Consider the following 53,468-nt stretch of genomic DNA (forward strand, 5'->3'; position numbering starts at 1 on the left):
TCGGTCAACTCATGACGACGAATCACACCCGCCATCACACCCCGACACCCTGATCAACCTCAGCCAAACACCAAGATCCAACGGACACGCCCTAGACCGCCGTGGCCGGCGGGGCCGCGATGACCTCGACCTCGAGCAGGGCGTCCGGGTGGAAGAGCCGGGACACCTCGACGGTCGTGCTGGTCGGCGGCTCCTTGGTGAAGTAGCGGCCGCGGACCTCGCCGTACTCGCGGAGCCGGGACAGGTCGGTCGCGAACGTCCGGATGTTGACCACGTCAGCGAAGGTCGCGCCGTGCGCGGCGAGCAGCCGCTCGATGATCGACATGATCACCTCGGACTGCCGGGTCATGTCGCCGGGACGGTCGATCTCGCCGTCCTCGCCGAACGCGACCTGCCCGGACAGGAACAGCAGCGGCCCGGACGTCACGTGCGCGACGTGCGAGTAGTGGCCGTTGGTCGCCGGGACGGTGGGCGGGTTGTCGATCGTGACGCGCATCAGGAGTCCCCCTCGCCGGGGACGAGCACGGTGATGTCGGCGCCGCCCAGGCCGCGGGCGACCGCGTCGGCGGTGTGGGTGCGGGCGGCGGTCAGGACGGGGGAGTCCGGGCCGAGGATCTCCAGCGCGAGGGCGAGGTCCTTGTCGGCGAGCCCGGCGGTGAAGGTGACCGGCGCGTCCGGGCGGCGGACGCGGGTCCGCTCGGCCTGGGGGAGCGTGATGCCGAGCAGTTCGAGCGCGGTCTCCCGGTCGACCCCGAGCCGCGTGGCCAGGTCCACGGCCTCGGCGACGGCGCCGAACGCGGCGACGAGCCCGCTGTTCACGACCAGCTTCGCCGCCGCGCCCCGGCCGGACGGCCCGACATGCCGGACGGTTCCGAGGACGCCGAGCACCTTCGCGGCCCGGTCGACGTCGGCGTCCGTCCCGCCCGCGACGATCACCAGCTCGCCGGCCTCGACGTGCGGGATGCTGCCCAGCACCGGCGCGTCGAGCAGCGAGACCCCGTCCGGCAGGCGTTCGCGCAGCTCACGGACGGCGTCCGGGCCGATCGTGGACATCTCGACGACGAGCGTCCCGGGAGCGATCCCCGCGCTGAGCAGGACGTCGTGGACGGCCCGGGCGTCGGTGAGCATGGTGATCACGAGGTCGTGTCCGGCGACGGCCTCGGCGGGCGTGGCGGCGAGCGCCGCGCCGCGTTCGACCAGCGGCGCGGCGCGCTCGGGGGTGCGGTTCCAGACGGTCAGTTCGTGGCCGGCGGCGAGCAGTCGTCCGGCCATCGCGGCGCCCATGCGCCCGAGACCCAGAAAGGCGATATGTGTCATAACGCGAATGACGTTAGGCGCCGCCCAGCCATACCACCAGCGAAGATCTCACATGCCAGCCATGCGTGACGCGCATGGCTCAGTGCAGGGCGAACACGATGCCCATCACGCCGAGCAGGACGGTCACGCCGGTCAGCAGCAGGACGGACGCGGGATCGGCGACCGGGCGGCCCTCGCGCAGGCGCCGTCCGCGCCGCCGCCGCTTCCGGCGCGTCCGGTGGACGTGCAGCGCGGCCAGCCCGAACACGGCGACGGCCGCGAGTGCCGCGCCCAGGTCGTTCGGAGCGAGCCGGACGCACAGCAGCCCGGCTCCCATGAACGCCACGGTCGTCCGCGTCCAGGCGAGGGAGGTGCGCTCAGGCTGGGCTCCCGGGTCCCAGAGGGTGCCCGGCGCCTCGCGGGGCTCGGAGGACGCGCGGCGGGAGACGCCCAGGCCGATCATCGGGTGGCGAGGAGGGCCACCAGGACGACGACGGCCGCGGCGGCGAGCCCGTAGGACATCAGGGGCGCGAGGACCAGGGGCGGGAGCGTCTCGTCCCGGCGCAGCGCGCGCTCGGTGCGCAACCAGCGGCGGAACGCCATCGCCGCGACCAGCGCGCCGACCGCCGCGAACGCCGCGGCGAGGCCCTCCCGGAGCGGGGTACTGAGCAGATGCCCGCTGAGCGCGAGCCCGACGCCGCTCGCGATCAGCGCGAGCGCGGTGCGGATCCAGGCCAGGAACGTGCGCTCGTTGGCGAGGGTGAACCGGGGGTCCGGGTCGCGGCCCTCGGCGAGCAGGCGATCGGTCCAGCGGGACGGCTGGTCGGGGGTGTCCTGGACGCTCATCGGCCGCTCACTTCGCCTCTTTCGAACCGGGAAATTCACATATTACGTCCGGGAAGGAGGCAAGAATTCCGACTCGATATACGGGAAAAGTGCCGAAGTGGCGCGCGCCACAGAAGCGGCAAAGCCCACCCGGTCCCAGGTCAGGCCGGGCTGGGAAGACAGCGAAAACCCCGCCGGGAATGGCTTTCCGGCGGGGTTCGGTGCGTTCTCAGGACGGATCGGCCGCGAAACGGCGGGCCGAGACGTCCTCCTGCGCGAGGCGGTGCAGCGCGGTGAGGACCTGCTCGTAGATCACGGTCGAGGCGAGCATCGCGTGGACGGTCAGGGTGCGCGGGTTGTCGAGCGCGACCCGGTTGATCTCGTGCTCGGCGACCGAGGTCGCGGCGGTGACGTAGGGGCGCAGGTCGGTGAGGGTGACCGGGAAGCCGAGGCGGCGCAGCGCCACGAAGGTCTGCGCGAGCAGCGCGCGGGCGGGGGCGCGGTCGCCGACCTCCCAGCCGAGCTCGCGGACGAGCATGTCGACGTCCTCGCGGGCGGCCCTCCAGTGCGGGTCGTTCGGCGGGACGATGTGCGGGCCGAGCGCGTACTGGGTGGTGCCGAACAGCTCGTGCAGGCCGACCGAGTCGTCCTCCATGGACGCGACGATCTTCTTGATGGACGCGACGGGCAGGTCGCCCACCTCGCGCAGCGCCCGGATCAGCCGCAGCCGTTCCAGGTGCCGCTGGTCGTACTCGGCGCGGGTGACCGTGGTGGAGGAGCCCTTCGGCATCAGGCCCTCGCGGATGTAGAACTTGATCGTCTGAACGGTCAGCCCGCTGCGGTCGCTGAGTTCGGAGATCTGCACCCGTCCACGCCCCTCGCCTTGATGCCTGCCGAGTCTGGATATCGTCACTATCCAGCAGGAGGGGCATTGAATACCGGCACTATCCAACAAACGTCGGCGCCGTCCCGGCCTGCTGGGACGGCACAAGCTGACAAACCTCGCTTATCGCCGCCCGCTTCGCGCCCTTCGCGCTGCTGCGATCATGGACGGTCACCCGGCCGCAGAGAGGACCGACCATGACCGCCGACGACCGCGTGGCCCCGCCGACCGCCGGGGCCGAGCGCGACACGCTGCGCGCCTACCTCGACTACCACCGCGCGACCTTGGCCATGAAGTGCGAGGGCCTCTCCGACGAGGAGCTCCTGCGGACCTCGATGCCGCCTTCGACGCTGTCCCTGCTCGGGCTCGTCCGGCATATGGCCGAGGTGGAGCGCGCCTGGTTCCACCGGGTCTTCGAGGACGCGGACGCGCCCATGGTGTGGTCCGACGAGCTCTTCGACTTCCAGGCGGCCTACGACACGAGCGCCGCCACCGGCGCCGAGGCGTTCAGGGCCTGGCGGGACGAGGTGGAGACCTCGCGCCGCATCGAGCGCGAGGCCGAATCCCTGGACGTGACCGGCTACCAGCCACGCTGGGACAAGAAGGTCGCCCTGCGCATGGTGATGGTGCACGTCCTGCTGGAGTACGCCCGCCACAACGGCCACGCCGACTTCCTCCGCGAGGGCGTCGACGGCGTTGTAGGGGCCTGACCTCGGCGAACGCAGCGCCGCCTGACACGCGAAAACGCTGGGCCCTCATCGGAGGGCCCGGCGTTTTCACGAGGGAGGTCAGACCCCGGAGATCTGGGGGATCTTGGGGGATCCGGGGGCGTCGTCAGTTGGTGGTGCGGCGCATGGCGTCGGTGATCTTCTCGGCGGCGCCGGTGACGGGGGCGGCGTGGAGGCGTCCGGGGGTGCGGGTCAGGCGCTCCAGGGGGCCGGAGACGGAGACGGCGGCGATCACCCGGCCGCCCGCACCGCGGATCGGGGCGGAGACGGACCCGACGCCCTGCTCGCGCTCGCCGATGCTCTGCGCCCAGCCGCGCCGCCGGACCTGGGCCAGCGTCGTGGCCTCGAACTTCGCGCCGCGCAGGCCGCGGTGCAGGCGGTCCGGCTCCTCCCAGGCGAGCAGGATCTGCGCGGCGGAACCCGCGGTCATCGGGAGGGCCGCGCCGACCGGGATCGTGTCGCGCAGGCCGCTGGAGCGTTCCGCCGCGGCCACGCAGACCCGGACGTCGCCCTGGCGGCGGAACAGCGAGGCGCTCTCGCCGGTCATGTCGCGCAGCTGGGCCAGGACGGGCTGGGCGATCGCGAGCAGCCTGTCCTCACCGGCCGCGACGGCCAGCTCGGCGAGCCTTGGCCCGAGGATGAACCGGCCTTGGGTGTCCCGGTGGACGAGCCGGTGGTGCTCCAGCGCGACGGCGAGCCGGTGGGCGGTGGGCCGCGCCAGACCGGTGGTCTGGACGAGCTGGGCGAGGGAGGCCGGCCCGGCTTCCAGGGCGTTCAGCACGAGTACCGCTTTGTCGAGAACGCCGACTCCGCTAGAGTTGTCCATGTCTTGATATTGCCGTCTCGCGATGTGAGATGCAAGTCGGGGCGAAACAAGGTCGCCGGGCGCATGGGCGCGTCCGGCAGGACGACAGGTGAGGTGGAGCGATGGGCCGCACATTGGCCGAGAAGGTGTACGACGCGCATGTCGTGCGACGCGTCGAGGGCGAACCGGATCTGCTCTACATCGACCTCCACCTCATCCATGAGGTCACCAGCCCGCAGGCGTTCGACGGCCTGCGGATGGCGGGCCGTCCCGTCCGGCGCCCGGACCTGACGATCGCGACCGAGGACCACAACGTCCCGACGACCGACCTGCTCGCGCCGATCGCCGACCCGGTCTCCCGGACGCAGGTGGAGACGCTGCGGAAGAACTGCGCCGAGTTCGGCGTCCGGCTGCACCCGATGGGCGACGACGGGCAGGGCATCGTCCACGTCATCGGCCCGCAGCTCGGCCTGACCCAGCCCGGCATGACGGTCGTGTGCGGCGACTCGCACACCTCCACGCACGGCGCGTTCGGCGCCCTCGCCCACGGCATCGGGACGAGCGAGGTCGAGCACGTCCTCGCGACGCAGACGCTGCCGCAGGTCAAGCCCAGGATGATGGCCGTCACCGTGAACGGCTCCCTGCCGGACGGCGTGACCTCCAAGGACCTGATCCTCGCGATCATCGCCCGCATCGGCACCGGCGGCGGACAGGGCCACATCATCGAGTACCGCGGCCAGGCGATCCGCGAGCTGTCGATGGAAGGCCGGATGACGGTCTGCAACATGTCCATCGAGGCGGGCGCCCGCGCCGGGATGATTGCCCCGGACGAGACCACCTTCGCGTACCTGAAGGGCCGTCCGCACGCGCCCGAGGGCGAGGCGTGGGACGAGGCCGTGGAGTACTGGACGTCCCTGCGCACCGACGACGACGCCGTGTTCGACAAGGAGGTCGTCATCGACGCCTCCGAGCTGACCCCGTTCGTCACCTGGGGCACCAACCCCGGCCAGGGCCTCCCGCTGGGCGATTCCGTGCCGGACCCGGCGGCCGTCGCCGACCCGGTCGAGCGCCAGGCCGCCGAGCGCGCCCTCCAGTACATGGGCCTGACCGCCGGGACGCCCCTGCGCGACATCGCGGTGGACACCGTCTTCGTCGGCTCCTGCACCAACGGCCGCATCGAGGACCTGCGCGCCGTCGCGGGCGTCCTCTCCGGCCGGAAGGTCGCGGACGGCGTCCGGATGCTGGTCGTCCCCGGCTCGATGGAGGTCAAGAAGCAGGCCGAGGCCGAGGGCCTGAACGAGGTGATCACGGCCGCCGGAGCCGAGTGGCGTGAGGCGGGCTGCTCGATGTGCCTGGCGATGAACCCCGACAAGCTCACCCCCGGCGAGCGCAGCGCGTCCACGTCCAACCGCAACTTCGAGGGACGCCAGGGACCCGGCGGCCGCACCCACCTGGTGAGCCCCGCCGTCGCCGCCGCCACCGCCGTCACCGGCCGCCTGTCCGCGCCCGCCGACCTGTAAGGAAGCCGAGAACCATGGAGAAGTTCGTCACGCACACCGGGCGCGCGGTCCCGCTGCGCCGCAGCAACGTCGACACCGACCAGATCATCCCGGCGGTCTGGCTCAAGCAGGTCAGCCGCACCGGATTCGACCAGGGCCTGTTCTCGGCCTGGCGCGAGGACCCCGACTTCGTGCTGAACAAGCCCGAGTACGACGGCGCGTCCGTGCTGGTCGCCGGGCCGGACTTCGGCACCGGGTCGTCCCGCGAGCACGCCGTCTGGGCCCTCCAGCAGTACGGGTTCCGGGTCGTGATCGCGCCGCGGTTCGGCGACATCTTCCGGAACAACTCCACGAAGATGGGCCTGCTGCCGGTCGTCCTGCCCGCCGAGACCGTCGAGGCGATCCAGGCCCGCGCCGAGCGGGACCCGAAGGCCGAGATCGTCGTCGACCTGGAGAAGCGCGAGGTCAGGGCCGGGGACGTCGTCGCGTCCTTCGAGATCGACGACTACACCCGCTGGCGGCTCATGGAGGGCCTGGACGACATCGGCCTGACCCTGCGCCACGCCGAAGCGATCACCGAATTCGAGAAGGAGCGGCCGTCGCTGCTCCCGACCACCAGTTGACCATCTCCTGACGTTTCACCGCTGACCTGCGGCGTCGCCTCCTGGCGGCACCCCGCGCGCACGAGCCCGCCCCCGCACCGACGAGAATTCGTTGTGTGCGGGGCAGGCCGGACGTGTTCGCGAAGGGGGCCGAGCGTGGCAGGAAGCCCGCGATGAGCGGCGATCCGTGGGACGGACCCGCCTGGGACGACCCGGAGCTGACCCGGCTCGCCGAGCGCCTCCGGGAGGCGCACAGGCGGGTCGCACCCCTGCCCGCGGACGACCGCCGGCGGCTCATCCGGCAACTCCTGGCGATCACCGATCTCGCCAAACGTGACGCTGACCTGGCCGCCCGCAGGCTGGACGCCTTCCTTTCCGGACGTGCCGCCGATTTCTCGTCTTCCCCGGAAGCCCGCTAGCGTTCGCCGTGGCCGGATCTGGTCCGGCGCCCGCGTGAGACGGGGGCGAGACCGACCAAAACGCCTGCGACACGGGAACTCTCGCGTTCAGGTGATTGTGTCGGTGCCATGGCTCCCTTAGTTTCGTTCGGGCAAGGGGGGAACTAGAGGAGTAACCCATGAACAAGCGTGAGCTGGTCGACGCCATCGCTGAGCAGATGGGCAGCAACAAGAAGGACGCCGCTGAGGCCGTCGACGCGATCCTGGAGGTGATCCAGACCACGGTCGCCAAGGGCGACAAGGTCGCGATCACCGGGTTCGGTTCGTTCGAGAAGGCCGACCGGCCTGCCCGCACGGCTCGGAACCCCGCCACGGGTAAGACCATTCAGGTTCCCGCGACGTCCGTGCCGAAGTTCAAGGCCGGTGCCGATTTCAAGAACCTGGTGGCCGGCAAGAAGTAGGCGCCAACCGCGTGCGACGACGCCCGGTTCCCGCTCTCGCGGGGCCGGGCGTCGATGCGTGTGGGACCGTTCCATTCCCGTGGACGCCGGGAACCGGGCGCCATTTCGCCGGGACGCCGGGAATCAGGGCAGCGGGAACGTGGAGAGGGTGATCGCGGTGACCAGGCCGGTCGGCGTGACCGCCAGGTTCACCCGCTGGCCGAGGCGCAGCAGCCGCAGGCCGCCCGCGTCGAACGCCTCGGCGCCGAAGTCCACTTCGGACCCGTCGTCCAGCAGGACGCTGCCGGAACGGGTCTCGGGGTCGAACACGCGCACCGTCGCCTGCATGGCCCCGACCCTACTGTCCCGGGTCCGGGGTGTCCGGCTAGCGGCCGGTCACGGGCTCGGGCAGCAGCGCCGCCACGGCCGCCGTGCGGGGCCCGACGCCCAGCCGCAGCGCGGCCCGCAGGTCGGCGGGCGTGTCCACGTCGCGCCGGACGCTGTCGATGCCCGGGAGCAGCAGCTCGCGGGCGCCCCGGGCACGGTGCGCGGCGCGCGAGTCGCCGCCGAACGCCGGGGCGAACGGCACGCCGGGACGGGCCGTGTAGAGCGTGGTGCCGATGCGGGCCGCGTCCGGGACGAACGCCTCGGCGGCCTCGGACGCCGCGTCCAGTGCCCGGCCGAGCTCGGCCGGACGGAGGGCGGGGAGGTCCGCGGAAAGGGCGCCGACGCCCGTGTCCGGGTGGAGCTCGCGGCCTCGTCCGGCGCCGTGGACCAGGGCCGGGTTGAGGCCGGCGTCCGGTTCGTCCGGGACGACGGTCGCGCCCAGCGAGGCGAGTTCGGCGGCGGGCAGCGGGTCGTCGGTGACGACGATCACAGCGCGGACGCGGTCGCAGGCGAGCGCCGCCGCGACCGTGTCGCCCGCCACCGCGAGCGCCAGCGCCTCGCGGTGACGGCCCGCGCCGTCCGACATCCGGGTCTTCGCCCTGGCCAGCACCTTGACCGGGACGATCAGGGTCCAGCCGGCGCGGGGCACGGCACGTTCTGCTGTAGACATGGCCATTCGACTTTATGCGCTCGCAACCGCGACACTTGAGGACACCCCGCGTTCATCCCGGCGCGGGTTTGGCACGAGGAGGGACGGGCATGGGGCACCGTTATTCGCCCGGCTGGCGCAAGCTGACCATCGTCATCCTTCGCCCGATGCTGTTCGGGCTGCTCAAGAGGGACTGGCGGGGCCGGGGGAACGTGCCGGGGGAGGGCGGCGTGATCATCGCCGCCAACCACATCTCCGAGTCCGACCCGCTCGCGCTGGCGCACTTCGTGTACGAGTCCGGCCGCTACCCGGTGTACCTGGCCAAGTCGACCCTCTTCGACGTCCCGATCGTCCGGACCGTCTTCCGCGGGACCGGCCAGATCCCGGTCTACCGCGACCGCTCCGACGCCTCTCGCGCCCTGCGGGACGCCGAGGAGGCCCTCCGCGACGGCGAGTGCCTGATGTTCTACCCCGAGGGCAGCTGCACCCGTGACCCCGAGCTGTGGCCGATGACCGGGCAGACCGGCGTGGCGCGGATGGCGCTGAAGACCGGCGCGAAGGTCGTCCCGGTGGCGAACTGGGGCGCGCACGAGCTGCTCCCGTACAAGAAGGGCGAGCCGACCGGGCTGCGCGGACGGCTGAAGAAGGGCTTCCACCCGTTCCCCCGCAAGACCATGCACGTGATCGCCGGGCCGCCGGTGGACCTGTCGAGGTACGAGGGCGAGGAGCTCTCCAAGGAGACCCTGCACGCCGCGACCGAGGACATCATGCGCCAGATCGCCGACCTGCTCGGCGAGCTGCGCGGCGAGGAGCCCCCGGCCGAGCTCTACGACCACCACAAGGTCCAGGAGGAGCGCCGCCGCGCCGCCGAGGCCGCGTCCGCCCAGGTCGAGGCCGAGCAGGGGGAGGGCAAGTGACGTTGCGCTGTGCCGTGCTCGGGGCCGGCTCGTGGGGGACCGTCGTCGCCAAGCTGATGTGCGACGCCGGGAGCGAGGTGACGCTCTGGGGGCGCCGTCCGGAGATCGTCGACGCGATCAACGAGCGGCACGAGAACCCGGACTACCTGCCCGGCATCCCCCTTCCCCGGGACCTGCGCGCCACCACCGACGTCGCCGAGGCGCTCGCCGGGGCGGACGTGATCGGGATCGCGGTCCCCGCGCAGACGCTGCGCGCCAACCTCGCCTCCTGGGTCCCGCTCCTGCCGCCGGACGCGCTGCTGGTCAGCCTGATGAAGGGCATCGAGCTCGGCACCGCGGAGCGGATGAGCGAGGTGATCGCGGAGGTCGCGGGCGTGCCGCCGGAGCGGGTCGCGGTGTTCTCCGGCCCGAACCTGGCCCGCGAGCTGGCCGTCGGCGAGCCCGGCGCGGCCGTCGCCGCCTGCCTGGACATGGCGGGCGCCGAAAGGCTCCAGGCCGCGACGATGACCCCGTACTTCCGCACCTACACCTCCACCGACGTGATCGGCGTGGAGCTGGGCGGCGCGGTCAAGAACGTGATCGCGCTGTGCGTCGGGATGGCGGTCGGGCTCGGCTTCGGCGACAACACCAAGGCCGTCCTGATGACCCGCGGCCTCGCCGAGATCGCCCGGCTGGGCGCGTCGCTCGGCGCGGACGAGCACACCTTCGCGGGCCTCGCCGGGATGGGCGACCTGGTCGCGTCCTGCTCCTCGCCGCTGTCCCGGAACCGGACGTTCGGCGAGAACCTGGGCCGCGGCATGACGCCCGAGCAGGTCATCGCGGTCACCAAGCAGACCGCCGAGGGCGTCAAGTCGTCCAAGGCGGTGCTGGACCTGGCGCGCCGGAACCACGTGGAGATGCCGATCACCGAGGAGGTGGTCGCGGTCGTCCACGAGGGCAAGCCGGTCAAGGAGGCGGGCCTCGCGCTGATCACCCGGTCACCGAAACCCGAGCGCTACGGCGTGACGCCCAAGCAGGACGGATACCGTCCGTGACACACTGAGGGCGATGCGTAGTCCCTCAGAAGTCCGGCAGGGTGAGAACACCCGCGCCGCGCACCTGCCGCAACCGGCCGTCCCGCACCAGACCCCGGTCGGCGCGCCCGTGTGGCGCACGGCCGCCTTCGCCTACGCGGGCGCGGCCGAGCACGCCGAACTCGCCGCGTCGGAGAACGTCGCCGGCCCGGTCGACAACCCGTCGGCGCTGGCGTTCGCGTCCGGCATCGCCGCGCTGGAAGGCGCGGGCCTGGACGGTCCGGTCGTCGCCGAGGCGTTCCCGACGGGGGCGGCGGCCGTGACGGGCGTCCTGCTGGCCTGTGCGACGTCCGATGTCCACGTCGTGGCGCCCGCCGGGGTGCACGGGCCGGTGCGATCCGTGCTGACCGGGCTGCTCGCTCGTTTCGGCGTGGAGACGACGTTCGCCGAGCCGTCCGAAGTGGCGGCGGCGATGCGTCCGACGACGCGCCTCGTGTGGGCCGAGACACTGTCGGACCCCGAACTCGGGGTCGCCGACCTGCCCGAACTCGCCGAGATCGCGCACGCGCACGGGGCGCTGCTCGCGGTCGACTCGTCCCGGACGACGCCGGTGGTGTGCCGTCCGCTGGAGCACGGCGCCGATCTCGTGGTGCACGACGCGTCCGGGGGGCTCGGCGGGCACGGCGACGCGTCCGGCGGCGTGGTGGTCGGCGGGGCGCACGTGATGACGGTGGTCCGGCGCGTCCGGGTGGAGACCGGCGCGTCGCTCGCCCCGGACGACGCGTTCCTGCTCCGGCGCGGCCTGGAGACGCTGCCCCTGCGCGTCCGGCGGCAGTGCGACACGGCGAGCGTGTTCTCCGCCGCGCTCGCCAAGCACCCGGCCGTCCGGTCGGTGTCCTACCCGGGGCTGCCGGAGCATCCGGGACATGAGGCCGCGCGCCGCCTGTTCGACTCCGGGCCGGAGGGCACGCGGTTCGGGGGAGTGGTGACGGTCACTCCGCACGGCGGTCTCGCCGCCGGCCAGGCGCTGGTGGACGCGGTCCGGCTGGCGCTGGTCGCGGGCGCGGACGGCGGCGTCCGGACGACCGTCGCGCACGCCGCGACCGGCACGCCCGGCGCCGATCCGGCCGCGGTCCGGTTCACCGTCGGCCTGGAGGACGCCGCCGACCTCGTCCGCGACGTCGGCAGGGCCCTCGACACGGTCGCCCGCGTGACCGGCCGGGAGACCGGCGCGGTACGGGACCGGTTCGCCGGGGTGCCGGACGGGGCCGTCCCGGTGCAGGACCGTCCCGCCGAGGCGTAGGTCCGGCCTGCTGGGGGTGTGGGTTCGGTGGGGGCGTCGGGGCGGGTGGCCAGGTGGTCGGAACGATCACGGGACGGACGGCCGGAACGATCACGGGCGTGGCCGATACCGCCTGATCACCGGTAGGGTCGGGCACCATGTCCCAGGTTTCACGCAAGGTCCGGGTGGCGGTGGTGTTCGGCGGGCGGAGTTCCGAGCACGCCATCTCCGCCATCACCGCAGGCGCGGTGATGGCCGCGATCGACCGCGACCGCTACGAGGTCGTCCCGGTCGGCATCGCCCGCGACGGCAGGTGGGTCCTGCCTCCGGCGGATCTCGACCTGGCGATCACCGAGGGCCGGCTGCCCGAGGTGGGCACCGAGGGCAGCGCGCTCGCGCTCCCGTTCGACCCCGAGACGCGCGGCTTCCTGGTCGTCGAGCCGGGCGAGGTTCCGCGCGCGCTCGGCGAGGTCGACGTCGTCCTGCCGCTGCTGCACGGCCCCTACGGCGAGGACGGCACGCTCCAGGGCCTGCTCGAGCTGGCGGGCGTCCGGTATGTCGGCGCGGGCGTGCTGGCGAGCGCGGTCGGGCAGGACAAGGGCTTCATGAAGCTGGTCTGGCAGGCGCAGGGCCTGCCGGTCGGCCCGTACGTGACGATGACCGACCGCGAGTGGCGGCGCGAGCGCAAGCGCAAGCTGGACGAGATCGCCGAGTTGGGGCTGCCGGTGTTCGTCAAGCCCGCGCGCGCGGGGTCCAGCATGGGCATCACCCGGGTGACCGACGAGGCCGACCTCGAGGCGGCGATCGAGACCGCCCGCGAGCACGACCCGAAGGTGATCGTCGAGGCCGCGATCGAGGGCCGCGAGATCGAGTGCGGCGTCCTGCAGGGCGTCGGCGACGCCCCGCCCGAGGCCAGCGTGCCCGCCGAGGTCCTGATGGCGAACCAGCACGACTTCTACGACTTCGAGACCAAGTACCTGGACGGCTCGACGTCCCTGGCCATCCCGCCGGACATGCCCGCCGAGGCGATCGACGAGGTCCGCGGCATCGCCGTCCGCGCCTTCGAGGCGCTCGACTGCGAGGGCCTGGCCCGCGTCGACTTCTTCCAGACGACCGACGGCCGCTGGGTCCTCAACGAGATCAACACCATGCCCGGCTTCACCCCGACGTCGGCGTTCCCGCAGATGTGGGCCGCGTCCGGGGTGGACTACCCGTCCCTGGTCGACCGGCTCATCCAGACCGCGCTGGGCCGCGAGGTCGGCCTCCGCTAGCGGCGGCGGCCGTCAGGCGTACGCGAGCCAGGCGCGCTTCTTCAGGTCGGTGAGGCCGGAGGCGAGCGCGCCCTGGTCGGAGAACGTCCAGAGGGTGTCGCCGACGACCATCGCGCGTTGCACCTGGTCCTGCTTGATGAAACCGGCGGGACGGATGCCCTTGGCGTCGATGGTCAGCGCGACCACGCCGTCGGGAGGTGAGTAGGTTCCGATCGGCTGGGTCGGGATCACCGCGAGGCCGGTCGCGGGCCAGTAGAGGAACGCGTGCGGGTCCAGGCTGGTGAGGGGGAGCCGGCTCTTCTCGGTGTGGGACGCGATGCGGCGCGGCGGGGTGGAGCCGTCGAACTCCGAGACGAGCGTTCCGGTCGGGATTCCGCGTCCGGTGACGTTCTCGCCGATGCCGATGAGGTGGCCGTCCGGGGTGGGGTGCAGGTAGGACGAGAAGCCGTTGATCTTGAGTTCGCCCAGTTCGCGGGGGTGCGCCGGGTCGCCGAGGTCGAGCTCGTAGAGCGGGTCGACCTGGCGGAAGGTGACGGCGTAGGCGATGCGTCCGAGGTAGCGGACGGCGTAGAGCCGCTCGTTCCGGCCCAGGCCGTCGAGTTGGCCGACCTGGATGAGGCGGTCGCCCTTCCGGGTGAGGATATGGATGCCGCTGACCTTGTTCGTCGTGGTCGCGACACGCAGGACGCCCTGGTACTCCGACAGCGCGTACTGGTTGAGCAGGGTGCCGGGGACGGCCCCGGACGCGACCCAGCGGGGCCGTCCCGTTCCGCCGACGTCGAAGCGGTGGATACGTGTCTCGGGCCGGTCAGTGAACGTGGAGCCCGCCACGTACAGGGTCTGCCCGTTGCCGTAGACCGTCTGGCCGTCCCCGACGATGCTGACCGGTTGCGGATCGGCGAAGCCCTGCGCGGGGTTGATGGTCAGCATGCTGAGCAGGCCGCCGCCGTTCGGCGTGGACGGGCGTTTCACCTGGTCGCACGGTTCCCGGAACTGCCTGGTGGGCGTGCCGGGGGCGGTGACGGTGGTGTTGGGAAGCCAGTCGTCCAGGCTCGTGCGCGGCGATGGGCCACCGGTGGGATCCAGGGTGGGGTTCTCGGGCGTCTCCAGGGGACGGAACACGCGGGGCGTCGCGCGGACGACGAGCCGGATCGTCCCGCCGGTCTGCCGGGCGTCCACGTAGGAGCCGTTCACGGTCATCGTCCCGATCTCTTTCGGGCTCCCGGACAAGTCGACGAGCGTGAGGATCGTCCGGACGAGGGGGACGACCGGCGTCGTGTCCGGCATGCCGCGCGGACGGACCACGCCGGGCGGCGGCATGAGGGTGCGGGACGAGATCACCAGTGCGCGGTCGCCGCTGAGCAGCAGCTGAGTGCCGAGCACTCCGTACGGGCCGGGTTCGGCCGCGGCCAGGGCCAGTTGTGCCGTGAGCTTCCGGCTCGCGGGGTCGATGATCTCCAGGTCGTTCCGGGTGAGCGCGACGATGCGGCGTCCGTCCGTCTTCACGGTGTCGGGTTCGTCCGCGTCCGCCTCGTAGGCGTTGGTGCCAGAATGCGCGGGCGCGGCTCTGGTGGAGTCCGCCGTTTCGCCCGGAACGTTGTCCCTGCCTTGCCCCAGCCACTGCGGGGTGTTGGGGTTGGGCTCCTGCGGAACGGGTTGGAGCACCTCGTGCAGCAGCGTGTCGCACGAGGTGTAGGCGACCAGCCGCAGCGGCGGGACCTCCATCGGGACGCTCCGGATGCGCTCCTCAGAGGAGGAGCAGGCCGTCAGGGCGAGCGTCGCGGCCATGAGCGCGGAGCCACAAGCCAGGGCACGCATGGGCGTTGGACGCCCGGGACGCACTTTCCGTTCCGGTTGGTTCGGTGATTTCCTCCTTACTCGGAGGCTTGGCGTTTCTCGTGTTTGGCGATGAGGGTGTCGACCTGCACGGACAGCTTGGAGCCGAGCGGCCAGCCGACGTAGTGGGTCAGGAAGATGGCGGTCTCGCGGAGTTCGTCCTGGGTCAGGTCGCCGCTCTCCAGGGCTGCCGGGATCTGGATGTCCAGGACGTCGTTGAGGCCCTGACCTGCGAGCATGCCGATGAGGAGCAGACGCCGGTCGCGCAGGGACAGGCCCGGGCGCGTCCAGATGTCGCCGAAGAGGTGGTCGACGGTGATGCCGAAGAAGTCGCCCGGCGCGTCGCCGACCTCCCAGCCGTAGACCTCGCGCATCTTGGCGAGGCCGCGGGCGCGGCGTTCATCCATGGTGGTCCTCCGGGGAGAGGCCGAGGCCGGTGGCGAAGCGGGCCAGGGCGAGGTGGGCGAGCGGGGTGTCGACGTCCAGTTCGGCGGCCAGCTCGAGGGCGAACGCCAGGTCCTTCTCGCCGAGCGCGCGGACGTGTTCGAGGATCGGGCGGAGCGGATCGTCGTCCGCGAGGGGCGCGGTCGTGGGGCGCAGCATGATGGAGCCGGCGCCGCCGGTGATCGCGTCCGTGTGCCGGACGATCCGGGCGAGCTTCCGCAGGGACACGCCGGACGCCTCGGCGAGCCGCTGGGCCTCGGCCGCCGCCGTGAACGCGGTGAAATGCAGCAGGTTGCGGGCCAGTTTGGTGCGGGTGCCCGCGCCGACCGGGCCCATGTGCAGGACGAGGTCCGCCCATGTGGCGAACGGTTCGCGGCAGGCTTCGAAGGCTTCGTCCGTGCCGCCGACCATGACGGCCAGGGTGCCGTCCGCCGCGCCCATGAAACCGCCGCTGACCGGCGCGTCCACGACGTGGATGGTGCCTGCATTCGCGGCTGCGCGGGCGGCCAGGTTCTCGGCCGTGCGGGCGCGGATGGTTGAGTGGATCGCGAGGACGCTGCCCGGAAGCATCGCGGGGAGCGCCTTCGCGGCGACCTCGTTGACCTGCGCGTCGTCCCGGACCATGACCGAGACGAGGTCGGATTCGGCGGCCAGTTCGGCGATGCCGGACGCGGCCCGCGCGCCTTCGGAGAGGAGCGGGGCGACCGCCTCGGGACGGGTGTCGTAGACGATGAGATCCCGCTTGACCAGGTGTTTCGCCATGGGCGCGCCCATCTGGCCGAGCCCGACGAAGCCGATCGTCATGCCCGGAACACCTCGCCGCCGTCGACGTTGATGATCTGCCCGGTGATCCAGCGCGCCTCGTCGGAGAGGAGGAACAGGCACATCCCGGTCAGGTCCTCGGGGGTGCCCATGCGCTTCAGCGCGAGGCGGTCGCGGACGATCTTCTGGACCATGTTCCCCGGGACGACGGTCCGGTTCGCCTCGGTGTCGGTCGGGCCGGGCGCGATCGCGTTCACCCGGATGTTCATCGAGCCGAGCTCGTGCGCGAGCTGCTGCGTCATGCCGTTCACGCCGACCTTCGCCAGGCCGTAGAAGCCGGAGTACTGCCAGGCCGCCGTGGACGACTGGTTCACGATCGCGCCGCCGCCGCGCGCCTGCATGTGCGGGATGACGGCGCGGGTGCAGAGCAGCGCGCCGTCCATGTTCACCGCCATGAACCGCTTGTAGTAGTCCCAGTCGACGGTGAACAGGAAGTCGAGCCTCATCGTCCCGAAGATCGCCGCATTGTTGACCAGCAGGTCGACACCGCCGAAGTGCTCGGCGGCCGTGTCGGCCATGGCCTGGACGGACGCCGGGTCCGACACGTCCGCGTGGACGAACAGGCCCTTGATCTCGTTCGCGACGTCCTGGCCCGCGTCGTTCACGTCGGCGACGACGACCGACGCGCCCTCGGCGGCGAGCGCCCGCGCGTACGCCGCGCCGATCCCGCCCGCCGCGCCGGTGACGATCGCGACCTTTCCCTCGAACCGTCCCATCGTCATGCCCCTTCGGCGATCGCCTTGGTCTCCAGGTACTCCTCGAACCCGGCCACGCCCATCTCGCGGCCGATTCCGGACTGCTTGTAGCCGCCGAACGGGACGTCCGCGCCGTACCAGACGCCGCCGTTCACGCTGACCGTCCCGGTGCGGAGGCGCGCGGCGACCGCATTCGCGCGCTCCGGGCTTCCGTGTACGGCGCCGGAGAGCCCGAACGGCGAGTCGTTCGCGATCCGGACGGCGTCGTCGTCGCCGTCGTGCGGAAGCAGCACCAGCACCGGCCCGAAGATCTCCTCGCGCGCGGTGCGGGAGTCGTTCGTCAGGCCCGTGACCAGCGTCGGCTCGATCCAGAAGCCGTCCTCGCGATCGGGACGCCCGCCGCCGCAGGCGAACGCGCCGCCCTCCTCGAGCGCGAGCCGCAGGTACGCCTCGACCCGGTCGCGCTGCCACGCCGAGATCAGCGGCCCGCAGATCGTCCCGTCGTCGGCCGGATCGCCCGGCCCGAGCCGCGTCAGCGTCTTCGCCATGATCGCGGCAGCCTCGTCGTACCTGTCGCGCGGGACGAGGACGCGCGTGGTGAGCGCGCAGCCCTGACCGGCGTGCGTGACGCCCGCGAACGCCGCGTACGAACAGGCGGCCTTGAGGTCCGCGTCGTCCAGCACGATGAACGCGGACTTGCCGCCGAGCTCCAGGAACACCCGTTTCAACGTCTTCGCGGCGGACGCCATGACGGCCCGCCCGGTGTCGGTCGAACCGGTGAACGAGACCAGGTCGACGCGTTCGTCCTCGGTGAGGCGGGCGCCGATCCCGTGGTCGGACGACGTGACCACGTTCAGCACGCCGGGTGGAATGTCGGTCTCATTGGCCGCGAGGACGCCAAGTGCCGCCGCGCACCAGGGCGTGTCCGGCGCGGGCTTGAGCACGACCGTGTTGCCCGCCGCGAGCGCCGGGCCGAGCTTCGCGAGGTTGATCTGATGCGGGAAGTTCCACGGGGTGATCGCCGCGACGACCCCGGCCGGCTCCCGGACGATCCGCCGGTGTGACGCCATGCCCATCGGCTCGGCGTGTCCGAGGTCGGTCTCCCAGACGTAGGACTCGGCGAGGTCGGCGAACCAGCCGAGGTCCGCGACCGGGGCGTCGAGCTGCGCGCCGAACGTCAGGAAGCGCGGCGCGCCCGCTTCCTGGATGGTCAGTTCGCGTAGTTCGTCCGAGTGGCGCTGGAGGGCGTCCCGGAGTTGCCGCAGGCAGTGGACCCGGAACTTCACATCGGACGACCAGCCGGACTCGTCGAACGCGCGCCGCGCCGCCGTCAGCGCCTGGTCGAGATCTTCGTCGGTCGCGTCGGCGGCCTGGCCGATGACCTGGCCCGTCGCGGGGTTCAGGGTGTCGAACGCGCCGCCGGAACCGGGGACGAGACGGCCGTCCAGGAGGAGGGGAGAGGGAGTGTTGCCGAACAAGCGATCGGTTGTTCTGGACACCTGTCCAGACTACATTTCAGGACATGACCGAACGCAAGTACCGCGCGGACTATTCGGGCGACTTCGACCCCGGTTTCCGCTTCGAGGACCTGTCGCGCGAGGCACTCGTCCGGCTCGTCCGCGAGTACGCGCTGATCGTCCACCTGCTCGACCGCTCCTGCCTGACCGCGGTCGGCCTCCGCTACGGGCAGGAGGCCGTCGAGGAGATCGCCATCGAGGAGTGGAGGGGCGCCAGCCCGGTCTACACCCGGCGCATCCGCGAGATCATGAAGATCGAGGGCGACGGCGTCTCGGCCATATTCAAAGTTCTTCAGCTGGACCCCGGATTCGCACAGCACTACATGGACGTCGAGTACGAGCTGGTCGACGAGCGGCACGGGTTCTTCCAGCTCCGCTCGTGCGGCGCGCTGCTCGACGTCGAGCCGTTCGGCGAACGGTCGATCACGGGCATGTGCCACACGATCGAGGACGGCACGTTCGACATCACCGCGCAGGCCGTGAACCCGAAGGCGCGCATCCGGCCCGTCCACAGGCCGCCCCGGAACCCGGCCGGACGCGTGCCGCACTGCCGCTGGGAGGTCGTCATCGACGACGACACCGAGACGCTGCCCGAGGCCGACGTCACCCGCATGACCCGCGGCACCACCGCGGCCCGCCACCGTTTCCCCGCGATGCGGGACGGCACACCTCACATACCGGAGTGAACACCTCGCGTTCCCGGGTGATGTGCCTCACCTGATGGATACGTTGTCACCGGTCGAGCGCCCGATGTACGTTGCTGGACAGTTCGTCAATAAGACCGCCTGTCTCGCCGGAGCCGCCCATGACCGCCCAGCTCGGGGAGCCGGACCACCTCGTCCTGCAGGCCCGCGACGTGCGCTTCGACTGGTCCACGGTGCCGCTGCACTGGATCCCGCGCGACCCCGTCGCGACCCACCTCATCAACGTCCTGCACATGCTGCTGCCGGCCGGTGAAGAGTGGTTCGTGCGGGTGTTCAAGGAGGCCGTCCCGTACGTCCGGGACGACCGGCTCCGCGAGGACGTCCTCGGCTTCATCGGCCAGGAGGCCATGCACGCCGCGTCCCACGACGCCGTCCTCGACCACTTCGTCGAGCAGGGCCTGGACGTGCGGCCGTTCGTCCGGCAGGCCGACTTCTTCTTCGAGAGCATGCTCGGCGACCGCGGCCTCACCGGCGACCGGCGCCGCGTCTGGCTCAACGAGCGGATCTCCCTCATCGCCGCGATCGAACACTTCACCGGCGTCCTCGGCGACTGGATCCTGAACGCCGAGGAACTCGACCGCGCCGGCGCCGACCCGATGATGCTCGACCTGCTGCGCTGGCACGGCGCCGAGGAGGTCGAACACCGGCACGTCGCGCACGAGCTGTTCATGCACCTGGACGGCCGCTACTCCGGCCGGGTGCGCGCGATGGCCGAGACGATCACCATGCTGACGTCGTTCTGGCAGCGCGGACACCGCTACCTCATGGCCGTCGACCCCATCGTCCAGGGCAGGATCACGGGCGGAATCCGGCACATCCGTCGCACCGGGAACCAGGGCCTCACGCCCAGCCGCCGCATGGTCGGCGCGTCCGTCCGCCGCTACCTGCGCCGCGACTACAGCCCCCTCAACGAGGGCTCCACCGAGCAGGCCCTCGCCTACCTCGCCTCGTCCCCCGCAGCGCAGGCCGCCCTCCGATGACCCGCATGCAATACCCCGCCGACCTGTACGGACGCCGCGCCCGCGACCCGTTCTGGATCGCTCTCAACGCCCTGTTCACCGGCATCCAGCGGGTGCGTTCGCTGCGTCCGCCCGTCCTGCCGCCGATCCGCGAGGTCGACCGCTCGACGGCCGTGGTCGTCCAGTCCGTCCGGAAGGTCGCCGACGACGTCGTCGCCCTCACCCTCGCCGCCCCCGACGGCGCCGTCCTGCCCGGCTGGCGCCCCGGCTGCCACCTCGACCTGCACCTTCCGTCCGGACGCCGCCGCCAGTACTCCCTGTGCGGCGACCCGTCCGACCGCCGCACCTACCGCATCGCCGTCCGCCGCCTCCCCGACGGCGGAGGCGGCTCGGTCGAGATCCACGACGAGATCGCCGAGGGCGACGTCCTCAAGGTCCAGGGGCCGCGCAACGCGTTCCCCCTCGTTCCGCGCGACCGCTACCTGTTCCTCGCGGGCGGCATCGGCATCACCCCGATCCTCCCCATGGTCAAGGCCGCCCACCGAGCCGGAGCCGACTGGCGCCTCATCTACACCGGCCGCACCCGCGAAACCCTCCCCTTCCTGGACGAACTGGCAGACCTGCCGTCCGACCGCATCACCATCCGCACGGACGACAGCGACGGCATCCCGTCGAGCGCCGACCTCCTGGCGGACGCGACCCCAGGCACCGCCGTCCACGTCTGCGGCCCAGCCCCCATGATCGACGCCATCCGCATGGCCTTCCCTGCCGACGCGACCCTCCACTACGAACGCTTCGCCCCGGCCCCCATCACCAACGGCCACCCCTTCGAAGTCGAACTGAAGCGCTCAGGCCGCGTCCTGCAAATCCCGGCCACCCGCTCGGCCCTGGACGTCATCAAGGAAGAACAACCCGACGTCGCCTACTCCTGCCGCCAGGGCTTCTGCGGAACCTGCAAGGTGCACGTCCTTTCCGGCGACGTCGACCAACGAGCCCCGTCCGACCCGTCCGGCGACGACACCATGCTCATCTGCGTCTCCCGAGCCACCAAAGGCCGCCTCACCCTCGACCTCTGATTAATTCCGTTGCGCCAGCCGCGCGCGTTGGTGGAGAACGGTGCGGGTTCGAATCCCATCGAGGGCACGCCAGGGGTGGCACCGAAGCAGGAGAGTCGGACCTGCCTGTAAAGCAGGTGCTCAGCGCTGAGTGGGTTCGAATCCCACCCACCCCACAAATGAATTACTGAACCATGTCCGTGTCACCACGCCGTGATGCTCACCGAGCCGATGTGTACCAGGGCCGGTGGCGTGGTGGCGTCGGCGACGGCCTGTACCGAGGGCGTGCCCTCCTCGTGGTATCCGCCTACGACCAGGGTCACCCGGAATGAGGTGTCCGACCAGGCCCCATGAGCCCGCTGCTCCTGCACCAGGTTGGTGATCATGTAGGAGAAGTTCGCGCCCGCATGATGCTCAGTGGTGTCGCCCTCGCCGTGGTGGTGACCGTGGCGGAAGAAGCCCATGGGGCCGACATAGTAGATCGATTCGTCCTGGGGCGGCTGGTCGTCCGGCAGGTTGAGGTAGACGTCAAAGACCACGGGGGCGTTCTGCTCCCGCTCCACGTTCTCCACATTCAGGCTCAGGTGCCGTGGTTCGCCGGGGCCGGCCGCCAGCAGGGCCTGTGCCCCCGGCGGCGGTGTGGTCACCGTGCCTGTGATGCTGGTCGCCGTCGACGACAGATGCATGGGCCCGCCCGAGGCGAGCGTGATGCGGGTCATGGTCGGCGGCGCTGGGACTGCGACCGCTGCGGGCCGCAGGGGGAGGGCGACGGGTCTGGGGTCATCGTCGTATGCATAGTCCAATTGGGCGACGGTGTCCAGGACGTCGTTGGGGGTCATGGTAACGAACCCCTTGCAGTCGGGGTCGTAGAACCGGAAGGACTGGCTGAGCCAAGGCTGCTTGGCCGGGTTCAGGTGGCCAGGGATGTCCAGCCAGCGCTTCCACAACCGATCGATGTTGCTGTGGTGGGCCCAGAACACTGGATCTGCCGCAGCGCAGTTCGTGTCCCTCATCCAGCCCTTGGCGCAGTCGGCCAGGTTGTTGGTGCCCCCGGTGTAGAGGTGGACCAGGTCATGGGGGAGGTGTTCGAGCTGGCCGGGGTTGTTCTCGATATGCGAGAAGCCTGTCTCCGGTCCTCCAAAGCTTGGGTGGGGCGGGAGCGGGGGTGGGGAGCTGAAGTTGCTGAGCGCGAACGCCTGGGCGTACGAGACGTACCTCGGTGGGATCTGGCCGCCGTCGTTGATGCCCGGCCCGATCAGTCCGATGCCCCCCGGCTTGTCCTCGTTGCGGTTCTCGTTGCGGTTCGGATAGGGCAGGTACAAGGCGTTGGCCGACCCATCGGGCAGGGTGGGGGTCCGGAAGGCCAGGGGCAGGGTGGAGACCACGTTCAGGGGACCGTCGCTGTAGTTCCAGTAGGGCACCGCCCACCCGGTGGGGTCGGCCCCCGCCTCCAGGATGGCCTCCCGCACGATCTTCTCGAAGAACCAGATGTACATGCGGTGCCAGGGGAGAAAGAACCAGGTGCCGTGCTGGCACTGGTTCCAGTCGGCCCCCGGAGGTGCCGGCGCCCTCGTCCCGTGGATCGCCGCCTGGTAGCTCCAGCTCGTCGGGTCGTCCGGCTCCCGGCCCTGCATGATCGCCACCGCTTTGGCGTAGTTGAGCATCACGCTGCTGGAGAACGCCGTGGTCGGCTCCAGGCACCAGATACTCCGCCGGACCGCAACCGTGTCGTAGCCCATCCACTGTCCCTTCGCTCGTCCACCGGCCCGTGGAGCCGGTCGATATCGCACTCAGGGAGATCCTGGGCCCGATAGGAGAAAACAGGTCATTCAAGAAGTCGCTATGCCCGGCTTTCCATAGAGGGCGTACGCGTCGTGCATCGCGAACAACCTTTCCTGATCGGATCGACCTCCGGTATGCCCACAAGCGGTACAGCCTCGCGACGGTGCGGCAACCAGACGGTCCCCGCCGATCGCGCCGTCATCGTTCCCGCCTGCGAACCCGGTTTCATTTAAAGGTCGCGCAGGAGCCTTTCGGTGAACTTGAGTTTCGCGGGTGTGTAGGACGCGGAGCGCCGATTGATGGCGAAGTCTGCCGCGCGGTAGACCAGACCAAGCCGATCGGCCAGGGCCTGATGCGGGCCGACGGTCAGCTGTCAGGCATGACGGTTCGGTGCTGCTCGGCGCGGTGGGTGAGCGTGTCGACGATGCGGCGCCATGCCGGTGATTCCCTGAGGATCAGGGAGAAGATCGGTGTCGGGTTCTCTGGCCTGCTGCTGTTTCCTCCGTGTGCGACCTCCCATGCTTCCAGGTCGTTGATGAGTCGATCCACGCGTGGATCGTGCGGATCCCAGTTGACCGATTGATCACATGCGAGGTACAGGCGCATCTTCCCGGGGTCGGCGAAACCGGCATTCTTATCGCGTATCCACTGCGGCATCGCCTGCGGGTCCGATGCCTGCATCAGGATCGACCAATCGCGCTCGAGCCGGACGGTCCGTTCGCTGACCCCGAGACCGCGCAGCCGGTTCAGTATGGCGACCATCTCGGGTGGAAGGACGAGCTCTTTCGCCGCTTGCCAGTTCGGCGATGCGGCGGCGATGCTCGGTGAGCTGGTCGATCTTGGCCTGCAACGCGTTGTCGATGTCGGTGATGGCATCCGCGAACTCGGTTGGTCCCGCGCACAGCAGCGCGTTGATGCGAGCCAGCGGCACTCCAGCTTCCGCAAGAGTCCTGATCCGGACGAGATCCACCGCCGCCTGCGCGCTGTAACGGCGGTAGCCGGAGGCGTCACGTTCAGGCTCGGGCAACAGACCGATCTGGTGGTAGTGGCGGACGGTACGCACGGTCACGCGGGCGGTCGCCGCGAGCTGGCCGATCGTTGAGCACCGCCTGCCTCCGGATCTACACAGGCCGCACCCGCGAAACCCTCCCCTTCCTGGACGAACTGGCCGAACTCCCCGCCGACCGCATCACCATCCGCACGGACGACGCCAACGGCATCCCGTCCAGCAGTGACCTCCTGGCGGACGCGACCCCAGGCACTGCCGTCCACGTCTGCGGCCCAGCCCCCATGATCGACGCCATCCGCATGGCCTTCCCTGCCGACGCGACCCTCCACTACGAACGCTTCGCCCCGGCCCCCATCACCAACGGCCACCCCTTCGAAGTCGAACTGAAGCGCTCAGGCCGCGTCCTGCAAATCCCGGCCACCCGCTCGGCCCTGGACGTCATCAAGGAAGAACAGCCCGACGTCGCCTACTCCTGCCGCCAGGGCTTCTGCGGAACCTGCAAGGTGCACGTCCTTTCCGGCGACGTCGACCAACGAGCCCCGTCCGACCCGTCCGGCGACGACACCATGCTCATCTGCGTCTCCCGAGCCACCAAAGGCCGCCTCACCCTCGACCTCTGAACGGTCGCCGGAATTGGCCCTTGATTTGGTTCAGTGTTCGACTTAGCGTGTGTGGCAATCGCCCGCACCTGGCAAGGGAGTCCCTCATGCGTCGTCGTTTCGCCGCTGCCCTCGTGGCTGCCCTGATGAGTGTTGGATTCACGGCCGCAGTCTCGGCGGCGGCCGCGCCACCCGCCGCCGCCGACATGATTCACTGCTGCTGACCGGCGATAAGCGCCCAAACGCCCCGCCTCGGCGGGGCGTTTGTCATGGAAGCCGCAATGGATCCCGCGCCTGTTCGATCCGGCCTTCCGTAAAGCTGAGAAGAGCCCCACAATAAAGTGGCGCGGGCGGACGTAGGTCGACCCTTGGCCTCGGATGTGTCCCACGGCTTTCTTTTGCCAGGCGGAAGCTGCGCATAAGTTGTTCAAAGAAAGTCGGGAGTTCCCGTTGAAATTGGCTATTGATTGGACTGTGGGTGTGGCTTAGCGTGTGGGGTACTCGCCCGCACCTGGCAAGGGAGTCCCTCATGCGTCGTCGTTTCGCCGCTGCCCTCGTGGCTGCCCTGATGAGCGTTGGATTCACGGCTGCGGTCTCCGCGGCGGCCGCGCCACCCGCCGCCGCCGACATGGTTCACTGCTGCTGACCGGCGATAAGTGCCGCAACGCCCCGCCTCGGCGGGGCGTTTGTCATGGAAGCCGCGGCGTGAGCCCACCGTTGCTCGATTCGGCCTTCCGTAGGACTGGAAAGTTCGCGCATAAATCCGTTGCGGTCCAGGGCGTGCGATGGCACGGTAGGTCCTGTCCGCAACGGACCACGAAACCTCTGAGGGGAGGACCGGCAGATGCTTGAGCTTTATCGACTGCCCAGGGCGTCACTCGCTCGCACCGGCCGGTATCTCGCTTACTGACCTCCGGACCGCGCGTGGGTGACGCCGAGATTCCAGCGACACGCGCGGCTCTAGTCCAATGGCAGAGACGTCGGCCCCAGGTGCCGAAGGTTCGGGGTTCGAGTCCCCGGAGCCGCACGATGCCCTCGTAGTCCAATTGGTAGAGGCGTCCGGTCGAGAGCCGGGATGGTATGGGTTCGAATCCCATCGAGGGCACGCAAGGGGTGGCGCCGAAGCAGGAGAGTCGGGCCTGCCTGTAAAGCAGGTGCTCAGCGCTGAGTGGGTTCGAATCCCACCCACCCCACACATGGACTCCAGAACGGAAAAGCGCCCACCCTCACGGTCGTCAGAACACGTGGGGTTGGCCGTTGGACGCGTGGAGTCCCCCGTCCACCGGAATGTGGGCCCCGTTGACGAATCGCGCGTCGGAACTGGCCAGGAAGGCGATCACGTCGGCCACGTCGGACGGCTCGGCGTAGCGTTTCATCGGAATCCGCTGGAGCCACGCGGCCACCAGGTGCTCGTGCTCGAAGATGATCTCGGACAGCGGAGTGCGGGTGAGGCTCGGGTGCACGGCGTTGACGCGCACGCCCTCGTGTCCGTGGTCGAGCGCCATGGCGTTGGTCAGGTTGACCAGGCCGCCCTTGGCGGCGTTGTAGGCGGCCATCCCCCAGTCGGCGGCGAGCCCGGACACCGAGCCGACGTTCACGATGCAGCCGCCGGCGGCGCGCAGGTGGCCGATCGCGGCCCTCGACATGAAGAACACGCCGTCGAGGTTGACCTCCATGGCGTGCCGCCAGGCGGCGGTGTCGATGTTCTCGACGGTTCCGAGCCCGCCGCCGCCCGCGTTGTTGACCAGCACGTCGAGATGGCCGTACTCCTTGACCACCCCGCTGACCAGGTCGGCGACGGCCGCCTCGTCGGAGACGTCCGCGACCCGTGGGACGAGCGTCGAACCGTCGGGCGCTGCCGCCACGGCCTGCCGCAGCCTGTCCTCGGTGCGTCCGACGACGATGACCGTGGCTCCCTCGCGTCCGAAGCGGTGCGCGGTGGCCTCGCCGATGCCGGACCCTCCGCCGGTGACGATCACGACCTTGCCGGTGAAACGATTCGGCTGCACAGCGCCTCCTGGCTCGTCATCAGCGGAACGCGTTCGGTGTCGGGCTCGCGTCGGCCAGAGAAGAACATCCGGCCCCTGAGCTCCATTATGTGCACCCAGCCGGGGAATCACCCCGACCAGGGTCGTCCGTCCCGTCCGCTGGGGGGCGCTTGACCAGCACGGATGTTGATCTTCTGTCAGGTGAGGACGTATGCGCAGTGAGATTCCGGTCGTGCTCGTGCACGGTTCATGGCATGGCGCTTGGTGCTGGACCCCGGTTATTGAGGAGCTGGCCGGACGGGGCGTCCGGCCGGTGGCAGTCGATCTGGACGGCCACGGGCTGAGGTCCCGCTCCCCGCGGGCGCGCTGGGCACGGCCGCGAGACGCCGCGGCGTTCGCCGTCGAGCCGTCGCCCGTCGCGGACGTGACCGCGTCGTCCGCCGCCGCGACGCTGGTCGGACGGATCCGGCGGATCGGCGGCGGCCGTCCGTGCCTGCTCGTCGCGCACAGCATGGGCGGGGTGGTCGCCACCGCCGCCGCGGAACTCGCGCCGGAGCTGGTGGCCGGTCTGCTCTACGTCGCCGCGCTCGCTCCGGTGGCGGGGCTGCCCGCGGGCGTGTACAACACGGCTCCGGAGAACGCCGGGGAGCTGTTGAACCGCCTGCTCATGGCCGACCACATGGCGATCGGCGCGGTGCGCATCGACCCCGGTGACCCCGAACAGCACGAGATGTTCCGCGAAACGTTCTACGCCGACGTGGACGCCGACACGGCCGCCGCCGCGATCGCGATGCTCAACTCCGACGCTCCGTTGGGCATCCCCGTCGAGACCCTGACGGTGACCGCGTCGCGGTACGGGTCCCTGCCGCACTCCTATGTGGCGTGCCTTCGCGACAACGCCGTCCCGATCGCGCTGCAACGGCGCTTCGTGAAGGAGATCGACGCCGTGTCCGACCGGCCGACGACGGTGACGGAGCTCGACGCGTCCCATTCGCCGTTCCTGTCCCAGCCGGCCCGGCTGGCCGAGATCATCGCCACGACCCGCGTCGCCGGAGAGTGAGGGCTGGTGCAACCAGGTGCATCCGGGGGCAGTGACGAGACAGGACCTCCGGTCCGTCCAATGTCCGCCAGCACATCACACCAGGTCAACGCCCTGACCACCGACATAACGAGATTCGGTCACCATCACCGGACCGCCAACCGGCACCGCAATCCTCCCTCTGCACTGACCTCGGATGAAGGCCGCCTTCATCGAACGAAAGCCGGGCCCTCCTGCCAGCCAACCGGCCCCAGGCCAGGACCGATTCGGCCAGACGGTGACGCAGTCCGCCCGACACGCCGTGAGCAGGATCAATACCGTGACCGAGCCCAACGCGACCCACCTTGCTCGACCTGTCGGCGGGATAGTGGGGTTCGGCAGTGGGCTTCAATGATCGCGCAGGCACGAATTCCGCCCACCTCGGCAGGTAGCGGCCGGACGCCGTGCCGTCCTGGTCGACCTTGGCAAGGACCATCGCCCCGTCTCGGCGCGTTGGCGCGTCGGCGTGTTGTTCGGATTGATGGGCCGCCGGGTGTTGAGAGGCGTTGGCGGGAGTGGTGGAGTCGGGATCGAGAGCTGGCCGCTGACTGCGGGAGGGCAGCGTGTTCGATCCGGGTCTTCGAGACGAGTTGCTGCGCCGGGCGGAGAGGGATCAGGCGGTGCGGACGGCTGTCGCACCCTGTGAGTCGTTGTCCGCGGAGGCGATCGCAGAGTGGCGGGCCGTCGACGCTGACAACACGGCGTTCTTGAAGGGCGTCATCGCTGAGCGGGGCTGGCCCGGCGCGGATGAGGTGGGTGAGCGGGCCGCTCATGCAGCATGGCTGCTCGCGCAGCATGCCGATCACGACGTGGAGTTCCAGCGCGGCTGTCTGCCGCTGTTGCAGACGGCTGTCGAGGCGGGCCAGGCGAAGCCGTCTGATCTGGCGTATCTCGTTGATCGGGTGCGCGTGGCCGATGACCGGCCACAGGTTTACGGCACCCAGTACTGGACTCAGGACGGGGTGCTGGCTCCCCGGCCGATAGAGGATCCCGAGCGTCTCGATGAGCGTCGGGCCGCGGTCGGTCTTGGCCCACACTCCGACTATGACCGCACGATGCGCGATCGGAATCGCTGACTGGTAGAGGGCAACTACAGACCCCAAGGATTGCGCGGATCGTTGAGGTCGCCCGGCACCTGACCAAGGCGTTCGCTGCCGAGCGTTGACCGATCGGTTCCTGGTATGTGTCGTACCATCCAGCAGTGGGCGTTCGGAACTACCTGATCGAAGGTGTTTCAGGCACAGGCAAGACCTCGGTCTGCGGAGAATTGCAGCGGCGCGGCTATCACGCCGTTCACGGTGACCGCGAGCTGAGCTATCAAGGCGATCCGGGGACCGGTGAGCCGACGGACGGATTCAGTCACGAGCATCACATCTGGCGCATCGACAAGGTGAAAGCCCTGGTCGTCGACCGGGGCGACGCTGTGACGTTCTTCTGCGGCGGCTCCAGGAACTTCCCCAAGTTCATCCACCTGTTCGACGGCGTCTTCGTCCTCGAGGTCGATCTTGAGACGCTGCATCGCCGACTCGACGAGCGGCCGGACGGTGAGTGGGGCGGAAGGCAAGCGGAACGAGACCTCATCGTCCGCCTGCATCAGACGAAGGAAGACGTTCCGAAGGACGGTGTCGTCATCGACGCCACCAAACCGCTCGCGCGTGTGGTCGACGAGATCATCCGTCAAGTCGAGGGGTAGCTACGTCCAGTAGTCCGTGACTGGTCCCAATCTCAGGGGCCCGCCGGGCCGGCGAAGGCGGGTTGTTCCTTGAAGCGCTGGTCAAGGTGGATGGACGCGCCGAGGCGGTCAAGGGTGCGGCGAGCTCGTGAGAGGGGATGGTCGGGGAACTGCTCGTCCCAACGCCGGTCATCCGCATGGTTGCGAGGAAGGCCCCCTCGGACGCCAGGGGCGTAGGCGTGTTGGGCCCACCCGGTCATGGGGTCGCCGGAGTTCGCGCCGCCGTTCTGCGCCAGAAACCCATCGAGCAGGACGGCTTCACGCATGCCGGTGACAGGGCCCTCGAATGCCTGGACCCGAAGGACGACGCTGCAGTTCGCCCTGGGGACGATGAAGGAGCCGATGAAGACGAGGCCGGTCTGCCGGTCGGGGTCGCGCAACTTGACGATCTGCCGGACGGCCGGGACGCCGTCAAGTGTGATCACGTCCAGTTCGACCAAGCCTCCGCCCTGGGCGGCCGTGTTCGCGCTCGTGGCCTCGCGCAGTTGCTGGAGGTCCTCAAGGGCGGCGGGCAGGTCGGGGACGAGCGGGAAGTAGTTCAGGAGGGCCGCGTCGCCATCCGAATCCGTCCAGGCGTCGGCCCGCACCTGCTGCCAGGCCGAAGCGTCGAACTGCAACGGCATCATGTCGCCGGCCGAATCCGAGGTCCGCGGCTGTGCGTCATCCCGCTTGCCAAACCATCGCTTCACGGTCGAAGAGTAGCGAATCAGTGCACTTCCGGCGGTAAGGACCACGACGTCCCGTCAGGCCCGGAGTACCAGGCCATCTGCTCTGTCGCGTTGGCTGTGACTCCGAACCGCGACCAGTCCGGACGACCGAGTTCCTCCCACATCCCATATGCCGTCTCGACCAGATCCCAGAGCGCGCGGAGGCCACCTTGCTCGACGCGACGGCGTCCGCGAGCGTCGGCGGGATAGACCTCCGCCCATGACCCGTCGGACGCGGCGAGTCCGAAGAGCTGGAACCCGTCCTCGTGCGCGGCCCAGTAGGGCGAAGCGTCGCCGAGCTGCAGCTGCGCCATGAATGCGAACGCCGGGTCGTCCAGGACGCCGGGGGCGACCTCCGTTTCGCGCATGTCCCCGGCCTCGGGATAGTGGGGTTCGGCCGTGGGCTTCAAAGACCGTGCGGGCATGAATCCCGCCCACCTCGGCAGATAGAGGCCGGACGCCGTGCCGTCCTGGCCGACCTTGGCAAGAACCATCGCTCCTCCAAGCCCACCAGCGACGTTGGCGAGGATGAGCCCGCCCGGCCGGGTCTGGCTGATCCAGCTGGACGGAATGTTGGGGAATGCGCAGGTCCCGATCACACGGTCGCAAGGCGCTGAGTCGGGGAAGCCGTCGCGCCCGTCGACGGCCGCCAGCGTCGGTTGATACCCGAGCCCGGCGAGTCGCTCCCGCGCGTCAGCGACCAACCGGCCGTCGATATCGACCGATGTGACATTGCCAGAGCCAAGACGTTCGCTCAGGAGCGCGGCGTTGTAGCCGGTGCCTGTCCCGATCTCCAGCACGGTCATGCCGTCGGCGACGTCCAAGGCGTCCAGCAGTCGTGCCATGAGCCCCGGCGCTGTGGACGAACTGGTCCACGCGCCACCGCGGCTCCCATCGGCGAGGGCAACTTCGACGGGCACACCTCTGACCTGGGTGATCAGGGTCTCGTCGGAGTAGACGCCGTCGAGCCATCGCTCCCGCTGCTCGGGGTCGTCCCCACTGACCAGCGTGTACCGGACGCCATCACGGGTGTGCTCGTACCGGGCATAGTGCGGAACGAACACATGCCGCGGAACCCGCGCGAAGGCCCGCCGCCAAGCGGCATCAGTGATGTCGCCACCCTCTGCGAGCCGATCAGCCAGCGCGGCTGCACGCCGACCGGCGTCCGCGTCGATACCGGATCGGGTCATCGCTCACCCCTTCGAGAAACGACAGTGACACCAGGGAAGCCTGATGTGGGTCGACGGTCAGGTGTCGGGCTTGGCGGTTCGGTGTCGGTCGGCGCGACGGGCGAGCGTGTCGACGATGCGGCGCCAGGCCGGTGATTCCCTGAGGATCAGGGAGAAGATCGGTGTCGGGTTCTCTGGCCTGCTGCTGTTGCCTTCGTGTGCGACCTCCCATGCTTCCAGGTCGTTGATGAGTCGATCCACGCGTGGATCGTGCGGATCCCAGTCGACCGATTGATCACATGCGAGGTAGAGGCGCATCTTCTCGGGGTCGTCGAAGCCGGCGTTCTTGTCCCGGATCCACTGCGACACCGCGTCCGGGTCCGATGCCTGCATCAGGATCGACCAATCGCGCTCGAGCCGGACCGTCCGTTCGCTGACTCCGAGACCGCGCAGCCGGTTCAGTATGGCGACCATCTCGGGTGGCAGGACGAGCTCTTCGCCGCTTGCCAGTTGGGCGATGCGGCGGCGATGTTCGGTGAGCTGGTCGATCTTGGCCTGTAGCGCGTTGTCGATGTCGGTGATGGCGGCCGCGAACTCGGCTGGTTGTGTGTGCAACAGTGCGTCGATGTGGGCGAGTGGTACTCCGGCATCCGCAAGAGTCCTGATCCGGACGAGATCCACTGCTGCCTGCGCGTTGTAACGGCGGTAGCCGGAGGCGTCACGTTCAGGCTCGGGCAACAGGCCGATCTGGTGGTAGTGGCGGACGGTGCGCACGGTCACGCCGGCGGTCGCTGCGAGCTGGCCGATCGTGAGCACCGCCTGCCTCCGCTCATCGGGAAACGTGGCCAAGCCGAGCCTAGGCGTGAGCCGCACGGTCGACGACGTCCCGGATCGCCTGGACCACGACATCGGGGCGCGTGAAGCACAGCTCGTCGTGGCCGACATCGGCGACGACGCGATGTTCCCCGAACGACACCGCGCTGACCACGGCCGCTGCCATCTTCCTCATGCCCTCGTGTATCGCACGCATTGTCTGCTCCGACATCGACGCTTCGGTGCCCTCGCAGGTGAGCGTGACCACCGGTACGTCGGGGATGTCCGGCCCGGCACGCAGTTCGTCGGCGAGTGCGACCAAGCTGCCCCGCTCGGCCATGCCGACCCGGAGCCATTCATCGCTGACATGGGCTTCGATCAGCGCTCGCCGCATGTGCTGCGGGTAGTCCGCCATCAGTTCGGTGAACCTCTCGCGTAGGGCTGGACGCATCTGCCGGATCTGCTCGGGACCGGGTGCCGACTGCTGGTCGGCGGCCGGGCTCGCCGCGACGGGCATGAAGTCCTGCCAGTCGCGATGAAAGCCGTCCAGCCAGACCAGTCCAGCCACCTCCCGTGGGTACAACTGCGTGAACCGGTGTGCGTAGGCTCCGCCGAGGGAGTGCGCGACCAGGACGTATGGGGCGGCGAGGCCTTGGGCATCCAGCAATTCGTGCAGTTCCGTCGCGACCTCGGCGGCAGTGCGCGGCAGCGGGACGGGATCGCTGTACCCGCTGCCGCCCCGGTCGTACACCACGGCGGTGCAGAACTGCGAAACCCCTTGCTGGACGGCGAAATAGTCCAGACCGACCGCGCCCGCACTCGGCAGGAACACAATGGCTGGCCCGCCACTGCCCAACCGATGGATGAATACGCGGCGACCGTCGAGCTCCTGGAACCCGCCGATCGGCGGGGCGGGCCGAGCTGCGGAAGCGATGTCTTTCGTCATGGGCTAAGGCTGCAACCCCGACGCAGCGTCAGGGGCAAGCCCTTCCCGTCATCCCGACCTAACGTCCGGCCCCGGCCGCCACACCTTGAGATCGAACACGGCATTCCGTTGAGCAGCGGACCATCCCCGCGTCCACAGGACACGTTCGCCTGTCGCGACCTTTGCGGCCATCGCTCCCGAGGCTTCCGAGGCGGAAGGGAGACGGGGTGGGGCCGGTAGCGCCGGTCCACCCCGGCTCGTCAGACCAGTTCGGTGGCGACTGGGGCTGGTGTGGCGGCGGGGTCGGTGGTGGGGCGTTCGCGGCTGCTCAACGCCATGATGACGATGGCGCCGATCCCGAGAGCCGCGCCGATCCAGGCAACCGAGGCGTAGGCGAAACCGGCGTTGATGGCGGTTCCACCGAGCCAGGGGGCGGCGGTGTTGCCGACGTTGTAGGCGGCGACGGTGGTGCCGCCCGCCAAGGTGGGCGCCGCACCGGCCAGGGCGTAGGCGCGGACGTTGAGCGAAGGGGTGACGACGAAGCCGAACAGGCCCAGCATGAAGACCAGCACGGTCACCGCGACCGGATGCGCGGCGGTCAGGGCCAGCAGGATCGAGGCGACGACCAGACCGGCTCCGCCGACCAGCACGGTCGCACGCGGACGGGAGTCGGCGACTCGTCCGCCGATGGTGATGCCGATCAGCGCGCCGACGCCGAACAGGCCGAGAATCAGCGGAACGGCGTCGGCCGACAGGTGGGTGGTGCGTTCCAGCAGGGTGCCCAGGTAGCCGAAGGTGACGATGACCGAGCCCGAGGCCAGGGCGATGGTGGCATAGGTGGCCCACAGTCGCGGGTTGCCGAGCGCCCGCATTTCGTGGACGGCGCGCGAGGCGGTCGTCGCGGTCGAGTGCTGCTTGGGCAGGGCCAGGAAAACACCGACTGCGGCGACTGCGGCGAGCACGGCGACCGCCCAGAACGCCGCACGCCATCCGGCGTGCTGCCCGAGGGCGGTCCCGGCCGGTACGCCGACCACGTTGGCGACGGTCAGTCCGCCCACCACGATCGCGGTGGCACGACCGCGCTTGGACGCGGGGACCAGGCTCATCGCGGTCACGGTCGCCACGCCGGTGAACCCCGCCGCGGCCAGCGCCGCCACCATCCTGGTTCCCAGCAGCGCGCCGAACACCGAGACCGACGCGCCGACGACGTGCGCCACCACGAACACCGCGAGGAACGCGGTCAACGCGAGGCGGCGCGGCACGCGCAGGGTGGCCAGCGCCAGGGTGGGGGCGCCCACGACCATCCCCACCGCGAAGGCCGAGATCAGCAGCCCGGCGGTGGGGATGGACACGTGCAGGTCGGCGGCCATGGCGGGCAGCAGGCCGGCCAGCATGAACTCCGAGGTGCCCAGCGCGAACACCGCCAGGCCCAGTAGATAGACGGCAAGAGGCATGAGGGGTCCCACTCCAGTTCTGGATCAATCACTTCAAAATGAGGGATGCGAAAAGCCGCGGCCTCGCGGCCGCGGTTTCAGAACAGTCGAAGCGCGCTGCGCGCGATGGCCTCCAGTGCCGTCCGGTCGGCGCCGCTCTGGGCGACCACGCGGATCCCGGCGACGGTGGCGTTGACGAAGTGGGCCAGCTCGCCCGGGTCGCGGTCCGCGGGGATCTGCCCCTCGGCCCGCGCCAGTGCGAACACCGTCCGGAACACCGCCATCCGCCGGTCGTAGTCCCGGGCGAGCAGTCCGGCGATCTCCGGGTCGCGCGGAGCCAGTTCCAGGCTGGTGTTGATCGCGAAGCAGCCCAGCCGGTCCCCGGCCTCGTCGTCGATCACCTGCTCCAGCACCGTCGCCACCTTCTGGCGTACCGGTGCGCGCGCCTCCAGGACTTCGGCCTGCACCGCCGACATCTCCTCCAGGTAGCGCCGCAGTGCTCGCAAGAACAACTCCCGCTTGCCGTGGAAGGTGTTGTAGAAGCTGCTGGGGTTCAGGCCCGTGGCCCGGCAGAGGTCCTGGGTGGAGGTCGCCTGGTAGCCATGGGCCCAGAACGCGCGCATCGCGGCGTCGATCGCCCGGTCCTCGTCGAAGCTCCGCGGTCTGGCCATGCACGGACCCTAGCAGGTTTTGAACCAAACACTTCAAAACTCCGGCCCGTCCAACCGCCGACGGGGAGGGCGGGCGGTGTTAGGTGGGCTTGTGGCGGGCGCGGTAGGCGGATGCTTTGGCGCGGTTGCCGCAGGCTCGCATGTCGCACCACCGGCGGGTGCCCCGGTGTGAGGCGTCGGCGTACATGTGTGATGGATGCATCACGGGGTCATCCCAACTGCTTGACCGATGCCACGAGGCTTCGGAAGCTGGCCGGCTCGAGCGTGAGTGCTCCAGCGTCGGGGCACTTGCTGTCTCGCAGAGCTACCTGGCCAGGCACGCTGGCGACCTCCACGCATTCGCCGCCGTTGGGTGCGCTGTGCCTGCTCTTGCGCCACATCACAGGCGGAGCTCCCACTTCGACGCACTCACCGCCGTTGGTTCCGCTGTGACTACTTCGCCGCCATTCGAGCTGGACCAGGGCCATCGCTCGTCACCTCGTTCGCTTGATGGAGTCCACAAGCGTGCGGAAGCTGGCGAGGCCGGGCTCGAGCACCCCGCCGTCGGGGTCCTTGCTGTCCCGCAGCGCGACTCGACGATGCGTGCCAGCGACCTCCACGCAGTTGTCGCCGCTCTCGTTGCTCTTCGACGCCTTGCGCCATCCTGAGGGCGGGACTGCTCCGACCTCGATGCAGTTGTCACCTGATTCGCTGCTGTGGGAAGCCTTGCGCCAGTTCATCTGTCCCGGAGGCATTGCTGGGTCATCCCAACTGCTTGACCGATGCCACGAGGCTTCGGAAGTTGGCCGGCTCGAGCGTGAGTGCTCCGGCGTCGGGGCGCTTGCTGTCTCGCAGCGCCACCCGGCCGCGCGCGTCAGCGACTTCAACGCAGTTGGCACCGTCCTCGTTGCTGCGTGAAGCCTTGCGCCACACAGAGCTCGGCACAGCACCTACCTCGACGCAGTTGTCACCGGCATCACTGCTGCGAGAGGACTTCCGCCATGTCACCTGACTCAGATCCATCGCTCGTCAATCACCTTCCTGATGAGAGACCGCGTATCACGGACGTTGAAGGCTTCGGCCTGCAATCTTGCGAAGGTCTCATTGAGAATCGCCAGGTCAGCAGGACTGGATGATGTCTCGCCGCCAAATGCCTTCATTGTGTACCCTAGCTCTTTTTGATCAGCTTGGGTGGCCGCGGCAAACACGGTCCAGAGGGCGCGAACGTAGACCACTGGAAGTATCTGGATGGTGATGTTGGGTCTGAGAGACAGTTCGTGCAGCATTTCGAGCTGCTCGTGCATCGTCTCTCGCTCTCCGATCTGCCGATAGAGGATGCTCTCGTCCATCACCGAATGGACCGCCGGTGGGGGATCGTGAGACAAGATCTCCTGCCGCTTCATGCGCGCGAGTACCTTGCTTCTGTCCAGCAGCAGTGCGGAGGCGTACGCCTCGGTCTGGAAGAGTCCGTAGACCTGCCGGTCCTCGAAGGAACGGAGCATGCTCGCTGTGGCTTCGGCACGCGGGAAGTTGCCGAAGTAGGCGGGGTAACGGCCGGCTTTGAACTCTTGGAGAAGGTCATCCCACGCCCGGACGATCTCGCCCTTCGCATCAAGTGCCTCATCAAGGCGTGCGGCGAAGTCGCTTCGGCAGCGCGTGCGTCCGGTCTCCACCAGGCCGACGTAGCTGCGCGACACGCTCGTTCGCCTGGCCAGTTCCATCTGGTTGAGGTTCCTTGCCAGGCGAAGCTGTCGAACTCCCTGGCCGAAGCTGAGCAGTACCGGATCGATCCTGTGCTCGGGCATCCACGACCACCGTTCGGCTAGTGCCTTGCTAACGGATGCGAGTGAGTTGTTGGTGCTCGCCGGTTGTCACGGAACGCTACGCCGCCGCGTGGCTGGATGAGTACACATTCGGCAACTCTGCGTGAGGGAAGTCGCGAGGGGTGTACATGAGCAGGGAAAACGATCAGTGTGTGGCAGCGGCGGTGGCCGAAGTCGTGGTGGAGGCGTGCGGGGAGTCGATCAAGGAAGTGCGGGATTTCGTGGCGGAATGGTTCGATGCCCACGAATTCGCGTCCGACCTGGTCTACGTTGCGCGGACGGTGGTCTCGGAGCTCGTCACCAACGCGCTCCAGCACGGCTGTGACCCCGGTGACCCGATCACGGCGCGTGTGCTGCTCTCGGACGCGGGTCCCGTGATCGAGGTAGAGGACGGTTCGGACGTTCAGCCCGTTGTACAGGCCCTCACCCTGGACGAGACGACCGGGCGGGGGCTGGCCATGGTCGAGCTCATGACGCTCGCGTGGGGCGTCCGGCCGCGTGGGGGCGGCGGCAAGGTCGTGTTCGCGGTGCTGGAGGTCGAGTGACCGGGCGCATTCTCCTTCTGCACGTCCTGCGCGAGGTGTTTCCGCAGTGGGACGTCTTCGTGGACGATCGCTCGGTCTGGCGTGCGGTGGGTGTCGTGCTGGTCAGCGCGTCGTCCGCCGAAGCGCTCGCGGACGTTCTCGTTCGTGCTGATCCCGAGGCCGCCCGCGCGTGGGCCGCTGTCGAGGCGAGTGCGAGCAGCCCGTAGTCGCCGCGCGGGCGGTGTGGTGGCCGGACGGCGGAGGTCGTCCCTTGGGTTGCCGAGTATTGGCTGGTCAGGTGGCCATTGCGCCGTTGTGGCGCTGGCTGAGTTCGGTCAGCGCCGCGACGTCTGGATCGTCTGAGGACTTCAGCGCCGGTAGCTGACCGCCGCCGCGGTCGACCAGGACGATGGCAGTGGCGAGGAACCCCTCCATGAGGGACCGGAGGACCACGTGGTTCGAGCGCATGTATCGGCGGACGAGAGCGTCCACGAACGCGCTGAAGACCTCAAGGTCGATCTCGCACTCGTCAGCCTGCATCGGGCCAAGGCCTGACGGAAGGCGGGTGAGCGTGGAGAACGACTCCGCCGCCCGCAGGAAGACTTGAGCGACGCCTGTCGCGGGGTTCCACAGGACGCGTTCGTCGATCTGAAAGTACTGGCTCATTCGCCTCCTCGCCGCCGATCTCCCGGCGGCGTGCGTCGCGTGGTCAATCCGGGCAGGTAGGCGGCCTAACATCCCGTCGCCCGGGCGGTGCGGTGGCCGGGCGGCGGGGGTGATGTCAGCGGCGGTTGTCGACCTGGGCGCCGGCCTCGCCGTAGACGAAGCCTTGCGTTCCCTGGATGAAGTCGGACGGGAAGCCTGGTGTGAAGCCGGACGCGTCGTTCAGTCGCTGGACGACGTCCGATTCGAGCGTCAGGTTGAGGACGCCCAGGTTGTCGGTCAGTTGCTCGGCCGTCCGGGCTCCGATGATCGGGTGCACGGATGGTGAGCTGGCGCGGACCCAGGCCAGAGCGACCTGAGCGCTCGTCGCTCCCAGCTCGTCCGCCACCTCGCCGACCGTCTTGGCGACGGCCAGGTCGTGTTCGCTGACCTGGCTCGGGTTCAGGCGGGTGCGGGTCGCGGTGCCGGTGTTGTACTTGCCGGACAGGATGCCGTTCGCCAGCGGACTCCAGGCGGCGACGCTCAGGCCGAAGTGCTCGGCCATGGGCAGCAGCTCGGTCTCGATGTCGCGCTTCAACAGGCTGTAGGGCACCTGCAGGCCGGCGAAAGGCGTCCAGCCACGCCATTCGGCGAGCGTGTTGGCGCGGGAGACCACCCAGGACGGTGCGTCCGAGATGCCGATATAGAGAACCTTGCCCTCGCGGACGGCGTCGTCCAGCGCACGCATCGTCTCCTCGAGGGGTGTGTTGCGGTCCCAGATGTGCGCCCAGTAGACGTCGATGTGGTCGGTGCGCAGGCGGCGCAGGCTGGTTTCCAGGGAAAGGCGCAGGTTCTTGCGGTGGTTGCCCGCCGCGTTCGGGTCCGCGCGGTCGCGGGAGACCGTGTACTTGGTCGCGAGGACGAACCGGTCGCGGCGTCCGGCGAGGAGTTCTCCCAGGTACTCCTCGCTCGCGCCGTCGCGGTAGTTGATGGCGGTGTCGACGACGTTGCCGCCCGCGTCGGCGTAGGCGTCGAAGACGCGGCGGCTCTCGTCGAGGGATGCGCCGGGGCCGTCCGGGTCCCCGAACGTCATCGCGCCGAGGAACAGTTCGGACACGCGTAGGCCGGTCTGGCCGAAGAGTCGGTATCGCACAGGGCAGACGCTAGCCGTGCAGACCGCATTCGGAACGGGGGAGGAAGTGGCGACTTATGGCCGCTCTCTGCTTCAGCCCGCGGGGAGGGTGTCCCGGAGGGCCTTCACCGCGGCGGTCGGGGCGTAGTCGTCGGGAACGCCGTCGACCAGGATGATGTCGCCCTCGATGTGCCGCGACCGCAGCGGCGCGATCGCGCGGTAGGCGGGGGAGTCCCACCAGGTCCGAGCGCTGACGGCGTCGGGGAAGCCGATCATCACGACGCTTCCGGTCCACTCGCCCTCAAGAACCTGGTGCTGCGCGACGTGGACGAGGTAGCGGCCGCCGTGCGGCTCGAACGTCGACGGCAGGCGCTCGATGTACTCGGCGATGTCGGCGTGCGGGGTGGCGTCCTGCAGGTGGGCGATGACGTAGGCGGTCACGGTGTCCTCCGGGTGTTTCGTGCGGGTGTGTCACTGATCTTGCCGATCCGGCTGCGGCGTGGCGATGACCCGGCAGGTAATGAGGAGCATGAGGTGGACGGTCCGAAGCCGCTGAACTAGTGTCTGGACATGTGTCTAGGGAAATGGCGACCGAGTCCACGCGGCGGCGGCTGACCTCGCGGCAGGCCGAGACGGTGCGGAGGCTGACCGAGGCCGCGGTGGACGAGGTCCGTGAGGTCGGGTTCGACGGGCTGACCGTCCGGAACGTCGCCCGGCGGGCCGGGGTGGCGCCGGCGACGGCCTACACGTACTTCGCGTCCAAGAACCACCTGGTCACCGAGGTGTTCTGGCGGCGGCTCAGTGCGTTGCCCGAGGCGGACGGCACGCCTGGACGCGGACGCGTCGTCGAGGTCCTGCGGGAGATCGCGCTCCTGGTCTCGGACGAGCCGGAACTGGCCGCAGCCTGTACGGCGGCGATGCTCGGCACCGATCCGGATGTCCGCGAGCTGCGGCTGAAGATCGGGATCGCGATCCGCGGACGGCTCCAGAACGCGCTCGGGTCGGACGACCAGAAGATCCTGGGGGCGTTGGAGCTGGCTTACTCGGGGGCGCTCGTGCACGCGGGGATGGGCTACACCTCGTACGCGCGCGTGGCCGATCGACTGGAAGAGATGGCGGAGCTGATCCTGCCCGACTCCTAAGCGAGGTGGCGGCTGTGGACCCCTCCTACAGCCCGTACGACTACGCCGTTCACGAAGACCCCTACCCCCTGTACGCGCGGTTGCGGGACGAGAAACCGCTGTACCGCAACGACGAACTCGACTTCTGGGCGCTGTCCAGGCACGCGGACGTCGCCAAAGCGTTCCGCGACTTCTCGACGTTCTCCAACCGCAACGGCGTCTCGCTGGAACCGAGCGCCTGGGGCCCGTTCGCGCGCCGGACGATGTCCTTCCTCGCCCTCGATCCGCCCAAGCACACCCGCATGCGCGCGTTGGTCTCCAAGGGCTTCACTCCGCGCCGCGTCGAGCAGATGACCGACGACATCAGAGCCCTGACCAGGCGCTATCTGAACGAGGCCCTGAACGGCGGCGAATGCGACTGGGTGACAGACTTCGCCGGACGCCTCCCCATGGACGTGATCTCCCAGATGATCGGCGTTCCGGAGGCCGACCGGGACGAGGTGCGGCGGCTCGCCGACCTGGTCGTCCACCGCCAGGACGGCCTGCACGACGTCCCACCGGCAGGCATGGAGGCCGCGCTCACGCTCATCGGCTACTACCAAGACCTGGTCGCGGCCAAGCGCGGACACCCCGGCGACGACCTGACCTCGGCCCTCCTCGACGTCGAGACCGACGGCGACCGCTTGGACGACAAGGAACTCATCGCCTTCCTCTTCCTCATGGTCGTCGCCGGGAACGAGACGACCACCAAACTCCTCGCCAACGCCCTGTACTGGGGTTCCCGCAACCCCGACCAGCTGCGCAAACCGTTCGACGACCCCGGTCGCGTGGACGACTGGGTGGACGAGACCCTCCGCTACGACACGTCCTCACAAATGATCGGCCGGACGGTAGCCAAGGAGGTCGACCTGCACGGCACGACCGTCCAAGCGGGCGAACGCGTACTGCTACTCGTCGGATCGGCCAACCGCGACCCACGAGTCTTCGACCGCGCCGACGAGTACGACCTCGACCGCGACACGTCCCAGCTGGTCAGTTTCGGCGGCGGACGGCACTTCTGCCTGGGCGCGAACCTGGCCCGCCTGGAAGCGCGCATCGCCCTCACCGAACTCGTCCGACGCATCAAGTCCTTCGAGGTGGACGAGGCGAACGCGCGACGCGTCCACTCCATCAACGTGCGCGGGTTCGCGAGCCTGCCCGTCCGATGGGAGGCCAGGTAGATGCCCAGATTCGAGCCGCACCCCACCCGCAGGCCCGCAGTGGTGACGGGCGCTTCGTCCGGAATCGGAGCCGCCACGGCAACAGCACTCGCGATGGACGGACACCCCGTGGCGCTCGGGGCGCGAAGAACGGACAGATGCGAAGAGCTGGCCGCGACGATCCGCGCGGGCGGCGGCGAAGCGTTCGCGCACCCACTGGACGTGGGCGACGGCGACTCGGTCAAGGCCTTCGCCCAAGCAGCGGCAGAGCACCTGGGCGCGATCGAGGTGGTGGTCTCAGGCGCGGGCGACCTCCAAGCCCAGCAACTCCACGCACTCGACTCGGACGAGTTCGCCGCACAGATCAACATCCACCTCGTCGGCGCGCACCGGATGGTGTCGGCGTTCGTCCCCGGCATGGTCGAACGCCGACGCGGCGACATCGTGTTCATTTCGTCCGATGTCGTCCGTTCGCCCCGAACCCGTATGGGCGCGTACACCGCGGCGAAGAACGGTGTCGAAGGCATGGCCCGCCAGATGCAGATGGAACTCGAAGGCACGGGCGTGCGCGCGAGCCTCGTCCGGCCAGGCCCGACGTCCACGGACATGGGCATGAACTGGGACCCCGAGACCACCGGCAAGGTCCTGGACGACTGGGTCAAATGGGGACACGCCCGTCACCCGTACTTCCTGCGCCCCTCCGACGTCGCCGCTGCCGTGACCGCGGTCATCGGAACACCAAGAGGCGCGCATCTCTCGCTGATCGAGGTCCAGCCTGAAGCACCGCTGGAGGAGAAGTGACGATCCCGATCGTGTCGGGCGGCCCCGACCACCTGGAAGAACTCCGCCGGGACCCGATCGCGCTGATGCGGCGCGTCCGGGACGAGTGCGGTGACGTGGGCGAATTCCGGATCGGCGGACGCCGCGTCGTGCAGCTGACCGGAGCCGAGGTCAACGAGTTCTTCTTCCGCGCCCCGGACGAGGACCTCGACCAGGCCGAGGCCTACCCCTTCATGACGCCGATCTTCGGCGAGGGCGTCGTCTTCGACGCGACGCCCGAGCAGCGCCGCGAAGCCCTGCACAACCAGGCCCTCAAGGGCTCCTTCCTCAAGGGCCACGCCGCGACGATCGCCGACGAGGTCGGCCGGATGGTCGCCGGGTGGGGCGACGAGGGCGAGATCGACCTGCTCGACTGGTTCGCCGAGCTGACCATCTACACCTCGTCCGCGTGCCTGATCGGACGGAGGTTCCGCGAGCAGCTCGACCACCGGTTCGCCGAGCTGTACCACGATCTCGAACGCGGCACCGACGCGATCGCCTACGTCGACCCGTACGCGCCGATCGAGAGTTTCCGCAGACGGGATGCGGCGCGCGCGGAGCTGGTGCGGCTCGTCCAGGAGATCATGGACGGCCGGGACCCGCACCCGCCGCGCGAGGACCGCGATCTGCTCGACGTCCTCCTGTCGATCCGCGACGGGACGTCGAAGTTCAGCGCCGACCAGGTCACCGGCATGTTCATCTCGATGATGTTCGCCGGGCACCACACCTCGTCCGGCACGGCCGCCTGGACGCTGATCGAGCTGCTCCGCAACCCCGACGTCCTACACGAGACCACCAAAGAACTCGACGACCTCTACGCCGACGGACGAGACGTCAGCTTCCAGGCGCTCCGCGCGATCCCGCGCCTCGAATCGGCCGTCAAAGAGGCCCTGCGCCTGCACCCACCCCTGATCCTCGTCCTCCGAGTCGCGCAACGTGAACTCGAAGTCCAAGGCCACAAGATCACCCCAGGGACCATGGTCGGCTGCTCCCTCGCGATCTCGAACCGCATCCCCGAGGACTTCCCCGACCCCGACGCCTTCGTCCCCGGACGCTACGCATCACCCAGGGAAGAAGACCTGCTCAACCGCTGGACGTGGGTCCCGTTCGGCGCGGGACGGCACCGCTGCGTCGGAGCGAACTTCGCGATGATCCAGCTCAAGGCGATCTTCTCCGTGCTCCTCCGCGACTGGGAGTTCGAACTCGCCCAGCCGCCCGGGACGTACCGGAACGACCACTCCAAGATGGTCGTCCAGCTCGCGCGCCCGTGCGTCGTCCGGTACCGGAGGCGGCGATGAGGGTCGAAGTCGACCTCGACCTGTGCCAGGGCCACGCGATGTGCGAACTCGAAGCGCCGGACGTCTTCGAGGTGCCCAGGAAAGGCCAGGTCCGCATTCTCGATCCCGAGCCGGGCAGGGAGCACCGCGACGAGGTCGCGGCGGCCGTCCGGTTCTGCCCGACCCGGGCCCTACGGATGGAGGCGTGATGCCCGCTTTCCCCCGAACCGAACTGGACGCGATGGTCGAGCACTGGCTGGAGGCCAACCGGCGCTGCGAGGCGGCGGGGGACTGGCGCCCGCTGGCCGACCTCTACACCGAGGACGCCACCTACGGCTGGAACGTCGGCCCCGGCCAGGACTTCATGGCCGTCGGACGCGACCAGATCCGCGACGTCGCGCTCGGCGCCGAGATGGGCGGGCTCGACGGCTGGACCTACCCCTACCAGGCGATTCTCGTGGACGAGCGGCGCGGCGAGGTCGTCGGCTTCTGGAAGCAGGTCGCCGACGCCAAACGCCCCGACGGCACGCCGTACGAGGTCGCCGGGATCGGCGGAAGCTGGTTCCGCTACGCCGGGGACATGCGCTGGTCCTGGCAGCGCGACTGGTTCGACCTCGGCAACGTCACGTCCGTCTTCGTCGAGATGATGAAGTCCGGGACCCTGTCGGACGGCATGCGACGCCGCCTCGACAGGGCCTCCTCCAGGGAACCGGTGCCCGGCTACTACCCGCGCGGCACGGCCCCCGCTCCGATGTGGTGAACGATCCGCCCCTGGTCGAGGACGAGCCGTGACCCGGTGAAGCGCGACCGCATCCGCCGGTCGTGCGTGACGACGACGAGCGCGCCCTGGTATCCGGCCAGCGCGCCCTCCAGTTCCTCGACGAGGACGGGGGACAGGTGGTTGGTCGGCTCGTCGAGCAGCAGCAGGTCGGCGGGGTCGGCGACGAGCCGGGCCAGCTCGATCCGCCGCCGCTGCCCGTAGGACAGCTCACCGACGCGTCGTCCCAGGTCGGACGGCTCGAACAGGCCGAGCGACAGCAGGGTGTCGGCATGCTCGTCCAGGTCTCCGGGCCGTCCGTGCGCGAACGCGCGGAGCACGCTCATCGTGGGCGGCCAGGGGACCTCGTCCTGCCGGAGATGTCCGATCCGCTTCGGCCGGACGACCGTGCCCTCGTCCGGCTTCAACTCACCGGCGAGGATTCTGAGCAGCGTGGACTTGCCCGCGCCGTTCGGACCCGTGACGAGCAGACGCTCGCCCGGCCCGATCCGCAGGGACGGCACGTCCAGGCGCTCACCGACACGGACATCGGCCAGCGCGGCGACGGTGTCGTCGCCCGCCGCCCGCACCTCGGCAGTGAACGACAGCGGGTCGGCGGGCGGCGCGACCGGATTCGCTGTTAGCCGCTCGACGCGCTCCTTGGCGATGCGGATGCGGCTCATCGCGCCGTGCGCTGGTCCGCGCATACGGAATCCACCGTGACCGAAACCCGCCTTCGCCATCTTGCGCGGGATCGCGTCCATGCGCGCCACGTTGGTGGTGACCAGGCCGCGGTTGCGCCGGATCTCGTGCCTCCATTCCTCATATTCGCGCAGGCGGCGGGCGCGTTCCGCTTCCTTGGCGGTCAGGTAGCCGGCGTACCCGTTGCCGTACCGGACGACCTTGCCCGCCTCGACCTCCAGGACCGTCGTGGTCAGCCGGTCGAGGAACACCCGGTCGTGGGTGACCGCGACGACCGTCCCGCGATGCGCGCGCAGGTGGTCCTCGAGCCAGGCGACGGCCTGGTCGTCCAGGTCGTTGGTCGGCTCGTCCAGCAGGAGCAGCTCGGGCGCGGCGGCGAGGACACCGGCGAGAGCGAGCCGCGACCGCTCCCCGCCCGACAACGTGCCGAGGGGACGCGAGCGGTCGAGACCGGGCAGGCCGAGGCCGTGCAGCGCGACGTCCACGCGGGCGTCGGCGTCGTAACCTCCCCGCGCCTCGAACCGTTCCTGCAGGTCGCCGTACAGATCGAGCAAGGACGGATCGTCCGCGAGCCGTTCCTCGACGGCCCGCATCCGCGCCTCGATCGCGCGCAGGTCGGCCAGCGCGAGGTCGATCGCCTCCTGGACGGTCGCGTGCGCGGGCATCGCGAGCGTCTGCGGCAGGTAGCCGACACCGCCGTCCGCGACGACGGTCAGCTCGCCGTTGTCGGCGCGCTCACGCCCGGCGAGCAGCCTGAGCAGTGTGGACTTTCCGGTTCCGTTGTCGCCGATGACGCCGACCTTCTCGCCGGGCTTGACGGTCAGTTCGACGTCGCTGAGGACGACACGGTCGGAGTAGCGCTTGGTGACATGACGAAGGGTGAGTTGCGCGGTGCGCAAGAAGAACTCCTGAGACTCTGATCGACAGGGACGCGTCGGAGCACGTTCCGCGGCGGAGCTGCAGCGCTCAACGCGGCGGACACGTGTCGATCAGAGAAAAATCAGTGAACCCATCGCCGTCAACGTAAACAGAGATCGCCAACCCGCGCAAGGTATTTATGCGGACTAGATCTGGTTTTCGGGCTTGGTCGGAATCGTGGCGGCGATGGCCTGCCCGATCTCGATGAGGGTGTCCCCGGGCGGCGCGTACTTCGGCGGGACCGTCACCTCGACGTACGCCTGGCGGGCCAGGAGCGTCCAGGTGACCGGGCGGTCATGCGGGTATCCGTGCCACTTCAGCCCGTTGACCTCCATGAGCTGCTCGTCCATCCGGTAGGTGGACGGCAGCGGCACACCGCAGCGCAGCGCGATCGCCGGATCCCCCCACGCCGCCGTCAGCGGCGACTCGGGCGTGGTGTCGCGGCGCTTCAGTCCGTGCAGCTTCGCGGGCAGCTGGATCCCCTGGCACAGCTTGAACGTCGCGGCGTCCGGCTTGGGGACGGGCACCTGCACCGCGCCCTCACCGCAGGCCGCGAGCAACGGCGCCGTCGCCAGCAGCGAGACCCCGGCCACAAGCCTGCGCACGACCGTCCCGCGCGTGATCGCCCCTCGCACGGTCGTCCCGCGCGCGACCGTCCCGCGCGCGACCGTCCCGCGCGCGACCGTCCCGCGCGCGACCGTCCCTGGCGCGGTCGTTCCGCGCGTGATCGTCCTTCGCACGGTCGTCTCGAACGGGGGCGTTCTAGATGTGGACGATCGGGCAGGTGAGCGTTCGGGTGATTCCCTCGACACCCTGGATCTGGGCGACGACGAGCTTGCCGAGCTCGTCGACATTGCGCGCCTCCGCTCGAACGATCACGTCGTAGGGCCCCGTGACGTCCTCAGCCAGTGTCACACCGGTGACATCGCGGATCGTGTCGGCCACCGCCGCGGCCTTGCCCACTTCGGTCTGGATGAGGATGTAGGCCTGCACCATCACGTCCTCCCCGGGCGGAGATTCAACGTCGGACGGTCACCGTATCGTGGAATCCGCCGCCGCGGGCGACCGGGGGCCGGTGAGCAAGTGAACAGGCGAGAACGGGAGAAAAGTGGAGAGCATCGGCGATCTCGGTGAGTTCGGGCTGATCCGCAGGGTGACCGGGCGTCCCATGGGCCCCGACGTGCTGCTCGGCCCCGGGGACGACGCCGCGGTGATCGCCGCGCCGGATGGACGCGTCGTCGCCACCACCGACGTCCTCGTCGAAGGACGCCATTTCCGGCTCGACTGGTCGTCCCCTTATGACATCGGCCGAAAGGCCGCCGCGCAGAACCTCGCCGACGTCGTGGCGATGGGCGCCCGTCCGACCGCCCTGCTGGTCGGGTTCGGCGCGCCGCGCACCACGTCCATGGAGTGGGCGCAGCGCCTGACCGACGGCATCACGGACGAGGCCGCGCTGGTCGGGGCGTCCGTCGCGGGCGGCGACACGGTCGGCTCGCCCACGGTCACGATCGCGGTGACCGCGCTCGGCGACCTCGGCGGCGCGCCGCCCGTCACCCGGTCCGGCGCGCGTCCGGGCGACGTGGTCGCGGTCCGGGGCCGGCTGGGGTGGGCCGCGTCCGGGCTGCACCTTCTCGAGCACGGCCTGGACGGCCCGGCCGAGCTGATCGCCGCGCACCGCCGCCCGCGGCCGCCGTATGAGGCGGGCGCGGAGGCCAGGTCACTCGGTGTGACCGCCATGCTCGACGTCAGCGACGGCCTGCTCCAGGATCTCGGGCACATCGCCGAGCTGTCGGGCGTCGCGATCGACGTCTCGGCCGCCGCCGTTCCGCTGCCGCCGAGGATCTCCGCGTCCTTGACCGCTCATGGGGAAACGCCGACCGTTTCCTCAGAAGGTAAAACCTCGTCCGAATCGGGGGCGGGAGGCGTCCCGGTGCCGGATCCTCTCGATCTGGCACTCACCGGCGGGGAGGACCACGCGTTCGCCGCGACCTTCCCCGAAGGCACCGTGTTCCCGGCCGCCTGGACGGTCGTCGGGCACGTCGCCGAGGGTGGCGGGGTCACCCTCGACGGGAGCGTTCCAAGCGTCCGCGGATGGGACCATTTTCGGGGTTAAGCCCAGGTTAAAAGGGGTCGGCGCCGCTCCGGGGGTTTACTCGTCCGGTAGGCATGCTTGGTGAGGGTTTGGTATACATCCTGTGATCGAAGAAGGATGGGATGGGACGACACACCAGACTCCAGACGTCCGACGACGAGCCTCCGCCGCCCCCGGCGGGACCCGCCGAGGGGCCTCGGTGGAAGCAGCTGGTCGCGAACGTGCCGTTCCCGCTGATGCCGCTCGTCGCGCTCATGCTCGCCGTCGGCGTCATCGTTCTGGCCTACAGCACGCAGCAGATCTCGCTGAACTTCAACAAGTCGCCGCAGGCGGCCACCCCGCAGGACGCCGACGGCCCCACCGACGGGACCCTGTCGGAGCACTCGCCCGGCGAGCGCGCCAGCCGCGGCGCGAGCCGTTCGGACGTCACCGTGGCGTTCCGCGTCGCGTCCCGCACGTCCACCGGGTTCCGCGGAACCGTCACGATCAGCAACCACGGATCGACGACCGTGCCGAAGTGGGCGCTCGCCTTCCGCGTCCCGGGCGGCAGCGTCCGCACGGTCTCCGGCGCGGCCGTCGTCAAGACCGGAACCGTGGTGCACGTCCGCAGCCGCTCGGGCCAGGCCCTGCCGCCCGGCGCGTCGCTGCGCATCACCTACACCTCCGTGGGCGCCGTCGCCGCCCCGGTCGACTGCGTCCTCAACCGCGCGACCTGCGTCCGCGGCTGACCCCCTCCGCCGTGGGCCGGACGCTCCGTGCCTGATCGCGTGGGGTCCGGATTGCCTAGAGTGGGCGTCATGACGTCCCACCAGCCAGGTCAGGCCCCTCCGCTCGTCCTCACCGTCGCCGGCTCCGACTCCGGCGGCGGCGCGGGGATCCAGGCCGACCTGAAGACCATGCTCGCCAACGGTGTCCACGGCATGAGCGTCATCGCCGCCGTGACCGCGCAGAACTCCCTCGGTGTCCAGGGCTACTGGGAGCTGCCCGCCGAGGCCGTCCGCGCCCAGCTCGACTCGGTCCTGACCGACATCGGCGTGGACGCGGTGAAGACCGGGATGCTCGCCTCGAAACCGCTGGTGGAGCTGGTCTCGGAGATCCTCGCCGAGGTGTCCGCCCCGGTCGTGGTCGACCCGGTCGGCGTCTCCAAGCACGGCGACTCGCTCCTGGCCGGGGACGCAGTCGAGGCCGTCCGGACGCGCCTGCTGCCCGTCGCGACGGTCGTCACCCCCAACCTCTTCGAGGTCGAGCAGCTCACCGGCGTCAAGGTGACGGACGAGTCGGGCATGCGCGCCGCCGCCGAGGCGGTCAAGGAGCTGGGCCCCCAGTGGGTCCTGGTGAAGGGCGGCCACCTCCCGGGCGAGCCCGCCGACCTCCTCTTCGACGGCACCGCCGAGTACCGCTTCACCGCCCAACGCCACGACAACAGGCACACCCACGGCACGGGCTGCACGCTGGCGTCCGCGATCGCCTCCAACCTGGCCAAGGGCGAATCCGTCCCCGAAGCCGTGGAGAAGGCCAAGCGCTACGTCACGGGGGCCATCGCCGCGGGCTTCCCGCTGGGCGCGGGCATCGGCCCGGTCGACCACGGCTGGAACCTCCACCACGCCTGATCATGACCGCATCGGGCCCGGCCTTCCGCCGGAAGACCGGGCCCGATGCGTCCTGCCAGGACGATGCGCCTTGCCAGGGCAAAGAGAAACCGGCCGAAGGGAAACCCCTCGGCCGGTTCTCGGAGTCTGAAAGATCAGACGGTCGGCTTGATGACCTTGCCGGCCTTGATGCAGGAGGTGCAGGCGTTGATGCGCTTGGTGGTGCCGTTCAGGACCGCGCGCACACGCTGGATGTTGGGGTTCCAGCGGCGCGGGGTGCGGCGGTGCGAGTGGGAGACGCGCATGCCGAAACCGGGTCCCTTGCCGCAGACGTCGCAGACGCTAGCCACGGGAAACTCCAAGTTGGGTGTCGATGCTCTGGGCCGGGCCGCCTCTGACTCGGTGTTGGACACCGGAGGCGCATCCTGGCAAACGCCCCGGACGAGGCGCACGAATCAGAGTAGCCCAGGGTGCGGGCGGTAGGCGAATCGGCCTGCGGACCAGCCTGCGGATTCGCCGCTTCTCCGGTGTTCCCAAGGGCGGGGTCGCCGCGATAGACCGGGGGCCGGAAGCGGGCACGGCCGACGGGAGCGGGTGTGGGCGAGGTCCTCGACGGCGCGGCGGTCCGGCGGTGGTGCGTCCTCGCGGCCGAGGCGCTGGGCCGGACGAGGGCGGAGATCGACGCGCTCAACGTGTTCCCCGTCCCGGACGGCGACACCGGCACGAACCTGCACCTGACCGTCCTGGCCGCCGCGGACGCCGTTCAGGGGCTCCCGGCGGACGCCGGGGCCGCCGAGGTGTGGCCGGCGCTCGCGCGAGGAGCGCTGCTCGGGGCGCGCGGCAACTCCGGGGTGATCCTCAGCCAGTTCCTGCGGGGGATGGCCGAGATCCTGGGCGGACGGGGCGCGCCGCCGCCGGACGGCCGGGTCTTCGGCGAGGCCCTCGGCTACGCGGCCCTGCTGGCCAGGCACGCCGTCGAGCATCCCGTGGAGGGGACGATCCTGAGCGTGCTCGCCGACGCGTCCGGCGCGACCGGGGACGAGCCGACGCTCGCCGGGGCGGCGCGGGCGGCCGCGGCCGGGGCGAGGCGGGCGCTGCGGGCCACGACCGGGCAGCTCGACGCGCTGTCTCGCAGCGGCGTCGTGGACGCGGGCGGCGCGGGCCTGTGCGTGGTCCTCGACGCCCTCACCGCAGTGATCACCGACGAGTTCCCCGAGCGCTACGAGATCCCGCCGCGCACCATGCCCGACCCCGAGTCCGTCCGGTCCGGCGACCCTCAGCAGGGCCCCGGCTACGAGGTCATGTACCTCCTGGACGCCCCCGACGAAGGAATCCACGAGCTCCGCGGCGCCCTGGACGGGCTCGGCGACTCGCTCGTGGTGGTCGGCGGCGACGGCCTCTGGAACGTGCACGTCCACGTGGACGACGCCGGGGCCGCGATCGAGGCGGGGCTCGCGGCGGGCCGTCCGCACCGGATCCGGGTCACCTATCTGGAGGCCCTGGGCGGGGGTCCTCAGGCGCCCTGCACCGGACGCGCCGTGGTCGCCGTCACCTCCGCCGAGGGCCTGGCCGAGCTGTTCGAGGACGCCGGAGCGCGGGTGGTGCGGCGCGCGCCCGGGACCGTCCCGCCCCTGGCCGTCCTCGCCGAGGCGATCCTCGCGGCCGGGGACGAGGTGGCCGTGCTGCCGAACGAGGCGGAGGTGCTGGACCTGGCCGAGGCCGCCGCCGAACGGGCCCGCGAGGGCGGCGCGCTGATCGCGGTCGTGCCGACCCGGGCGTCCGTCCAGGGCCTCGCCGCGCTCGCCGTCCACGACCCGCTGCGCCGGTTCGCCGACGACGTGATCGCGATGACCCGCGCCGCCGGGGCCACCCGGTTCGGACGCCTGGAGATCGCCGCCGAGGAGGCCGTGACCAGCGTCGGGCTGTGCCGTCCGGGCGACGTCCTCGGCCTGATCGACGGGGACGTGGCCATGATCGGCCGGGATCTGGCCGCGACCGCGCGCGGACTGCTCGACCGGATGCTGTCCGGCGGCGGCGAGCTGGTCACGCTCGTCCGCGGCGCCACCGCGCCCGCCGACCTGACCGACGTCCTGGAAGCCCACCTGCGCGCCCGCCATCCGGACGTCGAGACCGCCTCCTACGACGGGCGTCAGGACCTCCACCCCCTGCTCGTCGGCGTCGAATGACCGACGGGCGCGGTAGAAAAGACGGGTGACGAACCTCGACGAGCCGTTGCACAAAGTACTGGGCGACAAGACCGCCAAGGTCCTCGCCAAGGGCCTTGACCTGCACACGGTCGGCGACCTGCTGCACCACTACCCGCGCCGCTACGCGCACCGGGGCGAGCTGACCCCGCTGAACGAGCTGGCCGACGACGAGCACGTCACCGTGATGGCCGAGGTCGTCAAGGTGCAGGGCCGCTCGCTGAGCCGCAGCCCCGGCTACGTCCTGGAGATCACCGTCACCGACGGCACCGGCGAGCTGAAGCTGAGCTTCTTCGGCCGGCGCGGCTCCTACATCCCCGAGCGCGACCTGTCCCCGGGCACCCGCGGCCTGTTCGCGGGCAAGATCAGCACCTACCGGCCGCGTTCGGGCCGTCCGCAGCGCCAGCTCGCGCACCCCCAGTACAAGGTCGTCGCCGCCCGCGACGCCGACGCCGCCGCCCGCGAGTGGGCGGACGAGATCATCCCGATCTACCCGACCACCAAGGGCCTGGACATCGACGCGATCGGCAAGTCCGTCGCGACCGTCCTGGACCTGGCGGACCTCGGCGACGACCCCCTGCCCGAGCCCCTCCGCAAGCGCCTCGGCATGATCGCCCTCGGCGACGCCTACGAGGGCATCCACCGCCCGAAGGACTGGGAGCAGCTCGGACGCGCCCGCAAGCGCCTGAAGTGGGACGAGGCGTTCGTCCTCCAGATCGCCCTGGCCCAGCGCCGCCGCGCCGCCGCCGCGCTCCCCGCCAAGCCCCGCCCGTCCACCGGGGACGGCATCCTGCACGCCTTCGACCAGCGGCTCCCCTTCGAGCTCACCGAAGGCCAGCTCCAGGTCGGCGAGGAGATCGCCGCCGACCTGGCGAGATCCCACCCCATGCACCGCCTCCTCCAGGGCGACGTAGGCGCGGGCAAGGCGCAGCCGCTTGATGCCCAAGTCCTGACGCCACACGGCTTCCGGACCATGGGATCTCTCAGACAGGGTGACGAGGTGATCACGCCGTCCGGAGAGGTCACCCACATCACCGGTGTTTTCCCGCAGGGCGAGCGAGATGTGTACGCCTTGGTCCTCTCGGACGGGACGCGGGTTGAGTGTGACGACGAGCACCTCTGGCCGGTGAAGACCGACACAGCCTGGTACAGGGGGAGCCCGCTCAAGGTCCTGACGACCCGGGAGTTGCGAGGAGACCTGCTTCGCAAGAACGGAGGCGGCAAGTGGTACCTGCCGTTGGTCGAGGCGCCCGAACTCGACGGACTGGCTGACCGTCCGCTTGATCCGTACCTGCTGGGACTACTCCTTGGCGATGGCTGCATGAAGCATGGCTATGTCCAGCTCAGCACCAGTGACCAGGAGATCGTCGCGGCGGCGACCGCTCTTCTGCCGGATGGGTGCCGTGTCAGGCAGAGGCAGGATCGCCCATTGGACTGGCTGATCCTCGGAGAGCGTCGCGGCGCGGGTAACCCCGTCATCGCAGGATTGCGTGAGCTCGGCGTTTACGGCCGCGGCTCCCACGACAAGTTCGTCCCACCTGCGTATATGGCGGCGCCGGTAAAAGATCGGCACGCCATTCTGCAAGGACTGCTCGACTCGGATGGGACCCTCCGTGCCGAAGGACGCGACGTCAGTTTCACCTCTGCGTCCCGGCAGTTGGCCGAGGACGTGGCGTGGCTGGTGCGCTCTCTCGGTGGTTATGCGCGATGTCGTCCCGTCACGAAGGTCGGAAACCAGTACTGGACGACCAGTCTCG

General features: G+C 69.9%; 63 protein-coding genes, 4 tRNA genes and 1 pseudogene. 33 read left to right on the forward strand and 35 right to left on the reverse strand.

Translation table 11 applies throughout. The features are described 5' to 3' along the window. Positions 1–91: 91 nt before the first annotated feature. From AB0L06_RS38380 to AB0L06_RS38400, 5 genes are all read right to left on the reverse strand, one after another. Positions 92–496: a RidA family protein gene (locus tag AB0L06_RS38380; protein WP_500236135.1), complete on the reverse strand. Its 405-nt coding sequence runs from the start codon at positions 494–496 to the stop codon at positions 92–94. Continuing rightward, complete coding sequence (locus AB0L06_RS38385; protein WP_500236136.1) at positions 496–1,317, reverse strand: NAD(P)-dependent oxidoreductase; 822 nt, start codon at positions 1,315–1,317, stop codon at positions 496–498. The genes AB0L06_RS38380 and AB0L06_RS38385 overlap by 1 nt, the downstream gene beginning before the upstream one ends. Positions 1,318–1,396: 79 nt before the next feature. Further along, entirely contained in the window at positions 1,397–1,759 is a 363-nt protein-coding gene (locus tag AB0L06_RS38390; RefSeq protein ID WP_500236137.1) for a DUF202 domain-containing protein, read from the reverse strand. Beyond that, the gene (locus AB0L06_RS38395) at positions 1,756–2,142 is read right to left on the reverse strand and encodes a YidH family protein (RefSeq protein WP_500236138.1); all 387 of its coding nucleotides are present in this window, start codon (positions 2,140–2,142) and stop codon (positions 1,756–1,758) included. The genes AB0L06_RS38390 and AB0L06_RS38395 overlap by 4 nt, the downstream gene beginning before the upstream one ends. 208 nt (positions 2,143–2,350) lie before the next feature. Then, positions 2,351–2,986: a MerR family transcriptional regulator gene (locus AB0L06_RS38400; protein ID WP_500236139.1), complete on the reverse strand. Its 636-nt coding sequence runs from the start codon at positions 2,984–2,986 to the stop codon at positions 2,351–2,353. A gap of 215 nt (positions 2,987–3,201) precedes the next feature. Here AB0L06_RS38400 and AB0L06_RS38405 point away from each other — a divergent pair, with 215 nt between their 5' ends. Next, the gene (locus tag AB0L06_RS38405; RefSeq protein ID WP_500236140.1) at positions 3,202–3,714 is read left to right on the forward strand and encodes a DinB family protein; all 513 of its coding nucleotides are present in this window, start codon (positions 3,202–3,204) and stop codon (positions 3,712–3,714) included. 124 nt (positions 3,715–3,838) lie between these two features. Here AB0L06_RS38405 and AB0L06_RS38410 read toward each other — a convergent pair whose 3' ends face one another. Then, on the reverse strand, positions 3,839–4,558 hold the full coding sequence (locus AB0L06_RS38410; protein ID WP_500236141.1) for an IclR family transcriptional regulator: 720 nt from the start codon (positions 4,556–4,558) through the stop codon (positions 3,839–3,841). Between the two features lie 101 nt (positions 4,559–4,659). Here AB0L06_RS38410 and leuC point away from each other — a divergent pair, with 101 nt between their 5' ends. The 4 genes from leuC to AB0L06_RS38430 all read left to right on the forward strand — a co-directional run bounded on the left by leuC (position 4,660) and on the right by AB0L06_RS38430 (position 7,497). Beyond that, entirely contained in the window at positions 4,660–6,057 is a 1,398-nt protein-coding gene (gene leuC, locus AB0L06_RS38415; RefSeq protein ID WP_500236142.1) for a 3-isopropylmalate dehydratase large subunit, read from the forward strand. 14 nt (positions 6,058–6,071) lie between these two features. Continuing rightward, positions 6,072–6,659: a 3-isopropylmalate dehydratase small subunit gene (gene leuD, locus AB0L06_RS38420; RefSeq protein ID WP_500236143.1), complete on the forward strand. Its 588-nt coding sequence runs from the start codon at positions 6,072–6,074 to the stop codon at positions 6,657–6,659. A 152-nt stretch (positions 6,660–6,811) separates the two neighbouring features. Then, entirely contained in the window at positions 6,812–7,057 is a 246-nt protein-coding gene (locus tag AB0L06_RS38425; RefSeq protein WP_026414685.1) for an SCO5555 family protein, read from the forward strand. 158 nt (positions 7,058–7,215) lie between these two features. Next, positions 7,216–7,497 carry an HU family DNA-binding protein gene (locus AB0L06_RS38430; protein WP_500236144.1) on the forward strand — a complete coding sequence of 94 codons (282 nt, stop codon included), beginning with the start codon at positions 7,216–7,218 and terminating at the stop codon, positions 7,495–7,497. A gap of 123 nt (positions 7,498–7,620) precedes the next feature. On the opposite strand, the gene AB0L06_RS38435 is transcribed toward AB0L06_RS38430, so the two are convergent. Further along, a complete protein-coding gene (locus tag AB0L06_RS38435; RefSeq protein ID WP_500236145.1) occupies positions 7,621–7,824 on the reverse strand; it encodes a cold-shock protein in 204 nt (67 codons plus the stop codon). A gap of 37 nt (positions 7,825–7,861) precedes the next feature. Further along, positions 7,862–8,533, reverse strand: coding sequence for a 2-phospho-L-lactate guanylyltransferase (gene cofC / locus AB0L06_RS38440; RefSeq protein ID WP_500236146.1), 672 nt, complete (start codon positions 8,531–8,533; stop codon positions 7,862–7,864). Between the two features lie 89 nt (positions 8,534–8,622). On the opposite strand from cofC, the gene AB0L06_RS38445 reads away from it, so the two are divergent. From AB0L06_RS38445 to AB0L06_RS38460, 4 genes are all read left to right on the forward strand, one after another. Further along, positions 8,623–9,429 (forward strand): lysophospholipid acyltransferase family protein, encoded by an 807-nt coding sequence (locus tag AB0L06_RS38445; RefSeq protein WP_500236147.1) that lies wholly within the window; start codon positions 8,623–8,625, stop codon positions 9,427–9,429. Continuing rightward, the gene (locus AB0L06_RS38450; RefSeq protein ID WP_500236148.1) at positions 9,426–10,463 is read left to right on the forward strand and encodes an NAD(P)H-dependent glycerol-3-phosphate dehydrogenase; all 1,038 of its coding nucleotides are present in this window, start codon (positions 9,426–9,428) and stop codon (positions 10,461–10,463) included. Before AB0L06_RS38445 ends, AB0L06_RS38450 begins: the two co-directional genes overlap by 4 nt. Positions 10,464–10,476: 13 nt before the next feature. Beyond that, complete coding sequence (locus AB0L06_RS38455; RefSeq protein WP_500236149.1) at positions 10,477–11,745, forward strand: trans-sulfuration enzyme family protein; 1,269 nt, start codon at positions 10,477–10,479, stop codon at positions 11,743–11,745. Positions 11,746–11,882: 137 nt separating this feature from the next. Beyond that, complete coding sequence (locus tag AB0L06_RS38460; protein WP_500236150.1) at positions 11,883–12,995, forward strand: D-alanine--D-alanine ligase family protein; 1,113 nt, start codon at positions 11,883–11,885, stop codon at positions 12,993–12,995. Between the two features lie 12 nt (positions 12,996–13,007). Here AB0L06_RS38460 and AB0L06_RS38465 read toward each other — a convergent pair whose 3' ends face one another. The 5 genes from AB0L06_RS38465 to AB0L06_RS38485 all read right to left on the reverse strand — a co-directional run bounded on the left by AB0L06_RS38465 (position 13,008) and on the right by AB0L06_RS38485 (position 18,291). Beyond that, the gene (locus tag AB0L06_RS38465) at positions 13,008–14,783 is read right to left on the reverse strand and encodes a beta-propeller domain-containing protein (protein ID WP_500236151.1); all 1,776 of its coding nucleotides are present in this window, start codon (positions 14,781–14,783) and stop codon (positions 13,008–13,010) included. A gap of 86 nt (positions 14,784–14,869) precedes the next feature. After that, positions 14,870–15,238: a carboxymuconolactone decarboxylase family protein gene (locus AB0L06_RS38470; protein WP_500236152.1), complete on the reverse strand. Its 369-nt coding sequence runs from the start codon at positions 15,236–15,238 to the stop codon at positions 14,870–14,872. Next, a complete protein-coding gene (locus AB0L06_RS38475) occupies positions 15,231–16,079 on the reverse strand; it encodes an NAD(P)-dependent oxidoreductase (RefSeq protein WP_500236153.1) in 849 nt (282 codons plus the stop codon). Before AB0L06_RS38475 ends, AB0L06_RS38470 begins: the two co-directional genes overlap by 8 nt. After that, complete coding sequence (locus tag AB0L06_RS38480) at positions 16,076–16,813, reverse strand: SDR family oxidoreductase (RefSeq protein WP_500236154.1); 738 nt, start codon at positions 16,811–16,813, stop codon at positions 16,076–16,078. Before AB0L06_RS38480 ends, AB0L06_RS38475 begins: the two co-directional genes overlap by 4 nt. A 2-nt stretch (positions 16,814–16,815) precedes the next feature. Next, complete coding sequence (locus AB0L06_RS38485) at positions 16,816–18,291, reverse strand: aldehyde dehydrogenase (RefSeq protein ID WP_500236155.1); 1,476 nt, start codon at positions 18,289–18,291, stop codon at positions 16,816–16,818. 23 nt (positions 18,292–18,314) lie between these two features. Between AB0L06_RS38485 and AB0L06_RS38490 the strand changes: the two genes are divergently transcribed. From AB0L06_RS38490 to AB0L06_RS38505, 4 genes are all read left to right on the forward strand, one after another. Further along, the gene (locus tag AB0L06_RS38490; RefSeq protein WP_500236156.1) at positions 18,315–18,995 is read left to right on the forward strand and encodes a hypothetical protein; all 681 of its coding nucleotides are present in this window, start codon (positions 18,315–18,317) and stop codon (positions 18,993–18,995) included. 119 nt (positions 18,996–19,114) lie between these two features. Continuing rightward, the gene (locus AB0L06_RS38495; RefSeq protein ID WP_500236157.1) at positions 19,115–19,993 is read left to right on the forward strand and encodes a metal-dependent hydrolase; all 879 of its coding nucleotides are present in this window, start codon (positions 19,115–19,117) and stop codon (positions 19,991–19,993) included. Positions 19,994–19,998: 5 nt separating this feature from the next. Beyond that, positions 19,999–21,048, forward strand: a complete 1,050-nt coding sequence (locus AB0L06_RS38500; protein WP_500236158.1) for a PDR/VanB family oxidoreductase — start codon at positions 19,999–20,001, stop codon at positions 21,046–21,048. A 72-nt stretch (positions 21,049–21,120) separates the two neighbouring features. After that, a tRNA-Tyr gene (locus AB0L06_RS38505) sits at positions 21,121–21,203 on the forward strand. Between the two features lie 27 nt (positions 21,204–21,230). On the opposite strand, the gene AB0L06_RS38510 is transcribed toward AB0L06_RS38505, so the two are convergent. The 3 genes from AB0L06_RS38510 to AB0L06_RS38520 form a co-directional block, all read right to left on the reverse strand. Beyond that, positions 21,231–22,766 carry a tyrosinase family protein gene (locus AB0L06_RS38510; RefSeq protein WP_500236159.1) on the reverse strand — a complete coding sequence of 512 codons (1,536 nt, stop codon included), beginning with the start codon at positions 22,764–22,766 and terminating at the stop codon, positions 21,231–21,233. Between the two features lie 409 nt (positions 22,767–23,175). Continuing rightward, entirely contained in the window at positions 23,176–23,358 is a 183-nt protein-coding gene (locus AB0L06_RS38515) for a hypothetical protein (RefSeq protein ID WP_500236160.1), read from the reverse strand. 85 nt (positions 23,359–23,443) lie between these two features. Beyond that, positions 23,444–23,878 carry a MerR family transcriptional regulator gene (locus tag AB0L06_RS38520; RefSeq protein ID WP_500236161.1) on the reverse strand — a complete coding sequence of 145 codons (435 nt, stop codon included), beginning with the start codon at positions 23,876–23,878 and terminating at the stop codon, positions 23,444–23,446. Between the two features lie 29 nt (positions 23,879–23,907). Between AB0L06_RS38520 and AB0L06_RS38525 the strand changes: the two genes are divergently transcribed. The 4 genes from AB0L06_RS38525 (at position 23,908) to AB0L06_RS38540 (ending at position 25,610) form a co-directional block, all read left to right on the forward strand. Further along, the gene (locus AB0L06_RS38525; RefSeq protein WP_500236162.1) at positions 23,908–24,438 is read left to right on the forward strand and encodes a flavin reductase family protein; all 531 of its coding nucleotides are present in this window, start codon (positions 23,908–23,910) and stop codon (positions 24,436–24,438) included. A 933-nt stretch (positions 24,439–25,371) separates the two neighbouring features. Then, positions 25,372–25,444 (forward strand) — tRNA-Leu (locus tag AB0L06_RS38530). A 4-nt stretch (positions 25,445–25,448) separates the two neighbouring features. Further along, positions 25,449–25,522 (forward strand) — tRNA-Leu (locus AB0L06_RS38535). A 5-nt stretch (positions 25,523–25,527) separates the two neighbouring features. Further along, positions 25,528–25,610: transfer RNA gene (locus AB0L06_RS38540), tRNA-Tyr, on the forward strand. 42 nt (positions 25,611–25,652) lie between these two features. Here the strand turns inward: AB0L06_RS38540 and budC are convergent. Next, positions 25,653–26,426, reverse strand: coding sequence for a meso-2,3-butanediol dehydrogenase (budC, locus tag AB0L06_RS38545; protein WP_500236163.1), 774 nt, complete (start codon positions 26,424–26,426; stop codon positions 25,653–25,655). Between the two features lie 190 nt (positions 26,427–26,616). Between budC and AB0L06_RS38550 the strand changes: the two genes are divergently transcribed. The 3 genes from AB0L06_RS38550 to AB0L06_RS38560 all read left to right on the forward strand — a co-directional run bounded on the left by AB0L06_RS38550 (position 26,617) and on the right by AB0L06_RS38560 (position 29,176). Then, positions 26,617–27,465, forward strand: coding sequence for an alpha/beta hydrolase (locus tag AB0L06_RS38550; RefSeq protein WP_500236164.1), 849 nt, complete (start codon positions 26,617–26,619; stop codon positions 27,463–27,465). 581 nt (positions 27,466–28,046) lie between these two features. Next, complete coding sequence (locus tag AB0L06_RS38555) at positions 28,047–28,559, forward strand: DUF6624 domain-containing protein (RefSeq protein WP_500236165.1); 513 nt, start codon at positions 28,047–28,049, stop codon at positions 28,557–28,559. Positions 28,560–28,684: 125 nt separating this feature from the next. After that, positions 28,685–29,176 carry an AAA family ATPase gene (locus AB0L06_RS38560; protein WP_500236166.1) on the forward strand — a complete coding sequence of 164 codons (492 nt, stop codon included), beginning with the start codon at positions 28,685–28,687 and terminating at the stop codon, positions 29,174–29,176. A gap of 32 nt (positions 29,177–29,208) precedes the next feature. Here AB0L06_RS38560 and AB0L06_RS38565 read toward each other — a convergent pair whose 3' ends face one another. From AB0L06_RS38565 to AB0L06_RS38615, 11 genes are all read right to left on the reverse strand, one after another. Then, a complete protein-coding gene (locus tag AB0L06_RS38565; RefSeq protein WP_500236167.1) occupies positions 29,209–29,904 on the reverse strand; it encodes a hypothetical protein in 696 nt (231 codons plus the stop codon). Between the two features lie 17 nt (positions 29,905–29,921). After that, positions 29,922–31,112, reverse strand: a complete 1,191-nt coding sequence (gene tgmC, locus AB0L06_RS38570) for an ATP-grasp peptide maturase system methyltransferase (protein WP_500236168.1) — start codon at positions 31,110–31,112, stop codon at positions 29,922–29,924. Between the two features lie 57 nt (positions 31,113–31,169). Further along, positions 31,170–31,907, reverse strand: coding sequence for a MerR family transcriptional regulator (locus AB0L06_RS38575; RefSeq protein ID WP_500236169.1), 738 nt, complete (start codon positions 31,905–31,907; stop codon positions 31,170–31,172). A gap of 40 nt (positions 31,908–31,947) precedes the next feature. Then, positions 31,948–32,850, reverse strand: coding sequence for an alpha/beta hydrolase (locus tag AB0L06_RS38580; RefSeq protein WP_500236170.1), 903 nt, complete (start codon positions 32,848–32,850; stop codon positions 31,948–31,950). Between the two features lie 239 nt (positions 32,851–33,089). Beyond that, complete coding sequence (locus tag AB0L06_RS38585; protein ID WP_500236171.1) at positions 33,090–34,283, reverse strand: Cmx/CmrA family chloramphenicol efflux MFS transporter; 1,194 nt, start codon at positions 34,281–34,283, stop codon at positions 33,090–33,092. A gap of 77 nt (positions 34,284–34,360) precedes the next feature. After that, entirely contained in the window at positions 34,361–34,933 is a 573-nt protein-coding gene (locus AB0L06_RS38590; protein ID WP_500236172.1) for a TetR/AcrR family transcriptional regulator, read from the reverse strand. Between the two features lie 79 nt (positions 34,934–35,012). Then, positions 35,013–35,135: a CGNR zinc finger domain-containing protein gene (locus AB0L06_RS38595; protein WP_500236252.1), complete on the reverse strand. Its 123-nt coding sequence runs from the start codon at positions 35,133–35,135 to the stop codon at positions 35,013–35,015. A gap of 7 nt (positions 35,136–35,142) precedes the next feature. Next, entirely contained in the window at positions 35,143–35,400 is a 258-nt protein-coding gene (locus tag AB0L06_RS38600) for a DUF397 domain-containing protein (RefSeq protein WP_500236173.1), read from the reverse strand. Positions 35,401–35,406: 6 nt separating this feature from the next. Next, positions 35,407–35,652 carry a DUF397 domain-containing protein gene (locus tag AB0L06_RS38605; protein WP_500236174.1) on the reverse strand — a complete coding sequence of 82 codons (246 nt, stop codon included), beginning with the start codon at positions 35,650–35,652 and terminating at the stop codon, positions 35,407–35,409. Between the two features lie 22 nt (positions 35,653–35,674). Then, positions 35,675–35,935 (reverse strand): DUF397 domain-containing protein, encoded by a 261-nt coding sequence (locus AB0L06_RS38610; RefSeq protein WP_500236175.1) that lies wholly within the window; start codon positions 35,933–35,935, stop codon positions 35,675–35,677. Beyond that, the gene (locus tag AB0L06_RS38615; RefSeq protein ID WP_500236176.1) at positions 35,926–36,717 is read right to left on the reverse strand and encodes a helix-turn-helix domain-containing protein; all 792 of its coding nucleotides are present in this window, start codon (positions 36,715–36,717) and stop codon (positions 35,926–35,928) included. The genes AB0L06_RS38610 and AB0L06_RS38615 overlap by 10 nt, the downstream gene beginning before the upstream one ends. Positions 36,718–36,887: 170 nt before the next feature. On the opposite strand from AB0L06_RS38615, the gene AB0L06_RS38620 reads away from it, so the two are divergent. Together AB0L06_RS38620 and AB0L06_RS38625 are read left to right on the forward strand one after the other, a co-directional pair. Beyond that, a complete protein-coding gene (locus tag AB0L06_RS38620) occupies positions 36,888–37,280 on the forward strand; it encodes an ATP-binding protein (protein WP_500236177.1) in 393 nt (130 codons plus the stop codon). Then, positions 37,277–37,486, forward strand: a complete 210-nt coding sequence (locus tag AB0L06_RS38625) for a hypothetical protein (RefSeq protein ID WP_500236178.1) — start codon at positions 37,277–37,279, stop codon at positions 37,484–37,486. The genes AB0L06_RS38620 and AB0L06_RS38625 overlap by 4 nt, the downstream gene beginning before the upstream one ends. Positions 37,487–37,553: 67 nt before the next feature. Here the strand turns inward: AB0L06_RS38625 and AB0L06_RS38630 are convergent, their stop codons facing one another. The 3 genes from AB0L06_RS38630 to AB0L06_RS38640 form a co-directional block, all read right to left on the reverse strand. Continuing rightward, positions 37,554–37,925 carry a DUF6086 family protein gene (locus AB0L06_RS38630; RefSeq protein ID WP_500236179.1) on the reverse strand — a complete coding sequence of 124 codons (372 nt, stop codon included), beginning with the start codon at positions 37,923–37,925 and terminating at the stop codon, positions 37,554–37,556. 115 nt (positions 37,926–38,040) lie between these two features. Then, a complete protein-coding gene (locus AB0L06_RS38635) occupies positions 38,041–39,054 on the reverse strand; it encodes an aldo/keto reductase (RefSeq protein ID WP_500236180.1) in 1,014 nt (337 codons plus the stop codon). A gap of 72 nt (positions 39,055–39,126) precedes the next feature. Beyond that, positions 39,127–39,474, reverse strand: a complete 348-nt coding sequence (locus tag AB0L06_RS38640) for a DUF1330 domain-containing protein (RefSeq protein WP_500236181.1) — start codon at positions 39,472–39,474, stop codon at positions 39,127–39,129. Positions 39,475–39,617: 143 nt separating this feature from the next. Between AB0L06_RS38640 and AB0L06_RS38645 the strand changes: the two genes are divergently transcribed. The 6 genes from AB0L06_RS38645 to AB0L06_RS38670 are packed head-to-tail and all read left to right on the forward strand — an operon-like array spanning position 39,618 to position 44,209. Then, complete coding sequence (locus AB0L06_RS38645) at positions 39,618–40,175, forward strand: TetR/AcrR family transcriptional regulator (RefSeq protein ID WP_500236182.1); 558 nt, start codon at positions 39,618–39,620, stop codon at positions 40,173–40,175. 14 nt (positions 40,176–40,189) lie between these two features. Then, positions 40,190–41,374: a cytochrome P450 gene (locus tag AB0L06_RS38650; RefSeq protein ID WP_500236183.1), complete on the forward strand. Its 1,185-nt coding sequence runs from the start codon at positions 40,190–40,192 to the stop codon at positions 41,372–41,374. Further along, positions 41,375–42,154, forward strand: a complete 780-nt coding sequence (locus AB0L06_RS38655; protein ID WP_500236184.1) for an SDR family oxidoreductase — start codon at positions 41,375–41,377, stop codon at positions 42,152–42,154. Beyond that, positions 42,151–43,470 (forward strand): lanosterol 14-alpha demethylase, encoded by a 1,320-nt coding sequence (cyp51, locus tag AB0L06_RS38660; protein ID WP_500236185.1) that lies wholly within the window; start codon positions 42,151–42,153, stop codon positions 43,468–43,470. The genes AB0L06_RS38655 and cyp51 overlap by 4 nt, the downstream gene beginning before the upstream one ends. After that, positions 43,467–43,658 (forward strand): ferredoxin, encoded by a 192-nt coding sequence (locus tag AB0L06_RS38665; protein ID WP_500236186.1) that lies wholly within the window; start codon positions 43,467–43,469, stop codon positions 43,656–43,658. Before cyp51 ends, AB0L06_RS38665 begins: the two co-directional genes overlap by 4 nt. Next, the gene (locus tag AB0L06_RS38670; RefSeq protein ID WP_500236187.1) at positions 43,658–44,209 is read left to right on the forward strand and encodes a nuclear transport factor 2 family protein; all 552 of its coding nucleotides are present in this window, start codon (positions 43,658–43,660) and stop codon (positions 44,207–44,209) included. The genes AB0L06_RS38665 and AB0L06_RS38670 overlap by 1 nt, the downstream gene beginning before the upstream one ends. On the opposite strand, the gene AB0L06_RS38675 is transcribed toward AB0L06_RS38670, so the two are convergent. The 3 genes from AB0L06_RS38675 to AB0L06_RS38685 all read right to left on the reverse strand — a co-directional run bounded on the left by AB0L06_RS38675 (position 44,173) and on the right by AB0L06_RS38685 (position 46,822). Further along, positions 44,173–45,807, reverse strand: coding sequence for a TlrC/CarA/OleB/SrmB family ABC-F type ribosomal protection protein (locus tag AB0L06_RS38675; RefSeq protein ID WP_500236188.1), 1,635 nt, complete (start codon positions 45,805–45,807; stop codon positions 44,173–44,175). The genes AB0L06_RS38670 and AB0L06_RS38675 overlap by 37 nt on opposite strands. A gap of 165 nt (positions 45,808–45,972) precedes the next feature. Beyond that, positions 45,973–46,566 carry a DUF3515 domain-containing protein gene (locus AB0L06_RS38680; protein WP_500236189.1) on the reverse strand — a complete coding sequence of 198 codons (594 nt, stop codon included), beginning with the start codon at positions 46,564–46,566 and terminating at the stop codon, positions 45,973–45,975. Between the two features lie 22 nt (positions 46,567–46,588). Continuing rightward, entirely contained in the window at positions 46,589–46,822 is a 234-nt protein-coding gene (locus AB0L06_RS38685) for an Lrp/AsnC ligand binding domain-containing protein (RefSeq protein WP_500236190.1), read from the reverse strand. 112 nt (positions 46,823–46,934) lie between these two features. Here AB0L06_RS38685 and AB0L06_RS38690 point away from each other — a divergent pair, with 112 nt between their 5' ends. The 3 genes from AB0L06_RS38690 (at position 46,935) to thiD (ending at position 49,528) form a co-directional block, all read left to right on the forward strand. Next, positions 46,935–47,939: a thiamine-phosphate kinase gene (locus AB0L06_RS38690; RefSeq protein WP_500236191.1), complete on the forward strand. Its 1,005-nt coding sequence runs from the start codon at positions 46,935–46,937 to the stop codon at positions 47,937–47,939. 101 nt (positions 47,940–48,040) lie between these two features. Then, on the forward strand, positions 48,041–48,646 hold the full coding sequence (locus tag AB0L06_RS38695; RefSeq protein ID WP_500236192.1) for a cellulose binding domain-containing protein: 606 nt from the start codon (positions 48,041–48,043) through the stop codon (positions 48,644–48,646). Positions 48,647–48,715: 69 nt separating this feature from the next. Further along, entirely contained in the window at positions 48,716–49,528 is an 813-nt protein-coding gene (gene thiD / locus AB0L06_RS38700; protein ID WP_500236193.1) for a bifunctional hydroxymethylpyrimidine kinase/phosphomethylpyrimidine kinase, read from the forward strand. Between the two features lie 134 nt (positions 49,529–49,662). Here thiD and rpmB read toward each other — a convergent pair whose 3' ends face one another. Continuing rightward, a complete protein-coding gene (rpmB, locus tag AB0L06_RS38705; RefSeq protein ID WP_500236194.1) occupies positions 49,663–49,857 on the reverse strand; it encodes a 50S ribosomal protein L28 in 195 nt (64 codons plus the stop codon). Between the two features lie 246 nt (positions 49,858–50,103). Here rpmB and AB0L06_RS38710 point away from each other — a divergent pair, with 246 nt between their 5' ends. Further along, the gene (locus tag AB0L06_RS38710; protein WP_500236195.1) at positions 50,104–51,693 is read left to right on the forward strand and encodes a DAK2 domain-containing protein; all 1,590 of its coding nucleotides are present in this window, start codon (positions 50,104–50,106) and stop codon (positions 51,691–51,693) included. A 25-nt stretch (positions 51,694–51,718) separates the two neighbouring features. Then, a pseudogene (locus tag AB0L06_RS38715) lies at positions 51,719–53,419 on the forward strand (LAGLIDADG family homing endonuclease); the annotation flags it as partial. Positions 53,420–53,468: the final 49 nt, after the last annotated feature.

The organism is Spirillospora sp. NPDC052269 (assembly GCF_040679435.1).
In the GTDB taxonomy this organism is placed as follows: domain Bacteria; phylum Actinomycetota; class Actinomycetes; order Streptosporangiales; family Streptosporangiaceae; genus Spirillospora.

Excerpts from the sequence above, each read along its gene's own strand:
- AB0L06_RS38550 (WP_500236164.1), top strand. The coding sequence starts at position 26,617 with ATGCGCAGTGAGATTCCGGTCGTGCTCGTGCACGGTTCATGGCATGGC.
- AB0L06_RS38435 (WP_500236145.1), bottom strand. The coding sequence starts at position 7,824 with ATGCAGGCGACGGTGCGCGTGTTCGACCCCGAGACCCGTTCCGGCAGC.
- AB0L06_RS38500 (WP_500236158.1), top strand. The coding sequence starts at position 19,999 with ATGCAATACCCCGCCGACCTGTACGGACGCCGCGCCCGCGACCCGTTC.
- AB0L06_RS38590 (WP_500236172.1), bottom strand. The coding sequence starts at position 34,933 with ATGGCCAGACCGCGGAGCTTCGACGAGGACCGGGCGATCGACGCCGCG.
- AB0L06_RS38475 (WP_500236153.1), bottom strand. The coding sequence starts at position 16,079 with ATGACGATCGGCTTCGTCGGGCTCGGCCAGATGGGCGCGCCCATGGCG.
- AB0L06_RS38610 (WP_500236175.1), bottom strand. The coding sequence starts at position 35,935 with ATGGATCTGAGTCAGGTGACATGGCGGAAGTCCTCTCGCAGCAGTGAT.
- AB0L06_RS38695 (WP_500236192.1), top strand. The coding sequence starts at position 48,041 with ATGGGACGACACACCAGACTCCAGACGTCCGACGACGAGCCTCCGCCG.
- AB0L06_RS38665 (WP_500236186.1), top strand. The coding sequence starts at position 43,467 with ATGAGGGTCGAAGTCGACCTCGACCTGTGCCAGGGCCACGCGATGTGC.
- AB0L06_RS38495 (WP_500236157.1), top strand. The coding sequence starts at position 19,115 with ATGACCGCCCAGCTCGGGGAGCCGGACCACCTCGTCCTGCAGGCCCGC.
- AB0L06_RS38425 (WP_026414685.1), top strand. The coding sequence starts at position 6,812 with ATGAGCGGCGATCCGTGGGACGGACCCGCCTGGGACGACCCGGAGCTG.
- AB0L06_RS38455 (WP_500236149.1), top strand. The coding sequence starts at position 10,477 with ATGCGTAGTCCCTCAGAAGTCCGGCAGGGTGAGAACACCCGCGCCGCG.
- AB0L06_RS38600 (WP_500236173.1), bottom strand. The coding sequence starts at position 35,400 with ATGGCCCTGGTCCAGCTCGAATGGCGGCGAAGTAGTCACAGCGGAACC.
- AB0L06_RS38490 (WP_500236156.1), top strand. The coding sequence starts at position 18,315 with ATGACCGAACGCAAGTACCGCGCGGACTATTCGGGCGACTTCGACCCC.
- AB0L06_RS38405 (WP_500236140.1), top strand. The coding sequence starts at position 3,202 with ATGACCGCCGACGACCGCGTGGCCCCGCCGACCGCCGGGGCCGAGCGC.
- AB0L06_RS38390 (WP_500236137.1), bottom strand. The coding sequence starts at position 1,759 with ATGATCGGCCTGGGCGTCTCCCGCCGCGCGTCCTCCGAGCCCCGCGAG.
- AB0L06_RS38585 (WP_500236171.1), bottom strand. The coding sequence starts at position 34,283 with ATGCCTCTTGCCGTCTATCTACTGGGCCTGGCGGTGTTCGCGCTGGGC.
- AB0L06_RS38645 (WP_500236182.1), top strand. The coding sequence starts at position 39,618 with ATGGCGACCGAGTCCACGCGGCGGCGGCTGACCTCGCGGCAGGCCGAG.
- AB0L06_RS38605 (WP_500236174.1), bottom strand. The coding sequence starts at position 35,652 with ATGAACTGGCGCAAGGCTTCCCACAGCAGCGAATCAGGTGACAACTGC.
- AB0L06_RS38595 (WP_500236252.1), bottom strand. The coding sequence starts at position 35,135 with ATGCATCCATCACACATGTACGCCGACGCCTCACACCGGGGCACCCGC.
- AB0L06_RS38395 (WP_500236138.1), bottom strand. The coding sequence starts at position 2,142 with ATGAGCGTCCAGGACACCCCCGACCAGCCGTCCCGCTGGACCGATCGC.
- AB0L06_RS38385 (WP_500236136.1), bottom strand. The coding sequence starts at position 1,317 with ATGACACATATCGCCTTTCTGGGTCTCGGGCGCATGGGCGCCGCGATG.
- AB0L06_RS38430 (WP_500236144.1), top strand. The coding sequence starts at position 7,216 with ATGAACAAGCGTGAGCTGGTCGACGCCATCGCTGAGCAGATGGGCAGC.
- cofC (WP_500236146.1), bottom strand. The coding sequence starts at position 8,533 with ATGTCTACAGCAGAACGTGCCGTGCCCCGCGCCGGCTGGACCCTGATC.
- AB0L06_RS38685 (WP_500236190.1), bottom strand. The coding sequence starts at position 46,822 with ATGGTGCAGGCCTACATCCTCATCCAGACCGAAGTGGGCAAGGCCGCG.
- leuD (WP_500236143.1), top strand. The coding sequence starts at position 6,072 with ATGGAGAAGTTCGTCACGCACACCGGGCGCGCGGTCCCGCTGCGCCGC.
- AB0L06_RS38380 (WP_500236135.1), bottom strand. The coding sequence starts at position 496 with ATGCGCGTCACGATCGACAACCCGCCCACCGTCCCGGCGACCAACGGC.
- AB0L06_RS38410 (WP_500236141.1), bottom strand. The coding sequence starts at position 4,558 with ATGGACAACTCTAGCGGAGTCGGCGTTCTCGACAAAGCGGTACTCGTG.
- AB0L06_RS38670 (WP_500236187.1), top strand. The coding sequence starts at position 43,658 with ATGCCCGCTTTCCCCCGAACCGAACTGGACGCGATGGTCGAGCACTGG.
- AB0L06_RS38630 (WP_500236179.1), bottom strand. The coding sequence starts at position 37,925 with ATGAGCCAGTACTTTCAGATCGACGAACGCGTCCTGTGGAACCCCGCG.
- AB0L06_RS38470 (WP_500236152.1), bottom strand. The coding sequence starts at position 15,238 with ATGGATGAACGCCGCGCCCGCGGCCTCGCCAAGATGCGCGAGGTCTAC.
- AB0L06_RS38445 (WP_500236147.1), top strand. The coding sequence starts at position 8,623 with ATGGGGCACCGTTATTCGCCCGGCTGGCGCAAGCTGACCATCGTCATC.
- AB0L06_RS38655 (WP_500236184.1), top strand. The coding sequence starts at position 41,375 with ATGCCCAGATTCGAGCCGCACCCCACCCGCAGGCCCGCAGTGGTGACG.
- AB0L06_RS38615 (WP_500236176.1), bottom strand. The coding sequence starts at position 36,717 with ATGCCCGAGCACAGGATCGATCCGGTACTGCTCAGCTTCGGCCAGGGA.
- AB0L06_RS38460 (WP_500236150.1), top strand. The coding sequence starts at position 11,883 with ATGTCCCAGGTTTCACGCAAGGTCCGGGTGGCGGTGGTGTTCGGCGGG.
- AB0L06_RS38480 (WP_500236154.1), bottom strand. The coding sequence starts at position 16,813 with ATGGGACGGTTCGAGGGAAAGGTCGCGATCGTCACCGGCGCGGCGGGC.
- AB0L06_RS38465 (WP_500236151.1), bottom strand. The coding sequence starts at position 14,783 with ATGGCCGCGACGCTCGCCCTGACGGCCTGCTCCTCCTCTGAGGAGCGC.
- tgmC (WP_500236168.1), bottom strand. The coding sequence starts at position 31,112 with ATGACCCGATCCGGTATCGACGCGGACGCCGGTCGGCGTGCAGCCGCG.
- thiD (WP_500236193.1), top strand. The coding sequence starts at position 48,716 with ATGACGTCCCACCAGCCAGGTCAGGCCCCTCCGCTCGTCCTCACCGTC.
- leuC (WP_500236142.1), top strand. The coding sequence starts at position 4,660 with ATGGGCCGCACATTGGCCGAGAAGGTGTACGACGCGCATGTCGTGCGA.
- AB0L06_RS38580 (WP_500236170.1), bottom strand. The coding sequence starts at position 32,850 with ATGACGAAAGACATCGCTTCCGCAGCTCGGCCCGCCCCGCCGATCGGC.
- AB0L06_RS38510 (WP_500236159.1), bottom strand. The coding sequence starts at position 22,766 with ATGGGCTACGACACGGTTGCGGTCCGGCGGAGTATCTGGTGCCTGGAG.